The sequence below is a fragment of the Flavobacterium sp. 316 genome, from assembly GCF_000967805.1.
Classification (GTDB): Bacteria; Bacteroidota; Bacteroidia; order Flavobacteriales; family Flavobacteriaceae; genus Flavobacterium; species Flavobacterium sediminilitoris.
Genome location: NZ_JYGZ01000001.1, coordinates 119,761 through 177,431 on the forward strand (window position 1 = coordinate 119,761; position 57,671 = coordinate 177,431).

Here is a 57,671-nt window from a genome sequence, read left to right on the forward strand (position 1 = left end):
TTTATGCAGAAACAGGAACTACTCCAAACTGTACAGATGAGAATAGTTTTACAGTAACGATTAATGTTACACCTCAATTAATTTCATTGGAGGGTAATGATTCTATATGTTCTAATACAGATGCTATTTTTACGATAACAGGTACTCCAGGAGCTCAGGTTAGTTATACAGGAGTTGTAGGATTACCAGCTAGTCCAGTTATATTAAATGGTTCAGGAACAGCAACAGTGGTTGTTACAGGAGCTACAATAGATCAAACGATTACTTTAACTTCAATTACTGATGTTGTTACAGGATGTAGTCAAGTTTTAAATCTTACAGAGACAGTAACAATTCTTCCAGCAACAACATTATCATTAAATTCAGATATATCAACTGAAGATCAAACTGTTTGTGAAAATTTTGCTATTACTTCGATAGTGTATCAAGTTTCAGGAACAGCAACAGGAGTTTCAGTTAGTGGATTACCAGCAGGTGTTGTTTATAGTTATGATTCTACAACGAATCTTGTAACAATTAATGGAACACCAACAGTTTCAGGAACATATAATTATAGTATAACTACTACAGGAGGTTGTGCACCACAAGCATCAGATAGTGGTGTTTTAAATGTAACTATTGCCCCTACAGTAACTATTGTTAATAATACACCTGAGATTTGTGAAGGTCAAGCTATGGATGTAACAATTACTTCAGATGTAGTAGGAGCAACAATATATTGGACTGCTTCTTCTCAGGGAATAAATGAAGTAATATCAGGAAATGGAGTTGGACCTATAGTTTTAAATCAAAATATAACCTTATTAGCAGGTCAAACTCAACCAGTAGATTTAGTGGTTACAACTTATGGTGTTGCAGATTGTATTGGTCAAACACAAACGTTTACTGTTAGAATCAATCCGATTCCTTCTGTAGACTATACTATTGTAGATGACTCAATATGTTCAGGAGAAACTACGCAGATAGAATTGTATTCAGATGAATATCCAACAGCAACTTTTACTTGGACTTCAGAAGTTATTTCTGGTGGATCAGTATCAGGATTAAGTAATGGATCAGGTACAATGATAACAGATACTTTGACTACTGCGAATTTAACACCATCAACAGTAGTGTATCATGTAACACCTACATTAGGAATTTGTTCAGGAACGGTTATTGATATTACAGTAACAGTTAATCCAATTCCTGTAGATGATTTAACTTTTTCAGGTTCAATCAATGATATTTGTAGTGGAGAAACACCAAATGTTACTGTATCATCAGGAAATACTAATGTAGTATATGAGTGGAGTGTTGTTTTAAATGGAGTAGCTGTAGAAGGTGGAATTACTAGTGGAGTATCAACATCTAATACATATTTAATAGATCATGTATTAACTACAACAGGTTTAATTGCAGGAACAGCGGTTTATACTTTTACTCCAAAATTAGGAGATTGTTTAGGAGTGCCAAGAGAATATACTCAAGTAGTAAATCCATTACCGCAACCAGCATTATTAGATGGATCAATTTGTGTTGAATTGTCTACAGGGTTAGTATTCCAAAATCATTTACTGGATTCAGGTATACCAAATACATCAGATTATGATTTTAATTGGTATTATAATGGAGGGTTAATAACTGGAGCAAATCAAAGTACATATGCAGCAGAATTAGCAGGTAATTATTATGTAGAAGTTCAAAACTTGAATACAGGTTGTTCAAATGTATCTAATACTATAAATGTTATTGAAATTAATAATGCAACTGATTTTACATATACTGTGACTAATGCTTTTACAGATAATGCAACAGTAACTATAAATGTTATTGATGGAAATGGAAGTTTCTTATATCAAATAGATGACCAAGATCTTCAAGAATCAAATGTTTTTACAGGTGTAAGTGCGGGAGAACATACTTTAACAGTAGTAGATGAAAAAGGATGTACTTATCTTGAAAAGACTATTTTAGTTATCGATTATCCTAAATTTTTCACTCCAAATGGAGATGGATATAATGATAATTGGAATATCATAGGGTTGCAAGATCAACCTAATACAAAACTTTATATCTTTGATCGATATGGTAAATTGATTAAGCAAATTAGCCCTTCAGGAGCAGGTTGGGACGGTACTTTAAATGGTGCACAATTACCATCAACAGATTATTGGTTTACTGTAGAATATGAAGAAAATCAACAAAGTAAAATATTTAAAGCGCATTTTTCATTAAAACGATAATTCTCTTTAATATTAGATGATAAAAAAATAGCCTCACAATTTGTGAGGCTATTTTTTTATCATCTAATTGTTTTTTAGTTGTTAGATAATATTATTTATTTTTATAAGCTAATAATGCTTCTTTAAGGATTTGTACAGAACGGATTAAATCTTCTTTTTTCAAAACGTACGCAATTCTAACTTCATCTAAACCAACATTAGGAGAAGAATAAAAACCTGCAGCAGGAGCAACCATAACAGTCTCTCCATTTAAATCATAAGTTTCTAAAAGCCATTGAGCAAAATCATTAGCATTTGAGATAGGTAATTTAGCAATACAATAAAAAGCACCTTTTGGCGTAGCTACTTGTACACCTTCAATTTTTTCTAATTCAGAAATTAAAATATCTCTACGCTCTTTATATTCAGTTATAACTTCATCAAAATAACTTTGTGGAGTGTCTAATGCTGCTTCACTTGCAATTTGTGCATAAGTAGGGGGACTTAATCTAGCTTGTGCAAATTTCATTGCAGCAGCCATTACCTCTTTATTTTTAGATACAATACAGCCAATTCTTGCACCACACATACTAAAACGTTTTGAAACAGAATCAATCATTATAGCATGATTTTCAAGACCATTAACATTCATAATAGAATGATGTTTGTAACCGTCATAAGTAAACTCTCTATACACTTCATCAGCAATTAAAAATAGATCATGCTTTTTGACTATCTCTGCTAATTGATTAATTTCTTCTTCGGAATATAGATATCCTGTTGGATTTCCAGGATTACAAATTAAAATAGCTTTTGTATTTGGTGTTATAAGTTTTTCAAAATCTTCAATAGGAGGAAGAGCAAATCCTGTTTCAATATTAGAAATTACAGGGACAACTTTTACACCAGAAGAGACTGCAAAACCATTATAATTTGCATAGAATGGTTCAGGAATTATAACTTCATCATTAGAATCCATTGTACTACCAAGAGCGAAAAGTAGTGCTTCCGATCCACCAGTTGTTATAATAATGTCTTGAGTGTCAATTGGTAAATTTTGATTTTTATAGTATTCAGAAAGCTTCTTTCTATAACTTTCAAAACCAGCAGAATGACTGTATTCTAAAACTTCTATATTAGCATTTTTTACTGCATCAAGAGCAACTTTAGGAGTCTTAATGTCTGGTTGACCAATATTTAAATGATATACATTATGTCCTTTTTTCTTTGCAATTTCTGCATAAGGAACCAATTTCCTAATAGGAGATTCAGGCATTTGTAAGCCTTTCTGAGATATTTTTGGCATTGTGTTTTATTTTGATATGCAAAATTGCATTTTTTTTCTCAAAATATGATGTATTTTTTATTTTAAAATGTTAAAGAATAATATACATTTCGATAATTTTCTTACATTTAAGAATAAAATAATTTTCTCATGAAGAAAAAATTACAAAGCGTTATTTTTACTTTTTTTTTTATGTATCACTATGTTTGGTCAATCAAAATGGTTATCTAAAAGGGATAAAATAGTAATTCCTTTTGAGTTGACTCATAATTTGATTATTATGGAGGTGGAAGTAAATGATACTAAGTTAAATATGCTTTTAGACACGGGATCTGATAAAAATTTATTGTTTAGCTTTCCTAAAAACGATAGTATTATATTTTACGATTCAAGAAAAATTAAAATTAATGGATTAGGAAATGGAGAAGTATTAGAAGCTATTATTTCAGATCATAATAAACTTAAAGTAAAAGAATATTTAGATGATAATTTTGAAGTTCTACTTATTACTGATCAAGATATTAGTTTAGTTAATAAGTTAGGGATTCCTATCAACGGAATAATTGGTGCGAGTTTTTTTAAAGATTATTTAGTCGAAATTAATTATCAAAGACAAAAAGTAATTTTATATAGAAACCGACAAGATGTAATTTTAAAGAAAACTAAGAAATATACTAGTAAACCAATTGAAATTGTAGGTGATAAACCATATTTTAAAATAAGTTCAGAAATTAATGATGAAGAAATATTAGATATTAAGTTATTAATGGATACTGGTTTAGGAGATGGATTGTGGTTATTTGAAAATGACAGTATAAGATGTAATCAAAAGTATATAACAGATATTTTGGGAAGGGGATTAGGAGGAGATATAAGAGGAAAGAAGTCTAGAGTTGAAACACTTGAATTAAATAATTTTAAATTAAATGATGCATTAGTTTCATATCCAGATAGTCTGTCTTTTAGTCAATTAGATGTTGTGAAAGGAAGAAATGGTTCTTTAGGCGGAGAAATTATTAAACGTTTTAATTGGTTTCTTGATTATGAAAACAAGAAATTTTATTTTATGAAGAATAAATATTTCGATGAGCCATTTAATTATAATATGTCAGGAATAGAAGTACAACACGCAGGGTCAATATGGGTATCTGAAAAGTTAAGCTTTGCTAAAATTATAACAAGTACTAATGAATTTGCTTATGATAACTCTCATGATTTTAAATACAAGTTTGAATTAAAGCCTATTTTTGAAATATATTCTGTTAGGGAAAATTCACCAGCAGCTATTGCAGGTTTAAAAGTAGGGGATATGATTTTATCAATAAATGGTAAAAAAGCATATAATTATACAATTCAAAAAATAACAAATCTATTTCAATCAGAAGATGGAAAAACGATAAAGATGCAAATTGAAAGAGATGAAAAGGTTATAGATGTTCAATTTAAACTTCAAAAAATCTTATAACTCTATACAATAATTATTTTGAAAGACGATGCAATGTAAATGTCATTGCCGATAATAATATAAATGCAACTAATTGATGAGCTAGCCCTAACCATAATGGTACATGGTAAAGAAGAGTTAAAACTCCTAAAGCAAATTGTATAAAAACAATGATGATTATACTATTTATTCCTTTTGATTGAAGCTTGTTTAAATTGTATTTTTTGCTCTTAAAAAATAAAAAACACATTATGAAGACGACTACATAAGCAAAAGTTCTATGTATAAATTGAATGCCACTTTTTCCTTCAAGGAAAGATTTTATAAGCGTTGGTTGTTCTAAAGTAATACTTTCATGAAAAAATTGTCCGTCACTCATTAGAGGCCAATGGTTATGGATTAAACCAGCATTTAAACCAGCAACAAAACCACCATATATAATTTGAATGATTAAAAATAATAAAGCAAATCTTGCGATTTTACGTAAAGGTTTAATAATTGAATTTTTTTCAGGATATATTAAATCTAAAGCGACCCATAATGTATAGGCAAACGTGATGAAAGCAAATGTTAAATGTAAAGCCAAGCGAAAATGGCTTACATCTGGATTATTAATTAAACCACTTTTAACCATAAACCAACCTAAGAAGCCTTGAAATCCACCCATGAATAAGAGAACAATACATTTTCGTATAGTTTGTTTATCTAGTTTTTTCTTAATTAAGAAATAGATAAAAGGTATAATAAATACAAGCCCAATAATTCTACCAATAAAACGATGGAACCATTCCCAAAAATAAATGAATTTATAATCTGAAAGTGTAAAATCTTTGTGAATATTTATCTTTTGATATTCTGGAAATTTTTTATACTCTTCAAATGCATTCTCCCATTTTTCTTCACTTAATGGAGGAAAAGTATCTGTTATCAAATGCCAATCAGTCATAGATAAACCTGAATTGGTTAAACGTGTTATTCCTCCAACCATAACCATGATAAAAAGCAATAAACAACCACTTAAAAGCCAAATAATAACAGATCTATTGTTTTTCATCTGATGATTTTTTTTCAATTTTACAAAAATAACGACTAAAGAGTAATCTTGGAAATAATATTAAGTTAAACTTTTTGTAATCCCATTTTTTCAGCTCTCTTTAAAATAAAAGCTAAAGCAGCTTCATATTCATTTGGAATTTCACCTTCTAAGATAGCTTCTTTTACAGCTTCCTTAAGTGTTCCAATCTCTCTACAAGGCTTTAATCCAAATAACTCCATAATCTCTTCTCCTGAAATAGGTGGCTGAAAATTACGTACATGATCACGCTCTTCAACTTCTACAATTTTTTGACGAACTATTTTAAAATTATGATGATATTTATTGAACTTTTTGGGATTTTTAGTGGTGATATCTGCTTCACACAAAGTCATCAAATTTTCTACTTCTTCACCAGCATCAAATACTAAACGACGAACAGCTGAATCAGTAACGATATCTTGGGCTAAAACAATTGGACGTGAACTCATAGTTACCATTTTTTGAACAAACTTCATCTTTTGATTTAATGGCATGTGTAAACGTTCAAATATTTTCTTAACCATTTTTCCTCCTAAAAATTCATGTCCGTGGAAAGTCCAGCCTTGTTTTTTATTGAATTTTTTTGTTGGCGCTTTACCAATATCATGTAAAAGAGCAGCCCATCTCAACCAAACGTCATCTGTATTTGGACAAATATTATCAACGACTTCTAATGAATGATAAAAATTATTTTTATGGGTATGACCTTCAATTTCTTCTACTTGATTTAAAGCAGTTAATTCAGGTAAAAGAATATTTAAAAGTCCAGTTTCATATAGTAATAAAAAGCCTATTGAAGGTTTTTCGGATAAAAGAATTTTATTTAATTCATCCACAATTCGCTCACCAGAAATAATATTAATTCTTTCCTTATTTCTAGAGATCGCTTGAAGTGATTTTATTTCAATCTCGAAATGTAATTGACTAGCAAAGCGTATTGCACGTAACATTCTTAAAGGATCATCGGAATATGTAATATCAGAATCTAGAGGAGTACGAATTATTTTGTTATGTAAATCAGTAACTCCATTAAAGGGATCAATTAAAGTTCCAAAAGTTTCTTCATTTAATGATAATGCTAAAGCATTTATGGTAAAATCACGTCTTTCTTGATCATCTTTTAGAGTTCCATTCTCAACTATTGGATTTCGACTATCATAAGTATATGATTCTTTTCTAGCTCCAACAAATTCAATATCCATATCATTAAATCGTAGCATTGCAGTTCCATAGTTTTTAAAAACTTGAACTTTTGGTTGATTTGGGATTAATTCAGAAACTTTTAAAGCTAATCCAATTCCACTTCCAACAGCTACAATATCAATATCTTTTTTGTGATTACGATTTAATAAAAGATCACGAACAAAACCGCCAATTACATAACATTCTAAGTTTAGCTCTTTAGCTGCTTGAGATACTATTTTAAATATTTTATGATCTAAATTCTGTTTGTAATTCATTTTTTAGGCTTAAAGGTTTTAAGTATTAATGTGTAATGTTAAGAATGACATTAAACAGTTAAACTTTAAACAAAATTATTTACGAATCACCTTAACCTGACTATCTAATGTGAGTTTAATAATGGTTGATGGATTGCTGCAAATTTTTTCGTGATGCAAATTTACTACATAGTCAACACCTTTTAAAATTTCTGGAGTTATTTCTTTAAAAGATTTTGGAGTAAACATTCCAGAAACGTTTGCAGATGTTGAAACTAAAGGTCTTTTCATTCGTTCCATTAGCCTAAAACAAAAAGGTTCAGTAACCATTCTAACAGCTAAAGAGTTGTCTTCTGCAATGATATTTTTTGCAACATTTTTTGGTTTATCTAAAATTAAAGTAGTGGGTTTTTCTGCAAAATCTAAGATTTGCCAAGCTACTTCTGGAATTTCGTTGAACACCTGATGCATCATCCTTTCACCATTAACCAAAACAATCATACTTTTACTTTCTTCTCTTTTCTTTAAAGCATAAATCTTTTTAATTGCTTCTTCATTTGTAGCATCACAACCTATTCCCCAAACAGTGTCTGTAGGATAAAGAATAATGCCTCCTTCTTTGATAATCTCAAATGCGTTGTGAATTTCTTTGTTTACATCCATTATTTATAAATTATTCAACAAAGATATTATAATAATAAAAAGAAAATAAAATAAGACTTCATATATTTGCAGTTAGAAAAAATAAGACATGCTGAACAATAAATCAATTTTAATTACAGGGGGAACAGGTTCTTTAGGAAAAGAATTAACTAAAACTATTTTAGAAAAATGGCCAAATGTGAAAAGGTTAGTGATCTATTCAAGAGATGAACAAAAACAATTTCAAATGGCTCAAGAATTTCCTGAATCCAAATATCCTGCAATACGTTATTTTATTGGTGATGTTAGAGATTTAGAAAGATTGAAAAGAGCTTTTACCGATATTGACTATGTTATTCATGCAGCAGCTATGAAACATGTTCATATTGCAGAATATAACCCTGATGAATGTGTGAAAACAAATATTGGTGGTGCTGAAAATGTAATAAAAGCTTGTTTATCTTCAAATGTATCTAGAGTTGTAGCACTTTCTACAGATAAGGCATGTGCACCTATTAATTTATATGGAGCTACAAAATTAACATCAGATAAATTGTTTATTGCTGCAAATAATATCAGAGGAAAACAAGATATTAAGTTTTCAGTAGTTCGCTATGGTAACGTAATGGGGTCTAATGGTTCGGTAATTCCTTTTTTTATGAATAAAAAGTCTGAAGGAGTGTTACCAATAACAGATCCAAATATGACACGTTTTAATATTTCACTTAAAGGAGGAGTAGATATGGTATTACATGCTTTAGATGAAGCTTGGGGAGGTGAATTATATGTACCAAAAATACCATCTTATAAAATTACAGATGTAGCAGAAGCAATTGGTCCAAACTGTAAGCAAGAGATTGTAGGAATTCGTCCAGGTGAAAAAATTCATGAAGAAATGATTACTTCATCAGATTCTTTTACCACTTATGATTTGGGTAAATATTATGTAATTCTGCCACAAGTTACTAATTGGAACATGGAAGAGTATATTAAAACGTTTAATGCTAAAAAAGTACCTGTTGGTTTTAATTATAATTCTGGAGATAATGAAGAATGGGAAACTGTTGATACTTTGAGAAGTTTAATAAAAGAACATTTGTATCCTGATTTTGAAGCTTAATTAAATGATACCATACGGAAAACAAAATATAACAGAAGAAGATATCTTATCAGTAACAAATGCTCTGAAAGGTGATTTTCTTACCCAAGGACCAACTATCTTAGAATTTGAACAAAAATTCTCAGCATATATTGGTTGTAAATATAGTGTGGCTGTCGCTAATGGTACTGCTGCTCTGCATTTGTGCGCTTTAGCACTAGATGTAAATGAAAATTCAAAAGTAATCACAACACCCATTACATTTGCAGCTTCTGCAAATTGTATTAAATATTGTGGTGGTGAAGTTGTTTTTTCAGATATAGACAAAGAAACCTATTTAATTGATATTCCAAAAATTAAACAATTATTGGAAAGTCAACCAAAAGGTACATTTTCCGGAATTGTTCCTGTCGATTTTGCAGGAAGAGCGGTAAACCTTGAAGAGCTTAGAAAAATTGCCGATGAATATAATCTTTGGATTATTGAAGACTCTTGTCATTCTCCAGGAGGTTATTTTATCGATAGTAAAGGTGTTCAGCAAAATTGCGGAAATGGTAATTTTGCCGATTTAGCTATTTTTTCTTTTCATCCTGTAAAGCACATTGCTACAGGAGAAGGAGGAATGATTACGACTAACAATGAAGAGTTATATCATAAACTATTAATGCTTCGCACACATGGTATAACAAGAAATATAAATGTCTTTGAAAATTCGTTGGAATTTGCAAATGGAACTGAAAATCATAATGGAAATTACCCAGGCTGGTACATGGAAATGCAAACTTTAGGATATAATTATCGTTTTACCGACTTTCAAGCAGCACTAGGAATCAGTCAATTAGATAAGGCAGAAACTGGCATTGAGAAAAGAAGAGCCATCGCTAAAAAGTATAATGAATCCTTTCAAAATTCATCTTTTATCAAAGGACAATCTGGTGTAATTGAAGGACATGCTTATCATCTTTATATTATTGAAGTGGAAAATAGATTAGGATTGTATAATCATTTGCGTGAAAACAAAATTTTCGCCCAAATTCATTATATTCCATGTCATCTAATGCCTTTTTATAAAGCACAAGGTAATAAAGAAGGAGATCAACCCATTGCGGAAAACTATTATAAAAATTGTATTAGTTTGCCTATGTACCCTACATTAACAGAAGCTGAACAAGACTTTGTAATTCAAAAAATAAATCAATTTTATGAGTAATAGTCAAAAAAAATCTTTTTTAACCTATGAAGCCGATAATTGGTTTGAACGAAATAAAAGTATTATTAACAGTTACACTGCTTCTGGAGATAAAGTAATTGAATTGATTCAAAGATATAATGTTGATTGTGAATCGTTTTTAGAAATTGGTTGTTCAGCAGGTTATCGTTTAAAAGCTTTAAAAGAATTATATCCTAAATCTACTGTTTTCGGTATTGAACCATCAAAAAAAGCAATTGAATTTGGTAAAGAGAGCTATAAAAATATAAACTTTTTACACGGAACTGCTGATGATTTAAGTAATTTCGAAAATGAATCGTTAGATGTAATTATCGTTGGTTTTGTATTTTATGTAATTGATAGAAATATTTTATTCAAAGTGATTTCAGAAATTGATAGAGTACTTAAAAATGGTGGTGTTATCATCATAATTGATTTCTTTTCAGAATCTTCTTTAAAAAATAGTTACCAGCATATTGATGAATTTCAAGCGTATTCTTACAAACAAAATTATGATAAAATTTTTACCATTTCAAAATTATATTATTTATTAGATAAATCAACTTTTAGTCATTCAACAAAAAAGTTAGATGCTTCCAATGATTACTATGATAAATATAGTATTTCGTTGCTTAAAAAAGACATTAATTCAAGCTACAAATAATTGAAATTAGCATTAGGCACAGTACAATTTGGCTTACAATATGGAATATCTAACACAAAAGGAATTCCAACAGATTTAGATTTGTCTCAAATAATTGAAACTGCTGTAAAAAACAACATATACACTTTCGATACTGCAATTGCTTATGGTAATGCAGAAGAACGAATTGCTGCTTTTTTACCTAATGAAGCTCAAATTATTTCTAAATTCCCAAAATATAGTTCAAATTCAGAATTAAAAGAAAATATAGAACGTTCCATCATAAGATTAAAACAAGATCGTTTATATGGTTTTATGGCGCATAATGGTGATTTCCTAATTGAAAATCCGAAATTATGGGACGTTTTAGTAGATTTTAAAACAAAGAGTAAAATCCAGAAAATAGGCTATTCTTTATATACTCCAAAACAATTAGAGGCATTATTACAATTGGATTTAATTCCAGATATTATTCAAATTCCTTTTAGTCTATTAGATCAAAAGTTCACTCCATATTTTGAGGAGTTAAAAAAGACAAATGTAGAAATACATTGTCGTTCTGTCTTTTTGCAAGGATTATATTTTTTAAATACAGAATCGTTACCAGAAAAATTAATACCTTTAAAAACAGAATTAAATCAGTTAAAAGAAATTGCAAATCAGTATAAAATAAGTATAGCCGATTTAGCGCTAAACTTTGCCTGTTTGAATAAAAACATCGACAAAGTAGTTATAGGTGTTGAAAATGAAAAACAATTAACAGACAATATTAATGCTGTTAATCATTGGAATCTAGATAATTCCATTTTTGAAGCAATAAATGCTATTAAGGTTACACATAAAGAATTATTAAATCCTGCAAATTGGTAAAAATAGTTGGCATAACACAAGCAAGAATAGGTTCATCAAGACTACCTAAAAAAGTGTTACTTAAAATTAAAGATAAAACACTTTTAGAGTATCATTTAGAGCGTATTAAGCAATCTAAAATTGTTAATGACTGGATAGTTGCTACAACAAATGAAGCCGAATCTGATGCTATTTGTGATATTGCAACACAAGTTAATTTAAAATCCTATAAAGGAAACCTAAACGATGTATTAGATCGTTTTTATCAAGCTGTAAAAGATGAAAACGCAGATTATGTAGTACGAGTAACTTCCGATTGTCCTTTGATCGATGCTGAATTAATTGATGAAACGGTTCAGTTTTGTATTTCCAATAAATTAGATTATTTTTCTAATGTTTTTGAAGACAAATATCCAGACGGATTAGATGTAGAAGTTTTCTCTTATAAAATGCTTGAAGAAGCTTGGGGAAATGCAGTTTTAAAAGCAGATAGAGAGCATGTTACACCATACATAAGAAGAAAAATAGATTTGTCACAGTATGCAAACGATTCTATTGATGCAAAATATTCAAAAATTAGAATTACAGTTGATGAAGCTTTAGATTTCAATGTGATTGAGCATTTAATAGATACTTTAGGGGCAAATCAATCATGGAAAATATATGCAGATTATATTTTAGACAATCCAAAAATAAAAGAAATAAACGGTTCTATAATTAGAAATCAAGGTTATATGAAAAGTAAATTTGAAGAAATTAAATTACGCAACATCACCAATTTTGTTGCTTCAGACGAATATAGAAATTCAATTCACCAATTAATTCCTGGTGGTTGTCATACCTACTCAAAAGGTGATGATCAATTCCCAATTCTTTCTCCAGCCGCTATCGTAAAAGGAAAAGGAGCTTACGTTTGGGATGTAGATGGTAATCAGTTTTTAGATTGTTCTATGGGATTAACAAGTGTGAGTTTAGGTCACGCATATGATGCTGTTGTAGAAGCTGTAAAAAGTGAATTAAACAATGGTGTCAATTTTCAAAGACCTTCTCATTTAGAAAAAGAAATTGCAGAAAAATTCTTAGATTTAGTTCCAGGTCACGATATGATTAAGTTTTCTAAAAACGGGTCTATCGTAACAACTGCTGCAGTTAAATTAGCACGTGCATATACTGGTAGAAAATTGGTTGCGTTCCCAGGAGATCATCCTTTTTATAGCTATGATGATTGGTTTATTGGTAAAACGGCTTGTAATAAAGGAGTTCCAGATGAAATTTCCGAATTATCAGTAACTTTTAAAGGTTGTAGTATTCAATCATTAAAAGAGCTATTTGAAAAATATCCAGACCAAATTGCTTGTGTAATTACTGAACCAGAAAAGAATCAATGTGCGAATTGTACTTGTGAGAATACTAATGAAGAGTTCTTAAAACAAGCTATCGAACTGTGTCATGCTAATGGAGCTTTATTTATTGCTGATGAAATGGTAACAGGATTCAAAACTGAATTTCCTGGAACAATTACAAAATATGGTATTACACCAGATATGGCAACATGGGGAAAAGGAATTGCCAACGGATTTTCATTTTGTGCCTTAACGGGTAAAAAAGAAATCATGGAATTAGGTGGAATTACACGTGAAGGTGAAGAAAAAGTATTTTTAATCTCAACTACTCATGGTGGAGAAACGCACGGACTCTCTGCTGCAATTGCTACAATTGATGTGTTTAAAAACAATAATGTAATCGAACACAATCATGCTTTAGGTAAAAAATTAATTGATTTATGTAGCCAATTAATTCAGGAAAATAACCTTACAGATTATATCAATATTATGCCTTCTGCATGGATGCCTGTTTTCGTATTCAAAGATCAAAACAAACAAGCTTGCCAAGGTTTTAGAACATTGTTCTTACAAGAAATGATTCGTCGTGGTATACTATTTCAAGGTGTTTTTGTACCATGTTTTTCTCATACAGAAGAAGATATTTATTATTTTGCAAAAGCATTTAGCGAAAGTATTAAAGTATATCAACAAGCTTTAAAAGAAGGATACGAAGGTTTATTAAAAGGAAGTCCAGCAAAAGCTGTTTTTAGAAAGTTATTGTAAAATGAGAAAGTATAAATGTCTAACAAATAACATTTTTAAATCGGATGATTTTCATATCGAACCCATTCGCGATGAAGACAAATATGCTATTTTAGACATTCGTAATTCACAATTATATCATTTAAGACAATCTGAACCTTTAACCAAAGAGAAACAAGAGTTTTATTTTTCTACTGTTATTTCAGCTTTATTTGAAGTTGAAAAACCAAGTCAATTATTGTTCTCATTTTTTGAAAATAATGAATTTATAGGTTATGGAGGCTTGGTACATATCAATTGGATTGATAAAAATGCAGAGATTTCATTTGTAATGAAAACGGAATTAGAGAAAGAACATTTTTTAAAATATTGGTCGAATTTTCTTAATTTATTAGAAAAAGTAGCGTTTGAAGCTTTAAATTTTCATAAAATATTTACCTATGCATTTGATTTACGACCTCATTTATATGAAGCTTTAGAAAGTTGCGGATTTAAAGAAGAAGCGCGATTAAAGGAACATTGTTTTTTTAACGGAAAACATTTAGATGTTGTGTATCATGCTAAAATGAATCGTAATATTAGCTTTCGAAAAGCGAATACAGATGATTTAATGTTGTATTTTAATTGGACAAACGATGCTTCTGTTAGAGAAAATTCTTATCAATCAGAAGTTATTTCATTAGAAAATCATAGCAATTGGTTTTTAGCTAAAATAAAAGACGATTCTTGTGCTATGTATGTATTTGAAAATCATTTGAAACAACCAATTGGTCAAGTTCGTATTCAAAAGCAAGACGATGAAATTGCTATAATTGGAATTTCAAATGATAAAGATCATCGTGGAAAAGGATATGCGAGTGAAATGTTAGAAATCGCTTCAAAACAATTTATAGCAGAAAATCCAAATTATACCATTAGCGCTTATATTAAAGTAGAAAATAGAACGTCTGAAAAAGCCTTTCAAAAAGCAGGTTATCAATTAGATGTTGTTTTGGAATACCAAAATCATACTAGTTATCATTATATATTTAAAAAATGAAAATAGCAAATTTCGAAATACATAAAAATTCTCCAGTATTTATTATTGCAGAATTATCAGCCAATCATAACGGAAGTTTAGAAACTGCTTTGGAAACTGTAAAAGCAGCAAAAAGAGCAGGTGCCAACTGTATTAAATTACAAACTTACACAGCAGATACAATTACACTAGATTCTGAAAAACCAGATTTTGTTATAAAAGGAACCATTTGGGATGGAAGAAAATTACATGATTTATATAAAGAAGCCTATACACCTTGGGAATGGCACGAGAAAATTTATAAAGCAGCTGAAGCAGAAGGTCTAATTTGTTTTTCATCTCCATTTGATAAAACAGCAGTTGACTATTTAGAAAACTTAAATACTCCAGCTTATAAAATTGCATCTTTCGAGATAACTGATATTCCTTTGATTGAATATGTAGCTTCAAAAATGAAACCTATTATTATTTCGACAGGAATAGCCGAATTAATTGATATTGAATTAGCTGTTGAGGCATGTAAACGTGTTGGAAATCATAATATTGCTTTATTGAAATGCACATCAAGTTATCCAGCACCTATTGAAGAAGCAAATATGTGTATGGTAAAGGATTTAGCAGAAAGATTTAACGTTATTTCTGGACTGTCTGATCACACTATGGGAGCAACTGTTCCAATTGTAGCAACTGCTTTAGGTGCCAAAATTATTGAAAAGCATTTTATTCTGGATAGAAGTATTGGTGGACCAGATGCTTCTTTCTCAATGAATGAAGAAGAATTTACTGCAATGGTTAAAGCAGTTAGAGAAGCAGAAAAAGCTATAGGAAATGTTGATTATACTTTAACTGAAAAACAAGCTAAAGGAAAAGACTTTAGCCGTTCTTTATATATTGCAGAAAATATTACTGAAGGAGAAGTATTTACAGAAAGTAATTTACGCTCTGTAAGACCTGGTTTTGGTTTGCATCCTAAGTATTTTAATAAAATTATAGGGAAAAAAGCCAATCAAAAGTTAGAAAAAGGAACACCAATGTCTTTAGACTTTATACAATAAGAATGAATCCACTCAATACAATCCATAATCAAACCATACTAATACAAAGTTCTTATCATCCTATTCCGCATTTAGAAACGGAAATGGAAATAGTAGAACGTTTATTAGAACAAAATAATACCATTTATTGGCTAGTTTGCAAAAAAGATTTCAAAGTCTGTTTCAACAATCCTACACATGATAAATGGATTTGTAATGTGTGCATTTCTAGAGTAAAAAAAGGAATTCAAGAAGTAAAAAAAAATACTAAAAATCCAGAAAAATTAATAGTTATAGAATATTCGAATTATTTAAAATTTGAAGAATATATAGCTAAACAAAATTTAAAATTTGATTTTAATTCTATTCAAGAGTTAAAGAAATATTCTTATAATGGTTATGATTTAGGTATGGCAACTGCCTCTTCTTTGGTTTCTTTTACTAGAGATCATGAACCTAAATTAGATAATCATCAAAAATTTATTGTTGATGGTATTAAAACAGGAGCTTATTTGTTTGAAGTTTTTAATACAATAACAAAAAATATTAATCCAGATTTAGTAATCTTTTTTAATGGACGTTTTGTTGAAAATCGTCCGTTATTGCGAACATGCCAACAAAACAATATAAAATATGCTACTCATGAAAGAGGTGGCAAGTTAAACACTTTTTTATTTAGAGAAAATTCTATTCCGCACTCAATAGAAACAATCAGTAAGGAAATGGAATCTTTATGGAAAAATGCAAAAGATGACAAAAATGAAGTAGGAAAACGCTTTTATACAAATAGGATTCAACGTGTTGAAGATGCTTGGTATTCTTTCACAAAAGAGCAACAAGAAGGAAGATTACCAGAAAGTTTTAAACATAATGAAGGAAAAAAAGTCATCACTATATTCAATTCTTCTTTAGATGAATATGAAGGTTTAGAAGGGTTTGGACCTTATTTTTATAAAAACGATAATTTAGGAATTAAACAGATTGCCGAAACGCTTTCATCTCATGAAAATATAAAGTTATACTTGAGAATACATCCTAATTTGAAAGGATTAAATAACGCTCAAAATAAATTTATAAAAGAAGAATTAAGAACAATTGATAGTATTGAAATTATTGGAGCAGAAGATAGTGTCGATACTTATGCCCTAATCAATAAAAGTGATATCATTGTTGTGTTTGGATCTACAGTTGGAGCAGAAGCTGCTTTTGCAGGTAAAAACGTAATCTTATTAGGAAAAGCTGCTTACGAGAATTTAAACTGCTTTTACATTCCTAAATCTCATGAGGAAACTATAAACGCAATTACAAATTCATCTTTCGAATTTCCAAAAATTGATACTGAGGACACATTAAAATATGGCTATTGGAATGAGAATTTTGGTATAAAGTATCAAAACTACGAGCCTATTAATATCTCTAAAGGAACTTACAAAGGGAAAAAAATAAAGGCAAATCGAATTACTAGTGAATTAAAAAGATTTTTTAATAAATAGTTAAAACACACATTTTAGATAAAAAACCACTTTATCTAAAAACTTGATTTTAGAAAAATAACCAGATTCATTTTTAACATACTTGAAATATTCAAAGTTGTATATTTTAGCATTTCGAATAGTTCTTAAAATAGTTTTATCAATGTGTTTTTCTAATAATTCTTGATTACAATAATGCAATTTCAAATTATTAGCTTTTAATATTTTAGATGCTTTAATAGTTTGCTTAATATCTTCAAAAGTTAAATTTCTTTTTAAAGAAACAGCATTAATATAAAATTGAAAATCTTTATTTTCAGATGAAATTCCTAAATTTTCTAACTGACGTTTTTTAATTAAAACTTCCGATTTTCTAAGATTTTCTTCTTTAGTCTGACTGATATTATTTGGATGCCAACGATATCGTACTAAAGATTCAGGAATATTATAAAATTCGGCTTTATTGATAAATTCGCAAAACATACCATAATCTTCCGCAGGAACAAATCGGTTTTCAAATTTAAAATCACCTAATAAATTTTTTCTCAGCATTACAGTAGGATTTCCTATTCCGCAATTGTTTAACATCTGAACTTTCAATTCATCATGCGTAACAGAATGTCTTATTACTTTTTCTTTTTTGTCCCCAAAAATTGTAAACCACGTTCCACACAAACCTAAATTTTCATTGGATTCCATTACTTTAATCTGTTTCTCAAAACGTGTAGGCATTGCAATATCATCCGCATCAATTAATGCAACAAAATTAGTTTCAGCCATTGCAATTCCTTCATTTCTTAAGTTTGCTGGACCTTCATTTTTCACTTTGTTAACAATTACAATTCTATCGTCTTGCGCTTGAAATTTTTCAAGTATCGATAAAGTTGCATCAGTAGAATTATCATTTAGAATGATATACTTAAAATCTTTAAAGGTTTGATTTAAAACACTTTCAATTGTTTCTTTTAAAAATTTTTCGCCATTATAAACAGGTGTAACTACTGTTAGTTTTTGCATAAAAAGATATTTTTCAAAAACAAAAGTAACTATTTAAAAGGGTTAATACTATATTTGTAAAATAAAAATTACACTCATGAAAATCCAAGTTGGTTTCTTAATTTCTTACGATTATGAATTACTAAAAAATGCTTTGCCTAGAGTTTATAAAGATGCAGACACCATTTTTTTAGCAATAGATAAAGACAGAAAAACTTGGAATGGCGCTTCATTTTCAATAGACGCTTCATTTTTTTCTTGGATAAAAGAAGTAGATTCAGAAAATAAAATTGTGATTTACGAAGATCAGTTTTATCAAGAAAATTTAACCACAATGGAATGTGAAGTTAGAGAAAGAAAAATGCTTTCAGAAAAAATGGGTATTGGAAACTGGTTAATTCAATTAGATGCAGATGAATATTTTTTAGATTTTAAAAAATTTGTTTCCGATATAAGAAAATATGATTCTTATTTAAAATCACCAAAAGCTCAAGAAATACAAATTGCTGCATATTTAGTAAACATTTACAAATTTGTAGAAGATGGCTTTTTGTATGTAGATGAACCAACTCGTTGCTTAACAGCAACAAATATTCCGAATTATAAAGTAGGAAGAAATACGAGAAAAAGAATTATTTATACTGATAATTTAATTTTACACGAAACGCTGTCTCGTTCTGAAAAAGAATTAGAAACAAAATTTAAAAATTGGGGACATAAAAATGAATTGAATCCGCATTTTTTAGAAAAATGGAAAAGCGCTACAAAAGAAAATTATCAAGAGTTGAAAAATGTATTTTACATTGAGCCAGAAAAATGGAAATCATTGAACTACGTTACAGGTAAAAATATCGATGAAGTTTCCAAAAATTTTAATCCTAAAGATTTTTTACCCTCATCATTTTATATTTGGAAGAAAAATTTCGGACAATGGTTTAAGTTTTTATTCAAAAAATAATTACTTATACAACTCCAAATATTGTTTCGCAGCTTTTTCCCAAGAAAAGAAATTGGCTCTAGTTCTTATTTTTTCAAGATAAAAATGCTTATTGCTTTCAAAATCATTCAGTTTAGAAAATAAAAAAGTTTTCATATAATATGGGTCAAAATTATCCCAATAAAAAGCAGCATCGCCACCAATTTCAGGTAATGAAGTTAAATTTGAAAGAAAAACAGGTTTGTCAAATTTCATAGCCTCAATAGGAGGTAAGCCAAAACCTTCTCTAATAGAAGGAAAAAGAAAGGCAGTACAATTTTCTAAATAATATTGTTTAGCTTCATCACTGACTTTTCCAGTTAGAATAACTTTATCTTGTAAATTATTTTCAGTAATATACTTACTAATTTCATAACCATACTCTTTTTGATTATTTCCAGAAATAATTAAACGATATCCTTCAATAAATGACATCATTTTTACTATTGATAAAAAGTTTTTACGAGGAATAAAATCACCAATAGAATAGAAAAAAGGTTGGTTTAATTTAAAATCAGGAACGAAAGAATTATTTTCAATTTTTACTTCTGACGGATTGCCATTATAAATAATGTGCTCAGGAACATTTGGAACATTAAAATATTGATGTGTTTGTTTCTTTGCAAACTCAGAAATGTAAGTTATAACATCAGCGCGATTTAATTTTTCAATAAATTTTTTATTAACCTTATGATTCATATTTGTTGAGATCTCTTCTACAAAATTAACATCATGAATAGTTAAAATGTATTTTTTAGGTTTAAAAAAGGGCTCAACTTTTGTATTTTGATTTAAACTATGCCAAACATCATATTTTGTTTTTTTTCTAAATAAAAAATGACGTTCTAAACTAGTATATTTTGAATATTTAAACGTGTTTTTAAATTCATTTTGTAATCTTTCAGGATGTTTTGCATTTAGTGTAATATCTAAATTGGAAATATCTAAATTAGAAATAGCTTTAATTAGTTGGTAATTAAAAGTTCCAAGACCACCTGCTTTGTTATTGATGTTGTGAGATTCTAAAAAAACGTTCATGAAATTAATTTCAGTAAAAATAAGATATGTTTCCAAATAATTAATTGGTTATCCTTATTTTTGGCAAAAAAAAGATGCTTACCATTTTTCCTATATATACAAATCTAAAAAATAAAATAATTTCGAGTATTGAAAATTTTCATACATCAGGCGAATTATTTGTTGCTGGAAAAAGAAATACAATTAAACTTTTTGAGGTTGACGAAGCATTAACGTTGAATATAAAATCGTTTAGAAAACCTATATTAATTAATAGAATTATTTATAAGTATTTTAGAAAGTCAAAAGCTAGGCGTTCTTATGAATATGCAACTGTTTTACTAAAAAATAATATTGGAACACCTAAACCTATTGCTTATTCTGAAAATACAGATATTATAGGACTAAAAGATAGTTATTATGTTTGTGAGCATATATTTTGCGATTTAACATATAGAGAATTAGTTGAAACGAATTATCCAGATGGAGAGAATATTTTACGTCAGTTTATTCATTTTACCTATGATATGCATAAAAATGGAATTGAATTTAAAGATCATACTCCTGGAAACACTTTAATTAAGAATAATCATGATGGTACTTATAATTTTTATTTAGTAGATTTAAATAGAATGAATTTCCATAAAGAAATGAGTTTTGAATTAAGAATGAAGAATCTTTCAAAAATTACTCCCAAAAAAGAAATGATTACAATCATGAGTAATGAGTATGCAAAAGTATCTGGAGAAGAAGAAGAACACATTTTTAAAACAATGTGGCAATTTACTCAGGATTTTCAATATAGGTTTCACAGAAAAAAAAGGTTAAAAAAGAAATTAAAGTTTTGGAAAAAGTAGTATTTTTATTTGTTTATGCTATTTTTGCCTGTGGTTCTATTTAACGCTTTATTTTTCATTTACATATTTTTTTGAATTTGTAAGATAAGCGTTTTTCACCTTTTTATACTTTGAATGAAACTATCAGTAATAATTACTACTTACAACTCCGAAGAATGGCTCAAAAAAGTTCTTATTGGTTATGAAAACCAAACTGAGAATGATTTTGAAGTAGTTATTGCAGATGATGGTTCTACCCAAAAAACCAGAGAATTATTGGATCAATTTTCACACTCATTTAAATATCCAATAATACATGTTTGGCAAGAAGACAATGGTTTTCAAAAATGCAAAATATTAAACAAAGCCATCTTAAAAGCAAACTCAGATTATATTATATTTACCGATGGAGATTGTATTCCAAGAGAAGATTTTGTATCAACTCATCTTAAATATAAAAGAAAAGGATATTTTTTATCTGGAGGTTATTTCAAATTACCATTATACACATCTTCTATAATTACAAAAGAAGATATTTTATCTAAACAGTGCTTTAACCCTTCATGGTTGTCTAAAAATAAAGTAAAAACAAATTTTAAATTAACTAAACTAATCCGATTTAAGCCTTTTACATTGTTTATGAATTGGATTACTCCTACAAAAAGGACATTTAACGGACATAACACCTCTTGTTTTAAAGAAGATTTAATTGCAGTGAATGGTTTTAATGAAGATATGCAATATGGTGGATTAGATAGAGAAATAGGAGAAAGGATGCTAAACTATGGCATCTTATCTAAACAGATTAGGTATTCAGCAATTTGTTTGCATTTAGATCATGAAAGAGGATATTTTAAGCAAGAAGAATGGGATAAAAACCTAAAAATAAGAGCTTATAATATTAAAAATAAAATTATACAAACCAAAAACGGAATTCTTAAACTTTAGAATCTAAGAAGCTTTTAATATTTTCTAAAAATAAAGCAGGTTCAAACTTAGTATAATATTCTAAAGAAAGGCTTTTTAACTCTTTTTCTGTTTTACCTTCAAATAATTCAGGTTTAAAGTCATTTAAATGAACAGAAGTATGTTTTATTCCATCTTCAAATGTAGCCCAAATTTTCTTTTCAATCCATGGTGAAAAAATAATAAATGACGATTTCCCTAAAGCTTTTGCCATATTAATAGCACCGCCATCATTACCAATTATTAATTCACAATTATTCATAAGTCCCATATAATCTCTCAAACTATCTCCAAATAATTCAAAATATATTTTCGACTTTGTTTTATCAGAACAATTTTCAAACACTTCTTTTGCTTGCTCTAGTTGTTTTGGAAAATAATTAAAGAGAATATTTACATTATAATGAATTCCGATATAATCCACAACCTGAGTCATGTAATTTAGAGGATATGTTTTTATATTTTCACTTCCTAGTAAACTAATCATGATTGTCTTTCTAGAAGAATCAATAGAATGATATTTAAAAGCTTCGTTTGCTTTTTCAATTTCTTCTGATGACAAATATAATTTGGGTTCAGTTATCTTCTCTATAGCTAAATGTAAAGGATTAAGTAAAGATAACCGTCTTTCTATGGCTAAACCTAAGTAAGTCTCTGGAAATGCTGCAAAAGGAACAGTATCTGTATAAATAAATTCTCTTCCTTTTTTTAGGTATGATATTTTTTGTTTGCCACCACATATAAGACAAATAATCCAACTTTGTAATTTTGAATAAGCATCTATTACCAAATCGTATTTTTCTTTTCTTATTTTAAAAGCAAATTGTAATAAATTCCATATCCCTTTTTGTTCTTTAGGGTTAAAAATGACTAAATTACTGATAGAAGGATTATTCTTTAGTATATCAACAGTATTATTATTGACTAAATAATCAATTTGTGCGTTAGGATATGCTTTTTTCAAGTTTTCACAAATAATGCTACTTACTAAAACATCTCCAATCATTTTATGCTGAATAACTAAAACTTTCATTTTGAAGTACTATAAAACTAATTTATTATCTATTAATCGAGTATTAAAAGATTGAATGTATGCCTTAATAAAACGTTCCATTTTAGTTCTAATCTCTTTATTCGAGTTTAATAGGTTTGTTTTCAATAATTCATCTTTCTTAAAATGATATAAACCTATTGCCTTTTTACCATCAAAAGCCATATAATAATCACCATCAATATAATGATAAATATTATCTAAATAATAAACAACAAAATCTTTCTCAGATTTATATGGTTTTCCAAAAGTAATCATTTTTGTTTTAATGTTTAACAAATCGAGAATTGATGGCATAATATCAATTTGTTGCATATTACGATAACTGATTCCTCCAAAATTTTTATCACCAGGGTTAAAAAAAGCAATTGGGACTCTAAATTTTCCAACATTTGTCTCAAATTTTTTCTCTGTTGCTTCTGATGAAGTATGATCGGCTGTTAAAACAAATATAGTATTTTTATACCAATCTTGTTTTTTAGCACTTTCAAAGAATAGTTTTAATGCATAATCAGTATAAGCAATACTCTCTTGAATTTTTGTCGTTCCTTTCGGAAATTTCCCTTTATATTTTTCAGGAATAGTATAAGGATTATGAGATGAAATACTAAAAATTGTAGTAAAAAAAGGCTCTTTAAATTCATTCATTTTACTGCAATAGAATTGAAAAAAGTCTTCATCAAAAACACCCCATGTTCCATCAAAAGATTCTGGACCCACATATTCATCTTTACCGAAATAGTTGTCAAAACCTGCAACATTACAATATTGATCAAAATTCTGACTACCATTAAAAGCACCATGAAAAAATGAAGTATTGTAACCATTGTCTTTTAATATTTTTGGCAATCCATAAACATTGTTTATAGCATAACTGGAAGTGATTAATGAATGATTCATTAAACTTGGAATACTTGAAAGTGTAGAAGGAACAGCGTCTATAGAAAGTTTGCCATTTGCAAAACCATTTTCGAAAAACAAAGATTTAGTTAGTAGAGAATCTAAAAAAGGAGTTTGTCCGCGTTGGATATTCTCTCTACCAAAACTTTCTAAAATTATAATTGCTACATTTTTTTTTGTAGGTTCTCCTTTTGGATTAATTTCTAATACTGGATTGAAAATAGTATTTAATTCTTTTTCCGAATAAAAATTAGGAGCCTCTAATGTTTCTTTCTTACCAATTGTCTTTAAAATAGAAAAAGGAGTATTCAATACAAACGCAGATTGGTTTATAGAACCATAACTTACCGAATCTACAATTCGTAATGGTTTTTTTTGAAAACCACCTCTTCCAAATAAAAAAATAACTCCCATAAAAAGCAAGAAAAACCCAAATTGTTTTAAGATTTGAATTTTAGTATTATTTTGAATTGAAATAATTTTTAATGTAGGAATTGATTTCCAAAATAGAAAAGAAAGCAGTATCGCAATAATTGGTAAATACCAAAATTCAGAAAGAAAAGAAAATATTAAAGTTTTAATTTCATTTTCCATTCCACTTGCTGTTATCATACCAAATGTACTTCTTCTTCCTGTGAATTTATAATATTCAAAATCCACAAAATTAGTAAGTAGAAAAATAAGGTTAACAGTATAGAAAGTTACTTTTAATACTTTTTGGTAACTAGGTTTATATTTAAAATTACCTGGAATAAAATGAAATAAAGCAAAAAGAAGGTTGATATATGCTATTGCAGATAAATCAAAATGTAAACCACCAATAATACTTTTAAAAGTAATAGCATTAAAATTACTGCTATTAAATAAGTAAAATAAAATACGACAAATTTGGTATAAGAATAAAACAAGTGTAAAACGTTTAAAAAACAGTTTTACACTTTGAAAATAATTTTGCATGTTATTGTAAAATATTTTAAACAGCTACGTTATATTCACGTAAAGCATCATTAAGTGATGTTTTTAAATCAGTTGAAGGTTTTCTTTGTCCAATAATTAAAGCACAAGGAACTTGATATTCTCCTGCTGGAAATTTTTTAGTATATGTACCAGGAATTACTACTGATCTTGCAGGAACAACTCCTTTATATTCTTTAGGTTCTTCACCTGTAACATCAATAATTTTTGTAGAACCTGTTAATACAACATTTGCTCCTAAAACAGCTTCTTTTTCAACACGAACTCCTTCCACAACAATACAACGAGATCCGATAAAAGCACCATCTTCGATAATTACTGGAGCAGCTTGTAATGGCTCTAAAACACCACCAATTCCAACACCACCTGATAAGTGCACATTTTTACCAATTTGTGCACAACTTCCTACTGTAGCCCATGTGTCAACCATTGTTCCTTCATCAACATAAGCACCAATGTTTACATAACTTGGCATTAAAATAACCCCTTTAGAAATATAAGCACCATGGCGAGCTACTGCGTTAGGCACTACACGTATTCCTTTTTCGGCATATCCTCTTTTTAAAGGCATCTTATCATGATATTCAAAAATACCCGCTTCAAGTGTTTCCATTTTCTGAATAGGAAAATAAAGAACAACAGCTTTTTTTACCCATTCGTTTACTTGCCATCCTTCAGCAATTGGCTCAGCCACTCTAAGCGATCCATTATCTATTAATTCAATAACTTCTCTTATGGCATTTTGAGTTGTTTCTTCTTGTAAAAGGGAACGATTATCCCAAGCTTGTTCTATTGTAGATTGTAAGTGTGTCATTGTAAAAAATTTGCTGCAAAGATAGTCTGATTTTTTTTAAATCATATTTCTTTTTAGTTACATATTTCTTCTTTGCTATTATAAATGTGAGTTTTGTAAATATTAAAATAAAGTTAAATTATGTGTTTTTTAGGTTGCTTCTTTCCTTCAAAGGAATATTGAGTTTCCTTATTTGTTTTTGCATTATTTTAAAATATACACTACTTTTTTAAGTTTTAAATAATAAATTTTAGATGTTTTTTTGCTTTTAATTATAGTAAATAAAATTTTTGAAAATAGTGTATTCATGCACTGATTACATTTATTTATTAAATGAAAACTGATTTTTATCAGTTTTTTTATTTTTATGTTTCTATAGTTTTGCACCATCATTGAAACTGCTATAACCTTTAAATTAATTAGCAAAAAAACAAACCAAAAAAAGAATGACATGGATTTAGACAATCAAGCAAAAAACACCCCAATAATAATTGATAAAGAGGTTTCGTGGGATAAGACTCAAGTGATTATGAGTAAAACAAATCCTCGAGGCATTATTGAATATGCAAATGAAGTTTTTGTAGACGTATGTGGATATGAAGATTATGAATTAATGGGACAACCTCATAACATTATTAGACATCCAGATATGCCCAAAGTTATTTTTAAAGTCTTATGGGAGAAATTAAAAGGAGGTGAAAATTTCCATGCAATTGTAAAAAACTTAGCCAAATCAGGGAGATATTATTGGGTAATTACAGATTTTGAAATAGCAAAAGATGATAAAGGAGTAATAGCTAATTATTTCGCTAGAAGAAGAGCCGTTCCACAAGAAGTTATAACAAATCATATAGAACCATTATATAAAAAATTATGGCAAATTGAAGCGGCAAGTGGAGTAGAATATAGTGAGAAATATTTAAATGGTTTCTTAGAAGAAAAAAATAAAACCTATGTGCAATATATTATGGAATTAATCTATGAACAAGAAAAATTAAATAGTAAAAACACAAAGGAAGAAGAAGAAAAGGGATTTTTTAGTAGATTTTTTGGAAGATAAAATTTCCAATTTTGTTTTATAATTATGGTTAGGACACATCTGTTTTTTTACAGATGTGTTTTTTTATAATTCTGTTTTTTAGATTGTATATCTTTGTACTTTGAAATGCATGTGTCAAAGCTATAATTTCATTGAAAAAACCATGAAATTTACAACTATTAATTATTGCGCTTCAATTTATCTTTAAAAACAGTTATTTAAGATGGAAGAACCAGATGTTATTTTAATAGGCGCTGGAATTATGAGTGCAACATTAGGAATTTTGATTAAAGAATTAGAACCTAATTGTAAAATTGAAATTTATGAACGTCTATCAGAAGCTGCCTCAGAAAGTAGCGATGCATGGAATAATGCAGGAACAGGTCATGCAGCTTTTTGTGAATTAAATTATACTCCTGAAAAGGAAGATGGTACTATTGATATTACAAAAGCACTTAAAATTTCCGAAGCTTATGAAGTTTCAAGACAATTTTGGAGTTATTTGGTTCAAAAAGGAATCTTAAAAAATCCAGAAATTTTTATACATTCTATTCCACATATTAGTTTTGTTTGGGGAAAAGAAAATGTTGCTTTCCTAAAGAAAAGACACGAAGCTTTAACTAAAAAAAGTTTATTCAAAAGGATGCTTTTTAGTGATGATAAAGCTGTTCTTGAAGAATGGATGCCTTTAGTGATGCATAATAGAGATAAAAATGAAGTACATGCAGCTACTTATATGCCAATAGGTACTGATGTTAATTTTGGAACATTAACCAGAGCTTTGTTTGAGTACTTAAAAGATCAAGAAGGTGTAACGTTATATTTTCAAACAGAAGTAGAAAAATTAAAGAAGCAAGAAGACGGAAATTGGAAAGTTAAAGTACGAAATTTAGAAACACATAAATCTAGAAAAGTAAAAACACCATTCGTTTTCATTGGAGCAGGTGGAGGTTCATTGCGATTATTAGAAAAAGCAGATATAGAAGAAGGAAATGGATTTGGAGGATTTCCAATAAGCGGACAATGGCTTCGTTGTATGAATCCAGAAATAATAAAACAACATAAAGCAAAAGTATATGGAAAAGCATCTGTTGGTTCACCACCTATGTCTGTGCCACATATTGATACTCGTGTTATAGATGGAAAACAAGAATTACTTTTTGGTCCTTATGCTGGTTTTACCACAAAATTCTTGAAAAATGGTTCCTATCTCGATTTAATCAAGTCCATTCAAACTGATAATATAAGACCAATGCTTTCTGCGGGCATAAACAATATTCCTTTAACCAAGTATTTAATTGAACAAGTGATGCAATCGCAAGAGGATAGAATGAAAGCCTTACGCGACTACTTTCCAAATGCTAAGAGTGAAGATTGGGTTTTAGAAACAGCGGGTAAAAGGGTACAAGTGATTAAAAAAGATAAAAACGGAAAAGGGGTTTTAGAGTTTGGAACTGAATTGGTAAATGATGATGATGGTTCGTTAGCTGTTTTATTAGGAGCTTCTCCAGGAGCATCCACATCGGTTTCTGTGATGATAGAAGTTTTGAGCAAATGTTTTGCTAATCAATATAATTCTGAAGCATGGCAAAATAAGTTTAAAGAAATGATTCCTGCTTTTGGTCAAACACTAAATGATAATGACGAGTTGTGTACTCAAATTAGGGCTATGACGAGTAAAACGTTGAAATTAGTAAACTAAAAAGATTTTACACAGATTTCACGAATTTTCACAGATTGATTTGTGTTAATTTGTGGGATCTGTTATTTTATGTATAATAGTTTTGAAATATTTGAGAAATGAATATAAAAGATGAATTAAACGCTGAAAATGGTTCTTTTTTACTTGAATTAAGAACTAATCTTAACTGGAACCATAGTTCATTCGTCAATCTTTTGACTGAATTAAATAATGAGTGTAAACGAACAAAAGGAAATCCAAATTTATCAAGAGAAATAGCTTCAGGAATTTGGTTCATATCAGATTTTATAAAAAACTGGACTGAACATAAGAATTTTCCGAAAATATATCCTCAAGAGTATTATGCAAAATCATACGAATTAATAACTGACTTGGCTAACACATACTTTATGACTGAATCATTGTATGAATCAGAATCCGAAATTGAAAATAGAATAATGCTATTAAAAAAAAGTTTATAACTATGACTTGTAAAAAATAATATTAGATTAGTGCTTAACCATTTTTTTGTTTAAATGAATTATAGATAGAATGAATATTAAATTTAAATTAAGTTAATTTGTGTTAATTTGTGGAATCTGTGTTTTTTTCTAAAGTTTAATTCAAGTTTACTTTCCTTATCTTTGCTTTATAAAATAGAATTATGCCTAGAATACTCGCTATAGATTATGGATTAAAGCGCACAGGAATTGCAGTTACCGATGAAATGCAAATTATAGCATCAGGATTAACCACAATTGCTTCTGATACTTTAGTTGTTTTCTTAAAAGATTATTTTTCGAAAGAAAAAGTAGAAAAAGTAATTATTGGTGAACCGAAACAAATGGATGGAACTCCTTCCGAAAGTGCTCCTATCATTGAAAAATTTATAAAAGTGTTCCAAAAAGAATTTCCTGAAATGAAATTGGATAGAGTAGATGAGCGATTTACTTCAAAAATGGCTTTTCAGACAATGATTGATAGTGGTTTGAAGAAAAACCAACGTAAAAATAAAGGCCTAATAGACGAAATTGCAGCTACTATTCTTTTGCAAGATTATTTACAGTACAAACGATAAACTTTTTTGAATAATGAGAGAGCAATTAGATACTAAAGACCAATTAATATTAGAAATTTTACAAAATGATTCTACTATTTCTGTGAAAGATATAGGAGAAAAAATAGGACTTTCGTTTACACCAACTTACGAGCGTATCAAAAATTTAGAACGCAACGGTGTCATAAAAAAATATGTCGCTTTAGTAGACCGTTTTAAAATTGGAGTTGAAATCGTAGTATATTGTAATGTTACCTTGAAAGAGCAATCCAAAGAAGCGTTAGATGAATTTGAAAGAATTATAACGCCAATTCCTCAAGTTTTAGATGTCATTAGCTTATCAGGAAATTACGATTATATGCTAAAAATTGTCGCAGAAGATATAAAATCCTATAATGACTTTGTGGTGAATGTGATTTCTAATATTCCAAACATAGGGCAATATCATAGTAGTATTGTAATGAATGAATGTAAAAAGGAAACAGCTTATCCTTTGAAGGTAAAGTAGGATATTAATTTAGTAGATGTTAGAAGGGAATATAAAGTAAAACACGCAAAAGACTCCTAAATGAGAATATATTCAGCGATACAAATTGGAGATTATCATCAAAATAATTGTGAAGATCATTTGTATATTGGAGAATATGGAAAAAATAAAATACTCTGTGCAGTAATGGATGGTTGCACAACTGCATTGGAGAGTCATTTTGCTTCAACTTTAGTTGGAAAAATTCTAAAGAAAATCTGCATTGAAAAAGGTTATAAAGAATTTATTGAACAAAATAATTTACAATTCAATATTGAAGAAGATTTAAAATCAATTCTCAAGGATTTATTAAATGAACTCAAAATTGTGAAAAATTCATTAATGCTTGACTCCAAAGAGTTATTGACAACTTTAATCATAATGTTGATTGATAAAAATAATGAGCAAGGAATAGTTTTAGCAATTGGAGATGGGTTTGTAAATATTAATGGTAAAATAACTGAATTTGAACAAGACAACAAACCCGATTATTTAGGTTTTCATTTATCTGAGGATTTTGAAACATTTTATAATTCTCAAAAGCAGAAAATCGAATTTAACAAAATAATAGATTTGAGTATTTCGACTGACGGAATATTTACATTTGAGAAATTAGTATCAAATAAATTCAAAGAGGAGATTAATATAATCGAGTTTTTAACAACCGAAAAAACGAATTGCGAAAAAAACGAAATGCTTAATCTAAAACTAAAGATATTAGAAAACGAATTTGGATTAAAGCCCACTGATGATTTTTCTATTATAAGAATAATGGAATGAAAATTGAGATTAGAATTAAACTAGTAAGCGATAGTCTAGGATTAATCTTAATTTGTAGTATAAAAAAACCTTTGTCAAAATTTAAAACTTTAACAAAGGTTTTTATTTTATTCAAACCTACTCTTCACTTCCTCAAAATTGGCCACAATCAAATCATTACCTAAATTTCCAATACTTCCTTCATGTGAATGATTGATAGCATAATTAGGTTCAAACGTATTGTTTTCAATAGCTAAACCAATATTTTTATAAGCATCTCTAAACGCAATTCCATCTAAAACTTGTTGGTTTACATTTTCTACGCTAAACATGTATTTGTACTTTTCATCTTTTACTATTTCTGGTTTTATTTGAATGTGTGCCAACATAAAATCGAACATTTCCAAACAATCTTTTAAAGAAGTTAGAGCTGGAAACAGAATCTCCTTCGTCAACTGAACATCTCTATGATAACCAGAAGGTAAATTATTGGTAACCAAAATCAATTCGTTTGGAACTGCCTGAATTCTATTGCATTTGGCTCTCATAATTTCAAAAACATCTGGATTTTTTTTGTGAGGCATAATGCTACTTCCAGTTGTTAACGAATCTGGAAAAGAAATGAAACCAAAATTCTGATTTAAATACAAACACATATCAAAAGCAAATTTGCTCAATGTACCAGCCATAGTAGCTAAAGCCATTCCAACAATCTTTTCCGATTTTCCTCTTGTCATTTGTGCATAAACCGAATTTACATTTAAGGCTTTAAAGTTCAATAATTCAGTGGTTAAAGTTCTATTCAACGGAAAAGAGGTACCATAACCAGCTCCAGAACCTAATGGGTTTTTATTCACTATATTATAAGCAGCTAAAAAGACTTCCAAATCGTCAATTAAACTTTCCGCATAAGCCCCAAACCAAAGTCCAAACGAAGAAGGCATAGCAATTTGTAAATGAGTATAACCTGGTAAAAGCGTGTTTTTATGTTGATTGCTTAATTGAATTAAAGTATTGAAAAGAGTTTCTGTTAGTGAAACAATATCTAAAATTTCAGCTTTGAAATACAATTTTAAATCAGTTAAAACTTGATCATTTCTAGAACGACCACTGTGAATTTTTTTACCAATATCTCCAATTCGTTGAATTAATAAATGTTCTACTTGCGAATGAACATCCTCTATTCCTTCTTCAATTTCAAAATTATTAGCTTTAATTTCAGTTAGAATCACTTTTAACTCTTTTTCAATCAATTGCCATTCGTTATCGTTTAATAGTCCAATAGAATGTAGCATTTCACAATGAGCTAATGAACCTTGAACATCATATTTTGCTAAAGAATAATCAAACTCAATATCATTTCCAACTGTAAATTGCTCTACAATTGAAGTATGTTCTAAATTAGAATGATTTGTTTTTTGCCAAATTTTAGTTGCCATTGTTAGAGTATTTTAGTTAAAATAGAAATATAAATTTCTATAGCTTCTTTAATTTCGTTTGTATAAATAAATTCATCACTACTGTGAGAACGAGTTGATAAACCTGGTCCCATTTTTAAAGACGGACAAGGAATTACAGCTTGATCTGATGAAGTTGGAGAGCCATAATACGTTCTTCCAATGGCTAAACCAGCTTTCACATAAGGATGATCCATTGGAATAGAAGAGGAGTTCAATCGTAAAGAACGAGCTGTTACTTTTGATTGTACGTTTTCTTTTACCAAATGATACACTTCTTCATTTGAATACAATTCATTGGTACGAACATCAACTGTAAATTGGCACGAATTCGGAACTACATTATGTTGCGAACCACTGTTAATAATTGTTGGAGTCATTTTAACTTCGCCCAAAATAGGCGAAATTCTATCAAATTTATATTGGGTAAACCAATGAATATCTTTTATCGCATTTAAAATAGCATTATCTTCATTAGGATGTGCAGCATGAGAAGAAGTACCAGAAGCTTCACAATCTAAAACCAATAATCCTTTTTCAGCTATAGCCAAATTCATTTCGGTTGGTTCACCTACAATAGCAAAGTCAATTTTCCCTAATTCTTTATAAATCGATTCAACACCATTTACACCTGAAATTTCTTCTTCTGCAGTTGCAGTTATGATGAGGTTGTAGTTTAAATTTTCTTTCTCATAGAAATTTAAAAAAGTACAAATTAAACTAACCAAAGCACCACCAGCATCATTACTACCTAGACCAAATAGTTTTCCATCTTTTTCAATTGGCTCAAATGGATTTAAAGTATAACCCGTATTTGGCTTCACAGTATCATGATGAGAATTTAATAAAATAGTAGGTTTTGAAGCATCATAATATTTATTATAAGCCCAAATGTTATTCATACTACGATGAGTTGGAATCTCATGAGATTTAAAAAAATCTTCTATAATAGCTGCTGTCTCGTCTTCGCTTTTACTAAAAGAAGGGGTTGCTATTAACTGTTTTAAGAGCGAAATAGCAATTTCATATAAATTAATAGCTGTGCTATTTGATGATTTTGGTGTATTCATTTGATGTATTATTTAAAAAACTCAAAACATTTGTTGCTTTTAAAACTGCTATTGTTGCAACTCCGTTTTGTAGCGCATTAAAACAATTATCAAGCTTAGGTAACATTCCTTTAGAAATGACACCTTCTTTTTTTAATTGTTTAAATTGTTCAAGATTTAGGGTTTGAATAACTGAGTTATCATCATTAGGATGTAATAAAACACCTTTTTTTTCAAAACAGTACAATAAAGATACTTCATATTTTGATGCTAAACTAATAGCTAAAGCATTTGCAATAGAATCGGCATTTGTATTTAATAATTGACCGTTTCCATTGTGTGTAATTGCATTTACAACAGGTGTTAATCCAAAACGTATTAGATTTTCAATAAAATCAGTATTCACACTATTTTCATTTAAATCGCCTACAAATCCATAATCAATTGTGGGATGAACTCTTTTTGTAGTTTGTATCAAATTAGCATCAACACCCGATAATCCAATGCTGTTTTTATTATTTTTTTGCAATAAAGCCACAATGTTTTTATTGATATAACCTGCATAAACCATTGTTGCAATTTTGATAGTTTCTGCATCTGTAATACGTCGGCCTTCAATTAATTGTTGTGGAATATTTAGTTTTTCAGCTAAATCAGTAGCTAATTTTCCACCACCATGAACCAAAATAAAAGGAGTTTGAATAGTAGCAATAGTTTCGATAAAAAGATTTAATTCCTCTACATTATCAATACTATTACCACCTATTTTTATAATTAAAACCTTTTGATTACTCATGATTCTCTAATATTTTTTGTAGAACTATTTGCGCAGCATAAGTTCTGTTATTAGCCTGTTGATACACCAATGAATTTTCGCTATCTAAAACCTCATCACTTATTTCAACATTTCTTCTCACAGGTAAACAATGCATTATTTTAGCATTATTAGTTCCTCTCAATTTATCATTAGTAAGCATCCAATCTTCTTCAACAGGAATTACTTTTCCATAATCTTGAAATGAAGACCAGTTTTTTACATATACAAAATCTGCATTTTCTAATGCTTTTTCTTGATTGTATTCAATCTTTGCATCTCGTGTAAATTTTGTATCCAATTCATAACCTACGGGATGCGTAATCACAAAATCATAATCCGTTTGATTCATCCATTGTGCAAATGAGTTTCCAACAGCATGTGGAATAGCTTTTATATGCGGTGCCCAAGTTAGAACTACTTTTGGTTTCTTATTCTTTGGTAAATGTTCCTCAATAGTAATACAATCTGCTAAGCTTTGAAATGGATGTAAGGTTGCTGACTCTAAAGAAACTACAGGAACTTTTGCATACTTTTCAAATAAGGTATACACTTTTTCAGTAATATCCTCTTCTTTATTGGTTAAACTAGCAAAACAACGAATTCCTATAATATCACAATACTGACTTAAAACATTGGCAGCATCTTTTACATGTTCAACCGTATTTCCGTTCATAATAGCTCCATCTTCAAATTCCCACGTCCATGCTTCTTGATTAGCATTTAATATAATAGTGTGTAAACCCAAATTTTGAGCAGCTTTTTGAGTACTTAATCTGGTTCTTAAACTTGAATTTAGAAACACTAAACCTATTGTTTTTCCCTTACCAAGATGATTATTTTGTTGAGGTGTTTTTTTTAGAGTAATTGCCTCTTTTACTATTGTATGTAAATCTGTAATGTCATTTACAGAGAAGAATTTTTTCATTTTTTTTACTATTTAATTTTGAAACCGTTTTGAATGCACTGATAAAAACATCTAACTCTTTTTTAGAGATGTTTAAAGCAGGTAAAATCCGTAGTGTATTTGGGCAAGATGCATTTCCAGTTAAAATATTAAAATCGCTCAGTAATTGATTTCTGAATGGAGCGCATGGTGTTTTTAATTCAATGCCAAACATTAAACCTTTGTATCTTATTTCTTTAACACTTTCATTATCTTTTAATTGTTCATAAAGATAATCTCCCATTTCAGTAGCATTTTGAATTAAATTTTCTGCTTCAATAATTTCTAAAACAGCTTTTGAAGCTGCACAAGCCAAATAATTTCCTCCAAAAGTAGTACCTAATAAACCGTGTTTGGCTTCAATTTTTGGTGAAATAATTACTCCACCAACAGGAAATCCATTTCCCATTCCTTTTGCAATCGTAATAATATCTGCTTGAACATTGGCATGTTGGTGCGCAAAGAATTTACCAGTTCTTCCATAACCCGATTGTATTTCGTCAGCAATAAATAAAGCATTGTTCTCATTACAAAGGCTTCTAATTTTTTGTAAAAAAGCAGTTGTTGGAATTTGAACACCACCAACTCCCTGTATGCCTTCAATTATTACAGCCGCAATATCTTTGTGCTCTTGAAATGTTTTTTCTAACGCTTCTTCATCATTAAAAGGCAAGAAAATAAAAGCATCAGTTTCATTAATTGGCGCAATTATTTTTTTATTATCAGTTGCCGCTACCGCTGCGGAAGTTCTTCCATGAAAAGCTTTTGTAAAACAAACTACTTTCTTTCTGTTAGTATGAAAAGAAGCTAGTTTCAAAGCATTTTCATTAGCTTCAGCTCCAGAATTACACATAAAGAATTCATAATTTTCATAATGGCTTATTTTCCCTAACAATTTAGCAACTTCTTCTTGAATTGGAATTCGTACAGAATTAGAGTAAAAACCAATATTGTGCAATTGTTTTGTAATCGTTTTTACATAAACTGGATGACTATGGCCAACGGAGATTACCGCATGACCACCATATAAATCTAAATACTTTTCCTCTTTATCATTCCATAGATAACTTCCTTCTGCCGAAACAAAGTTTAAATCGAATAACGGATATACATCAAATAATTTCATATGTAGAATATTAATTGTTTTTTAAGGTCATATGGTATCGCATGTTTTATAGTTTTTTTCAAAAAGCTTTTATAATTGCGATTTCATTTTTTTATGTTTTAAAATGCCGAAGCTTTTAATTTTAAACCTAATTTAGATTCCCAACCTAACATTAAGTTCATGTTTTGAATAGCTTGTCCTGAAGCTCCTTTTACTAAATTGTCAATAACCGAATGTATGACTATTTGGTTTTCTTGTTTTTCAATATGAATGAGACACTTGTTTGTATTTACTACCTGTTTTAAATCGATTGTATTTTTAGAAATAAATACAAAAGGATTGTCTTTATAAAAAGTTTCATACATAGCATAAAGAGTCTCTAACGACAAAAAAGTCTCTAAAGTTGAACTGGTAAAAATACCTCTAGTAAAATCGCCTCTCCATGGCACAAATTCTAATTGTACTTTTTCTTTATTTAAACTTTCTAATGTTTTACAGATTTCAGGAACATGCTGATGATTTAAAGTTTTATAGGCCGAAATATTATTGGTTCTCCAACTAAAATGCGATGTAGCTTGCAATTGTTGTCCTGCACCAGTTGAGCCAGTAATTCCAGTTGTATACACTTTGTTTAGTAATTTTTCTTTTGCTAATGGAAGTAGAGCTAATTGAATAGCAGTAGCAAAACAACCCGGATTAGCCACATAATTACTCTTTTTAATTATTTCCTCATTAACTTCTGATAAACCATAGACAAATTCCCCTTTATTAAATAGTCCATCTAGTCTAAAATCATTTCCTAAATCAATAATTTTTATTTCATCAGAAATAGTATTGCTTTCAATCCAAACCTTACTCTCTTTGTGCGGTAAGCATAGAAAAAGAACATCAATATTGTTTGAATACTCATTTGTAAACACTAAATCCGTTTCTCCAATTAAATCTGTGTGAACAATATTAATAGGTTGACCATTACAACTTCTGCTTAGAGCAAAAGAAATTACTACATTAGGATGATTGAGCAGTAAACGAATAAGTTCTCCACCTGTATAACCTGCTGCACCAATAATTCCTGTTTTTATTTTAGTTTGCATCTACTTCTGTTTTATTAGCATTCACTTTGTGATAAATAGAAAGAGAATTGCTTATAATTTTTGAATACCCTTTTACATCATCACCAGACCATCCTAAATTCATTTCTCCATAACTTCCAAACTTAGTATTCATTAAATCATTTTCTGATGATATTCCATTTATTACAAAACGATAGGGAAGTAGTGTAATAAAAACTTTTCCATTGACTTTATCTTGAGTACTTTCAAAGAAAGTTTCAATATCGCGCATAGCCGGATCTAAAAATAAACCTTCATGTAACCAGCTTCCATACCATTCAGATAATTGTGATTTTAAGTTCAATTGAAATTTTGAAAGCGTGTGTTTTTCTAATAAATGATGTGCTTTTAAAATTAAAGTAGCTGCTGCTGCCTCAAAACCAACTCTTCCTTTTATGCCTACAATGGTATCGCCAACATGAATATCTCTTCCAATTGCAAAAGGAGAGGCTATGCTTTCTAAATACTGAATAGCTTCACTAGAATGTGAAAAAGTTTCATTATTTACACTTGTTAATTCTCCTTTTGTAAATTGAAGTACAACTTCTGTTTTATCTGTTTCCGTTTTACTTAATTGAGAAGGAAAAGCTGTTTCGGGTAAATAAAGACTAGATGTTAATGTTTCTTTTCCACCAACAGAAGTTCCCCATAATCCTTTATTAATAGAATATTGTGCCTTTTCAAAATTAATTTCAAAACCATTTTCTTCCAAAAATTCAATTTCTGCTTCTCTAGATAGTTTTAAATCTCTTATAGGAGTTACAATTTCAACAGTAGGACATAATATATTAAAAATAACATCAAATCTTACCTGATCGTTTCCTGCACCAGTACTTCCATGAGCAATAGCATTTGCTTCTATTGCTATTGCATATTCGGCAATTGATTTTGCTTGAATAGTTCTTTCCGCACTTACAGAAAGTGGATAAGTGTTGTTTTTTAAAACATTACCAAATATTAAATATTTTACACAAGATTCATAATAACTTTCTATTGCATTGACACATGTATAAGAATGAACGCCTAATTCATAAGCACGCTTTTCAATTGCTAAAATTTCTGCTGTAGAGAAGCCTCCTGTGTTTATTGTAACAGCATGAACTTCATATCCTAATTTTTTTGATAAATATACGGCACAAAATGAAGTGTCTAAACCACCACTATATGCTAAAACTATTTTCTTCATTTTCTCTTTTTTGATTTAATTTATCGTCTTTATCGTACATCATAGCTGTACAAAGACAATTTTTTTTATTTTTTGAAATTAATATTTCATAATTGATACAACTTTTACAGCCATCCCAAAATTTCTCATCCTGAGTAATTTCAGAATATGTAATAGGCTCATAACCTAATTCACTATTAATCTTCATGACCGCTAACCCTGTTGTTAATCCAAAGATTTTTGCTTCAGGATATTTCTGCCTAGATAGTTTGAAAATTTCCTTTTTTATGCTTCTTGCTAGCCCCATAATTCTGTATTTTGGAGCAACAATTAATCCGGAGTTAACAACAAATTTTTCTTCACTCCATGTTTCTATATAACAGAAACCAGCCCATTCATTCTCTTCAGTAATGGCAATGATGGCATTTCCTTCTGTTATCTTTTTATTTAAATATTCAACGGAACGCTTTGCGATTCCTGTACCTCTAACTTTAGCTGAGTTTTCCATTTCTGCAATAATTGTCTCACAAAAAATAGAATGGTTAGCATTCGTTTGTTCAATTTTGATCACCATTACACCAAATTTTCGGCAAATCTAAATAAAATATTTATACAAAGCACAAAAAACAGATAAAATAACTTTTATTTAATATTTATAAGGTATAATATCTTTATATGTCAATTAAATCAGATAATGAATATATATTGTTGTAGGGTTAGGATACTTATAATAAATATTTTACTTAATTTTGCATTCTAAATTTTAGAAAATGATTTTACCAATATATGGCTATGGTGAGCCTGTTTTAAGAAAAGTAGGAGAAGAAATAACAAAAGATTACCCTAATTTAAAAGAAACAATTGCCAATATGTATGAGACAATGTATCATGCTTATGGTGTAGGATTAGCTGCTCCACAAGTAGGTTTGGCTATTCGTGTTTTTCTAGTAGATACTTCTCCTTTTGCAGAAAGTGATGATATATCAAAAGAAGAAGCAGAAGAACTAAAAACGTTTAAACAAACATTCATTAATGCTAAGATAATTAAAGAAGAAGGTGATCTTTGGGGATTTAATGAAGGATGTTTAAGTATTCCAGATGTTAGAGAAGATGTTTTCCGTCATGACACTATTACAATTGAATATTTTGATGAAGATTTTAATAAAAAGACAGAAGTATATTCAGGAATAATAGCAAGAGTAATTCAGCATGAGTATGATCATATTGAGGGTATTTTATTTACAGATCATTTATCAATGTTAAAGAAGAAATTAATAGGGAAGAAGTTGATGAATATAATGGAAGGGAAATCGAGACCAGATTATAAAATGAAATTCGTTAATAAAAAAGGAAGATAATTGATTGTATAATTTGAAATGTAATAAATTTAACAATAAATGACTGTCTTAAAATTGTTGTTTTTATTGTTATTGATATTGAAAAATATATATATTTGCCAACCATAAATAAAAAGAAAAATGAGCATTCAAAAAATATTAGCTATTTCTGGAAAACCAGGTTTATATGAATTAAAAATTCAAACGCGTACTGGTTTTGTTGCTGAGTCATTATTAGATGGTAAAAAAATTACCGTAGGTATGCGTAGTAACGTAAGTTTACTATCTGAAATTGCAGTTTATACCTATTCTGAAGAAATTCGTTTAGCAGACGTTTTTAAAGCAATTGCTACAAAAGAAAATGATGGAGCAGCTATTTCACATAAAGAAAATGATGCTACTTTAAAAGCCTATTTTAGAGAAGTTTTACCAGAATTTGATGAAGATAGAGTATATACTTCAGATATTAAGAAAATTGTAAACTGGTACAATATTTTACAACCAAAAGGATTTGTATCTGTAGAGGCTTTATCTAAAGAAGAAGAAAAAGAAGAAACTGCTGAATAAGTAGTAGAAAATATAAAATAAGAGTCCTCATTTTTTGAGGACTTTTTTAATTACAATAAAAACAAAGTATTTTTTTAATCGATGCCTACATTAAAACATCCAATATACAATATACGCTTTGGTTCAATCTGTTTAAGTTCTTTGTTCTTTTCATCGAGCTATAATATGTTAATTCCAGAATTACCAGCTTATTTAAGTAAACTAGGCGGTGCGGAATACATAGGGCTTATTATTGCCTTGTTTACACTTACGGCTGGTTTATCTCGTCCGTTTAGTGGAAAATTAACAGATACTATAGGTAGAAAACCCGTTATAATTATTGGGGTTATTGTTTGTATTATTTGTGGTTTTCTATATCCTATATTAAGTACTGTTTCTGGTTTTTTACTTTTAAGATTGTTTCATGGTTTTTCAACAGGATTTAGTCCAACCGCAATTTCAGCTTATGTGTCTGATATAATTCCTTCAAAGCGTTGGGGAGAAGCATTAGGAATACAAGGATTGTTTTTTAGTACAGGATTAGCTTTAGGACCAGCAATAGGAAGTTTTATAAAATTACATTATACATTCGATGTTTTATTTTATAGTTCATCTTTTATGGCATTCATGGCAGTTGTTCTTGTTTTTAATATAAAAGAAACACTAATAAACAAACAAGAATTTAAGCTGTCTAATTTAAAAATATCAAAGAAAGATATTTTAGCGAAAGAAGCACTATCTCCTGCACTTATTACATTCTTAGCCTATTCATCTTTCGGAATTATATTAACATTAATTCCAGATTGGAGCGAACATTTAGGCATGGGTAATAAAGGACTATTCTTTATTGTATTTACAATAGCTTCATTATGTATTAGATTTTTAGCAGGAAAATTTTCAGATAGATATAGTCGTATTCCTATTTTAATTTTAGGGCTTACACTTTTATTTATTTCATTAATTGTTATGGGATACTTTAAAACAATATCAGGCTTATTAATAGGATCAATTATATATGGCTTAGCAATTGGAGTTTTATCACCAACTTTAAATGCTTGGACGGTAGATTTAAGTTTTCCAGAATATAGAGGAAGAGCAATTGCAACAATGTATATTGCACTAGAAGCAGGAATAGGTTTAGGAGCCTTGTTTTCAGGACTATTTTACCAAGGAAATGTTATAAGAGTTCCTATAATTTTATATGCTTGTTCTATTGCGGTTTTGATTGCTATAACTTATCTGTTATTCAAACTAAAAACAAAATAATTTTGATTGATCAATATTTAAGGTTTTTATTTCTATTATGTATAATAAAAAGTTACGATTAGTCTTCTAGAAATAAATTTATAATTTTACAGAATCAATTACAATTTTAAAAACACAAATGAGCAATCGCAAAAACCAACTTGAAGCTTTCGGTAGATTATTAGATATTATGGATGATTTACGTGAGAAATGCCCATGGGATAAAAAGCAAACTTTAGAAAGTTTACGTCATTTAACTATTGAAGAAACGTATGAATTAGGTGATGCTATTTTAGATAATGATTTACAGGAAATCAAAAAAGAGTTAGGCGATTTATTATTACACATTGTATTTTATGCTAAAATAGGTAGTGAAACTAATGATTTTGATATTGCAGATGTTGCTAATAGTATTTGTGATAAGCTTATAGATCGTCATCCTCATATTTATGGTGATGTTGTAGTTGCAAATGAAGAGGAAGTAAAGCAAAATTGGGAAAAATTAAAACTAAAAGAAGGCAAAAAATCAGTTTTAGAAGGTGTTCCAAAGAGTTTGCCTGCTTTAGTAAAAGCGAGTCGAATTCAAGATAAGGTAAAAGGAGTAGGTTTTGATTGGGAAGAATCACACCAAGTTTGGGATAAAGTTCAAGAAGAATTACAAGAGTTACAAGAAGAAGTAAAAATAGGAGATCAGGATAAAATTGAGGCTGAATTTGGCGATGTAATGTTTTCAATGATAAATTATGCTCGTTTTTTAAAGGTTAATCCAGAAGATGCTTTGGAACGAACTAATAAAAAGTTTATGAAACGCTTTATGTACTTAGAAAGTAAAGCGGGAGAATTAGGTAAACCATTATCAGACATGACATTAGCGGAAATGGATGTGTTTTGGGAAGAAGCTAAACGATTATAATATCAAGTAAGTTATCTTTTATACTTATTATAAAAAAATAACCATATAGAAATAGACGATTTAGTATATTTCTATATGGTTAAAATTTATAAGTTATTTTATTTTTTTCTTAAAGTTATAAATTGTTTCATTTACTGTAAACCAGCAGAAGTAAAAAATACCTACCGAGAAGATAATATCACCTATCATGCGTAGCCATTTTAAAAGTTGTACAGTTGGAGAATATAATAATTCAGCATCTCTTGCAAAAGAATATCCTTTTGTAATTGAAGTATAAGCTTGTATAATTCCAATAGGTAAAAGGCTAAAAAGTACCATAGCTACAAGTCCAATATTTAAACACCAAAAAGCTCTTTTTAGTTTTGTGTTTTCCCAATTTCTATCAGAATAAAAACGTAAACAAATAAGAATGAATCCCATGCCTAACATTCCATAGACTCCAAATAAAGCAGTGTGAGCATGAACAGCAGTTGTATTTAATCCTTGAATATAATATAAAGCAATAGGCGGATTAATTAAAAAACCAAAAACACCAGCTCCTACAAAATTCCAGAAAGCAACAGCAATAAAGAAAAAAATAGGCCATTTGTATTTTTGCATCCAAGTTTTACTTTTTAATAAATTCCAGTTTTCTCTGATTTCAAATCCCATTAATGTAAGTGGAACAACTTCTAAAGCACTAAATGTTGCTCCTAATGCAATAGCTTGTACAGGTGTTCCTGAAAAATATAGATGATGTAATGTTCCAATAATTCCACCCGCTAAAAAAATAGATGCAGAAGCAATAGAAACTCTTCCAGCGGTCTTTGCGGCAATGATTTTCATTCTAGAAAATATAAAAGCAATAACAACAGTTGCAAATACTTCAAAAAAGCCTTCTACCCATAAATGAACTAACCACCATCTCCAATAATTAATAACAGGTAAGCTACTGTTTTCACCATACATTAATCCGGAAAAGAAGAACATTCCAATTGCTATTACTGATAGTAATAGAATGATTAATAGATCTTTTGATTCATCATTTTTTCGTATAGCATAAAGGATATGACGACTTACCATTATTACCCAAAGTACTAATCCAACAGCTAATAAAAGTTGCCAAAATCGTCCTAAATCCATGTATTCATAACCTTGATGACCAAAGAAAAAATTGGTAGTTAAATCTAAAAACTGATGTACACCAAGCCATTCTCCCAGCATAGAACCTAGAACAATAACTAATAGAGCAACAAAAAGGAAATTGATACCAAAAATTTGATATTTCATTTCTTTACCTGAAATCATAGGTGCTAAGAATAAGCCTGTTGCTAACCAAGTTGCTGCAATCCAAAATACAGCTAATTGTGTGTGCCAAGTTCTAGAAACAGAGTAAGGGAGAAAGTTTGCTAAATCAAAGCCAAAAAAGGCTTGTCCTTCAACAGTGTAATGCACAGTGATGATTCCTAAAATAACTTGCAAACCTATTAGTAATGAAATTACAATGAAGTATTTCAAAATAGCTTTTTGAGAAGGGAACAATTTTAGATTCGTTAACGGATCAGTCTCAGGTTTATTGATTAAATCTCCTTTTTCATGGTTAAGTAAATAATAGTAGGTGAGTATACCAATGAAGAGGAGCAATAAAACAATAGATAAACCAGACCAAATGATTGAATCACTAGTAATAGTATTATCAATTAATGGTTCATGAGGCCAATTAGAAGTATAAGTATATTCATGATTTGGTCTATTTGTACTTGCAGCCCAAGAAGTCCAAAACAAGAAAGCATTCAGTTGCGCTAATTTTTCTTTGTCTACTAATGCCCCTTTTGGAATGGCATATTCGGCTTTTCCTTCAGAGAATATTTTTGTATAATGAATCATATTGCTTTTAATGGCATTATATCGTTCTTCTGATATAGTAATGGTATTGGAAGAAATATTAAAAGTATTTGTTTTAATATCTTGAATTAATCGCGCTTTTAAAGTTGCTTTTTTTTCAGCATTTAATTCGTCATAAGGTTGATTGAAATCTATCTTTGCCCAAGCGTTTAGCATATAAATGGCTTCTTTGTGTATCCAGTCGGCTGTCCAATCTGGTGCTACATAACTTCCGTGTCCCCAAATAGAACCTACTTCCATGCCTCCAATAGATTCCCAAACGTTTTGACCTGTTTGTATATCGGCTTTGGTAAAGATTATTTCTGCTGTGTTTTTTAGTATTACTTTTTCAGGAATAGGAGGTTGGGTTTGATAGATTTCTGTTCCCACCCAAATAAGTGCAATAAAGGATAGAATTATAACACTAATAAATATAAGCCATATTTTTTTCATTTTTTTCTTTTTAAGTTTTTAAAGTATTTTATTAACACGTTCTATAGTGTCTTTTTTGTGTAATGATAATCGGATAATTGAATCTTCAAGACCTGTTAAATCATGAATGATATTAGCTTCAAGAGAAATAATGTCTCCTTTTTTTAATTGATATTTTGTATTATCAACACCAAATTGGATACTACCTTCAAATAATTCAATCACAATAGGGAAAGGAGCCTTATGTGCTTTCATAACTTGATTTTTTTGAATTAAAATTCTTATCTCTTTTGTAGTTTGTGTTTCTAAAAGAACTGATACTACAGGTTTAGCTTCATTATAGACTATGTTTTCTATAAGCGACGTTTTTTTCATTAGTTTAATTGATTTAATTGATTTTTGCCAAAAAGAGTTAAACAAATCACCTTAATGCATTCTAGCGCTATGAATACAAAATGGAGTTGACTTTTAGGCACTGAAATTCCTTGTATAATTTTTGAAGCTCTTTCGTCCAAATTTGGGAGTAACCAAATAGTTTGTATAATTAGAATTAAAAAAGCAATAGTAAAAAAGAGTGTATATTTTATTTTAGGTTTTTCATTAGAATAAATAAACAATGCTATAATGGAGAAACTTGAGAATAATTCAACTTTATTTAATGCTCCAAAAACAAGTTTGCCAATACCTAATCCTAGTGAAGTTGTAATATTTGGAGCTTGAAACTTTAACCAAGCTTCCATAAAACTAATGGAACAGATAAAACCTATCCAAATAAAAGTGATTGCAATTGTAAATTTTAGTGTTGATTTTATCATAAAATAGTAAAAGACCTTTTTATCTTTTATTGTGTTAAAAATTAGTATTAACGTTTTAAACAAAAATGTTGTGTATCCATATCATTTACTAGCATTTCTAGTGAAGTATTTTCAAGCATGTTTCTTAACTGTTCTCTTATGGTAATAAATTTGAAATGGAGTGGACAAGGAGAGTTTTCATTGCATTGAGCCAAGCCTAATCCGCAGCCTGTATATATGTTATCTCCATCTAAAATTTTCACAACATGACTTAAAGTAATTGTTTTCATTTTATCTATTTCAATTACAAAACCACCATAAGGGCCTTTAATAGAAGTTACTATGTTATTTCGAGTAAGTTGTTGAAGTATTTTAGCTGTAAAAGCTTGGGGAGAATCAATAGCTTCTGATATTGTTGTTAAACTAACTTTTACATCTTGTTTGGTTTGTTGAGCAATATAAATAATAGCTCTTAATCCATATTCGCATGATTTTGAAAACATAATTTTGTTAGATTTAATGATGCAAAGATATTGATTTTTTATAAAGGACAAAAATATCTTTTATACTTTTTTTTAAATGGTAAAAAATGTTTATTTATAGAGTATTAATAATTGATTAAAAATCTCGGTAATATTTTCAATAGGTAAATCTTCTTTAGGGTTGATTCTTAAAATTTTCATTCTGGCTCTATTTCCTTGTTCTAAGAGAGGATGATTAATAGCATTTCCTTCAACTATGCCTATATATGGTTGTTGTGTAGTTTTATCTTTCCATAGATAACAAAACATTTTCCCATTATAGCAAAAAAACGGCATTTTATATTTAAAATCATTTGTAATATTAGCATCGAGAGAAAGTATAAATTCTCTCAATGCTAAAAATATTCCTTTTGTAGGTTCTTCTAGTTGTAAATAATATTGATCTATATCTTTCATTATTCAGTTGCAATATAAATAGCTACTTCTGCATTAGTTGGATTTTGAGCTTTTTCACCATAAACTTCAAAATCGGTAGTGTATTTTCTGTTCAATGGTGTGTTCCAAATTTTCATCCATTCGTCATAAACAAGTCCTTTTGATAAATCTCCTGTTGTAGTGAATTTTGTGTAATTTCCTTTCATAATTGTTTTCGCAATCATATTTTCAGGAATGTTTTCTAAAGAAAGAACTTGGCATCCAATGTAAGTTGTGTAAGGTTTTGTATGATCACTTTCATAGTCTGAATAAATAGCATAGATAGTATTGTCTACTTTATTGGGTATTTTGTTTATAATATCTTCTGTCATAAATGTATTCCAAAGTGTAGGAATGTCTTTTGCTGCTTGCTGATTTTCGTTTGTAGTTCTCACATTAATTCCAATGATGTGAAAGGCTTCTAATTTTGTGTTTTCCATTTTTTTGAATTTTTAATTGTTCAAAAATAATATTGAGTTATGACAAAGGTATGTCAGGGCTAGAAGAATATTTTTTTCTACAAATTTCAAAATATTCTTGAAGTGACATTTTATGAGGTTCAAAGGTTTCAGTATGTAACTTTAATTTTTGAATTTGATCTATACGAAAAGCACGAAATTCGTTTCGTAATCTACAAAAAGCAATTAAAATCCAATTTTCTTGAGTACTATATAAAGCAAAAGATTCAATGGTTCGTGTAGTAAACTCTTCTTGAAGAGAAGTATAATCAATAGTCATAAGTTGAAATTTACTTATAGCAGATTGAATTGTCATTAAATAATTACTTGTTGTTTTATTTTCAATATTGGTTCTAAAAACAATTCTTTCAGTTAATAGATTAGTAGTTTCTTTTTGTGAATATCGTAAAACGGCTTTTATTTTAATAATGGCATTTGTGTAGTTTTCAACAAGAGACTGATCTTTATTTTTACTAATTAATTTTTCCGCAGTAATTAAAGCATTAGCTTCATTTTCGGTAAACATTATAGGAGGAAGCTGATATCCTTCAAGTAAAGAATATCCTTTGCCTTCTTCTGTAACAATAGGAATTCCTGATTGCTCAAGAGTACGAATGTCTCTGTAAATAGTTCTAATACTAACGTTGTATTTTTCGGCTAATGTTTTGGCAGTAAGTATTTTTTTTGATTGTAGTTGGGTTACAATTGATGTTAATCTTGAAAGTCTTGGTTTTTCGTTTTCATTCATTTTATTCTTGATTTGAATTGTAACTTACACAAATGTACTTAAACTTTTTAAGACTATTTTGATTAGCTCAATACAACTTTTCGTAATGTTTAAACTAGAATTATATTGAGCTTATTTAGTTTTATGCTATTAAATACCAAAAATCTAGTTCCATAGAATTTTCATCTGCTAGCTCTAATAAAGGTGTGCAAAATGGATTTTGAAAATAGCCGAAACAGATTTTTTTTGTTTGTCCAAGTGTTTTTCCGAAGGTAATTTCTGAAAATTTGTTACTCTTAATCTTTCCTATGAAATGCTCGGAAGTGTTTTCAAAAGTATTTAAATAATTGGTTTCTATTGTATTTGAAATCGGAAGTAATTGATTTGCTTTGTTTTCGTTTTTGAGTGAAAATGTACCACATTCTATACATGAAAAATGAAGTGGGATTTGAAAATTATTTTTCTGAATGTGATGAAATTCTATTTTAATGCTTTGTTTTTCAATTAATTTAAAAAAGTTTTGGGCTTCTGGGATTTGCATTAAATTGGTTTCTATATCGTTTAGGTTTTCAAAATTTTCTACAAATAGTACATTAGCATATTCATTTTTAAAATTTCTAACTAAGCAATGAAAAATAAAACCATTTTGTTTAGCTAATTGTATTTCAAATTGTAAAATAGCATTAATTAGTTCATCATCAGTTATGGTATCTTTTTTCTTAAAGCTAGTAAATTCCATTGCTTTTGCAAAATTATTGTTTACTCGAATCATTTTTTTGAGTTTTAAATTAATATCTTTTGCAAATGTATTTTAGACTTACGACAGCCTTATGTCATGGGTAAAAAAGAATTGTATACATTAATGGGAAATAACAAGATATTTTATATATTCTTCAATTTTATATTTTAGTCGGTTTTCTAAATATTCATTAGAACCTGATAATGTTTCGCTTATGAGTATAGCTTCTTTATAATAATTTTGTATTTTTTCAGCGTCCCAATGATTTGGAGGTGATTGTAAATTGGTTATTCTATCGGCTAATTTTATGGCCCAAACTTCTTTCCTTAACTTTTTAATTCGGGTTAAACTATCAATCATTTTTTTTGATTTTTCAATTGTTTCATTTTTTGTAAGTGCTAAAACAGCTTCTGCAATTTCGGTGTTAAAATTAGCTTCAATTTCTTCAAATGTAGTTTCAGTATCTTCAATGGTATCATGAAGTAGTGCAACTTGAATAGCAAAATTCAAATCAAATTCTTTTGAATGTTGTGAGGCAATTAATATTTCCATTGCAACATTACTTAAATGGACAATATAGGGTAATTCACTACCTGATAATACTTGATTCACTGATGTGTGCTTTTTTGCTGCAAATAATAAGGTTTTTTGATATAGTGTTTGTGTATTCATTTGTTTGTTTATGTTTTTTAAAAGCAATCACTATGGCTTTTTTAAAAAGTACCGTAATAGTATTATTCTTAGTAGAAGTTAGTATGGTTTTCTTTTTACATAATGAAATACTTCATTCAAATATATAAAAAGTAGAAGAGAAACGTATAAAAAAAGTCATTCTATACAAAGGTAGGTTTTAAAAAACTTCTTTTTTGTATAAAATGACTACTTGTATGTTTTTGAGTAATATAAAAATTATTTCCCGTCTCTGTCTACTTTAATTCTTTCTGGTCTATTCGCTAATTCCCAAGCAAGTGTAAAAGCAAGTTGAGTTCTTTTAGTTAAAGCATCATATTCAATTTTATCTGGAGTGTCTGTTGGCATATGATAATCATCATGAACACCATTAAAGAAAAAGATAGAAGGAATACCATGTTTTGCAAAGTTGTAATGGTCAGAACGATAGTAAATTTTTTCTGGGTCATTTCTATCATTGTATTTATAATCTAACTCTAGGTTTGTATATTTACTATTTGCTTCTTCATTAATAGTGTGTAATTCAGTGCTTAATCTATCAGAACCAATTACATAAATATAATTATTTGTGTTAGGATGTAATTTGTCTCTACGACCAATCATATCAATATTAATGTCGGCAACTGTATTAGCTAAAGGAAATAATGGATTTTCAGAATAGTAACGAGATCCATGTAACCCATGCTCTTCACCAGTTACGTGTAAGAAAAGAATTGAACGTTTTGGTCCAAAACCATCTTTTTGAGCTTTTTTAAATGCTTGTGCAATTTCTAATAATGCAACAGTTCCAGAACCATCATCATCAGCACCATTATATACTTCTCCATTTTTTGTTCCTACATGATCGTAGTGAGCAGATATTACAAGAATTTCATCTGGTTTTTCACTTCCTTTGATAAAAGCCCATATATTTTCTGAATCATTTAATTTTGGAGCAAAACCTCTTGCCATAAATTCAGAAGGTACTTTTTGATACCAATCTGTAGCTTCTTTAGGAAAACTAATGCCTTCTTTTTTGTATTGATCAATTAAATATTTACCTGCTTTCTTTTGTTCTTCTGTTCCTGTATCTCTTCCGCCCATTTCATCAGAAGCAACAATATATAAATGAGTTTTTAATTCATCCGCAGTAATAGTATTCATATATTTTGACACATCTGCAGGCTTTGTATTTGTAACTTTAGAAGTAGAACTACATCCTAAAAGGAATAAGGATAATAGAGTTCCAGAAATTAATTTGTGATTCATTTTAAAAAAGTTTGGTTAAAGCAAATATATCTATTAGATGTTTATTTAGTATATATTGTTACAATAATTAGATAAATTTAACATTTTTGAAATTTCATGATTTTGAAAGAATCTTTATTCTGTATAGTTTAATACTTTTTAATTAATTAAATTTGACTTTGATTAATATAAATACTAGTAGAATCTATTATAATTTATAAACACAACTATTTTTAATGATTAAACAATTTATATTCTCTTCATTATTTTTTTTTATAATTCAAGCAAATGTTATTTATGCTCAAATAGCACCTAAGCAAGAATCTTTATTGAATGGTATTGAGAGTTTAATTTTTATAAATCCTGATGAGTCATTAAAAATAGCAATGCATTTGCTTGAAAAAGAAAACACATCTGAAGAAGAAATAGATGATTTAAACTTATTAGTTGCCATAGCTTATAAAGTTAAAGGAGAATATGGTAAATCATTAGAGTATTTATATAAGTATAATTTGAATGAAAATCAGATTATTTCTATTTCAAATGTAAAAAATATTTATTTGCGTGCTCAAATTCTTAGAAAATTATTACTTGAAAGACAAGCCACAGATTATCTTAATCAATTAACAATAGCAAAGAAAAATATAACAGATGTTTTTGTGAAAAGTTATATTGAAGAAGTTCTTAGACTTGAAGAATTATATAATGAATCAAGAGATAATTATAATAAAAATATTCATTTTGCAGATCAAATAAATCAAGGGGAAAAAGTTAAATTTCCTACATTAATTTTAGATTATTTAATTGAATTTGTGAAACTAGATTTAGAGAACAAACAATTCGATTTAGCAAGAAAAAAAGTAGATACAATTTTAATTTTTAATGAAAAAAATAAAAACACAATAGGGTATTATAATATTGAAGCTTTGTTGTTATTATCGAAGATTGATTTTTATGAGAATAATTATTTAGAAGCTTTAAAACAATTAGAGAAAGCTTTAAGTTTTAATGATGCACTAAAAAATAAATATATTCAGGATGAAATTTATGATCAAGAAATTGTAAATTATTTAGCTTTAAATGATACATTTAGTTTTAAAAATGCTAATGTAGATTTTGAAAGGATTCATTCTGAAGTTGAAAGTTTAGATCAGGAAACCACTAATATTGCTTATAATTTAATTTTAGAAGAAAATAATTATAAGAAGAATTTAAAAGAAGCTTATTATGTAAGACTATTTAGAATCATAGGAATTTGTACAATAGTTATTCTATTTATTCTTTTTTTATTTTGGTATAAAAATTATCAAAGAAATAAGAGCTTACTTGAAATTATAAGCTATTTGAAAGTAACCAGAAAAAATTTAATTTCAAATTATAAAGAGAAGAAAGAATATTCTAAAAAAATTACAATACCTCAAAAAACAGAAGAAATATTACTCAGTAAACTACAGAAGTTTGAAAAGTCATCGAGATTTTTAAATAAAGATCTTTCTTTAGCAGTGCTTGCAGGCCAATTTGAAACAAACACAAAATACCTATCAGAAATAATCAATTCAAATTATAATGTAAACTATAATACATATATTAACAAGTTAAGAATAAGCTATATCGTAGATAAACTAAAAACAGATTCTAATTATTTAAATTATAAGATTAGTTATTTAGCAGAAAGTTCAGGATTTTCATCACATAGTAGTTTTGCTACTGTTTTTAAGTCTATAACAGGAATATCACCAGTAAAATTTATCGAATTGTTAAAAGAGGAAAAAGAAAAATCAGTAGCTTAATTATGAGTAAATTATATTATTTTATAGTACTATTATTACTGCCAAATTCAGCTTTGATATTTGCTCAAGAGTCTGTAGATTATGATAAAATGCTGCGTTCTGGTACATTGTTAATTTATGACAATCCTGATTCAGCTATTATTAAAGGACAAAAAATCGTTAAAGAATCAAAAAATATAGATATTCAAATACAAGGGCTAAAGCTAATCTCAGATGCATATTCTTCAAAAAGAGATTATGAAAAGTCATTAGAGTATGTAATTAAAGCAACTCACCTTTTATCTAAATCAAAAAATAAATTACTGAAAATAAAAGTAATTGTTAAAACAGGAATCCAGTATCATCAATTAAAAATATATGATAAAGCATTGCAATATTTAGATGAAGGAGAACAATTATCTTTACAATATCCTATAAAAGACTCCATATATTCTAGTCTAGGAATTAATTATGCAGTAAGAGGTTTTATTTATAAAGAAAAATTTAATTGTGATATTGCAATTGATTATTTCAATAAAAGTTTAGAATCTTTTAATAAAATAAAAACCAAAACGGTTATTGCCAACATTAGCATTGTACAATATAATAAGGGAAATTGCTACTTATTATCATTTGATTTAGAATCAGCGAAACAAAATTTTAATAAAGCAATTAAAGAAGCAAGCTCTATTAAAGCGAATAGTTTAGAAGCTTTTGCACTAAAAGGACTAGCTCAAGCTTACACTTTAGAAGCAAAATATAATGAAGCTATTACAACATTAGAAAGAGCCTTATTAATCTCATCAGAAGTTAATGACCTAATCCTAAATCAAGAAATATATAAAGGATTATCAAATAATTATTTAGCTATAAATAATAAAGAAGAATTCAATAAGTTTCATACAAAGTATTTAAACACTCAAAACTTAATTAAGTTAAGTGAAAGAAAGTCCATAAGTGATTCGTTAATTGAAAAAAAGGTAGAAACAAATTCGCAATTAAATACTCAAGTTTCTAAATATTATTTCTTCATTTTTATTGCTTTAATATTTTTGTTTTTAAGCTTTATAGTATTCATTATAATTAGAAAAAAACAGAAAAAAGAAGCTAAAAACCTTAAAAAACGTATTCAATCACTCCAAAATGAGAAATAATTAAGGAGAATTAAAAAGCATTATATTTTTATTTAATCAGTTGTAATACAGTGTTTTGTGTATTGCTTTTGTCTTTTGAAATTCAGTAAATTGAAAAGACATATTGTAATAGTATGAAAAATTATAACATATTTTTACAAAACTAACAATTAACTAAAAATGTGATGATAATGCTAAAAAAATTACAACTAATTAATGTAGTAAATTCTCATTTATTACAAATTAGCTGTCAACATTTTCTTTGGAAAAAAATAGATTTATTACTTCCAAAGAAATTAAACAAAGTATGCTTTGTTTTTATGTTGATGCTATTTTCGATTAATAGTTACAGTCAATTACCAACAGAGTCTTTCGAAAGCGGTATACCTGGATCTTGGAATTTATTTCAAAATAATTTTGGAACCATATCATGGGAAACAACAACAGATGGATATCTAGGAACAAACGCTGTTACCGTTAATCCAGCATCAGATAATATTGGAACTGGAAATACAGCAGAATATTATTTAGTAACACCTCAAATTACAGTACCTGAAAATGGTCAAATACGTTTTTTTACAAAACAAGGTAGTGCTATAGATAATGGGACTACTTATGAAATTAGAGTTTCAACAGCTAGTCAACCAGATATTAGCGGTTTTACAGTTGTATTAGATTCATGGACAGAAACAACATTGAATACTTCAGCAACTACTTATGAAGAGAAAATTGTAGCAATTCCAACAAGTATTGCAGCAGGATTAGATATTTATATTGCATTTGTTGCAGTTAATAATCAATCTGGATCAACACCAGAAGGAGATAGTTGGTTTGTAGATAATATTCAAGTAGTAGAGTCATGTATTGATGTAGCTGCGAATCAAGTGAGTTTTACTAATATAGATTTAGATAGTGCAGACATAACTTGGGGACATCCAACAGCGACAAATTTTGAAGTTCAATATGTATTACAAGGAGCAGCACCTGCTATGACAGGAACGCCTATATCGGGTAATACAACATCATTTTCTATGCTAAATGCAGATACAAGTTATGATGTATATATTAAAGCATTTTGTCCTAATACAGAAGTAAGTAATTGGGCAGGACCTTTCAATTTTACAACACTAGCTCTTGGAGGAGCATGTGAAAGTGCTATTAATGTTGGGGATCTTACCACACCATATACAACTACTGATAATCTTAATAATTATAATAATGGTATAGTATTGTCTACACCAGGTTCTGGCTGTACATCTTATACAAATAATTATGCAATTGGTGGAAAAGCGTTTTATGTGTATTCACCAACTGTTTCTGGAGTTATAAAAATTACATTAACATCTACTAATACAAGAACAGGATTATTTGTTTATGAAGAATGTTCAAATGTAGGTGTAACGTGTGTAGGAGGTGTAGCAAATACTACAAATGCACCTAGAGTTATTGACTTAACGGTGAATGCAGGAACAAATTATATAATTCTTGTTTCTTCAAATTATAGTGCAACAACAAATATACCATATACACTTACTGTTGAGTCACCTGCTTGTCCTGCTCCATCTGGAATTATGGCATCTAGTATTTTACAAACTAGCGCAAATTTATCATGGAATAATTTGGGTAATTTAGCTTCATCATGGGAAGTAGCTGTTCAACCAATAGGAACCGGAGTTCCTACAGGTTCAGGTATTTCGGCATCATCAAATGTGACTTTTAATGTTACTACAACTTTGTCAGGCACAGCATTAACACCAAATACAGATTATGAAGTTTACATTCGTTCAAACTGTGGTTCTGGTTTTGGAGCTTGGAGTTCTGTTTATAATTTTAAAACGCAATGTGACATTTTTTCAACTCCATATTCTCAAGATTTTACAGGAAACACTGCGTCAAATCCAGCACCTTGTTGGACACCATTAGATATTAATAATGATGGAGTTGTGTGGACTTATATTTCAAGTGCAGCAACTTTTTTTCAAAGTAATACGACAAATAACAATGTCGATATGTTTGTTTCTCCAATGATTGATTTGGGAACAACACCTAAACGTCTTCGTTTTAAACATAAAAATGTTAATTCCAATAATTTACATTTTCAGGTTGTACTTTCTACAACAGGATTAGGAAATGATAATTTTACTGTGGTTTTATTACCAAATACCACATATAGTAATAATGCTTATGTAGAAAAAGTAATTAATATTCCATCATCTATAACAGGACCAGTTAATATTGCTTGGTTATTTGATAATACAATTCAAGATAGTCCTGCATCAACAAGATTATATATTGATGATGTAATAGTGGAAGACAAACCAGCTTGTTCTGATCCTTTGGATGTTTTAGTTTCAAATATTACAACAACATCAGCCGATTTTAATTGGACAGCAGGAGATATTGAAACACAATGGGAAGTAGTAATTCAAACACAAGGAACTGGAATCCCTACAGGATCAGGAACATTAGTTAATTCAAATGCCATTTCTTCTACATTAATACAACCATTAACACATGCAACACGATATGAATTATATGTAAGAGCATATTGTTCAGGAACACTGCAAAGTGATTGGGTAGGGCCAATTAATTTTATTACAGAATGTGGTACTTTTACCGTTCCTTATTATGAAAGTTTAAACGATACTGATCCAGATTCACATAGTTTCTGTTATTCTATTTTAAATGTAGCGAATGATGGAGCAGCATGGACATTGTCAGGAACAGAAGCAAGGTTACAAAAGCCCATTTTTGGTACGTTTCCTGGTTTTGATGATTGGTTAATTTCACCAGCTATAGAAGTAATTGGAACTAAAGAATTAAAATTCAAATACAGAGCTATAACGAATCCTTTTTTCTCAAATCCAAGATTCGGTATTGAAGTTTTAATGTCTACAACAGATACTGATCCTGCAAGTTTTAGCGTAATTGCACCTTTATTCGAATTTACCAATACAGATTATGTTGAAAAAAATATTTATATAAATGCTAATGGACCTGTTTATATTGCATTTAGAGTACCACCTAGTTTTGATCCAAATCCATTTGTTTCAATATTAAATATAGACGATATTAGTATTGATGATGCACCATCTTGTCCAAATCCTAGTTTATTAGAAGTTTCTAACGTTTCACAAACAACAGTAGACCTAAGTTGGACTCCAGGGTTTTTAGAAACAGAATGGGAAGTAGCCGTTCAACCAATAGGATCTGGTGTACCTACTAATGGCACACAAGTTTTAACAACTCCTTCATATACTGCAATTAATTTAACCGCAGATACAAAGTACGAGTATTATGTAAGAGCAATTTGTAGCGGAACAGATCAAAGTGATTGGATTGGCCCAATTACATTTAAAACATTATGTAATGAATTTGCGTCTCCTTTCTTTGAATCATTTGATACAGGATCACCAACAGAAGGATGTTGGATTGTTAACGATTTTAATGCGGATGCAAACTCTTGGAGCTTAAACTCTGCAACATTTGTTTATGAAGGCGATCATGCGGCAGCCATGTTTACTGGAACAAATGGAGCAAATGACGATTATTTAATTTCGCCAACAATTACTGTTACAGCAAATCAACGCTTACGTTTTTACTATAGAGTAAACGATTCGTTCTTTCAAGAAGATTTAAGAGTTTTATTATCAACTTCAGGTATTGCTCCTGCTGATTTTACCACTATTTTGTTTTCAACTGATGATTCAGGTGTAATTACAAATACGGAATACCAAGAAATGATAATCAATCTTCCAGCAGGTGTAACTGGAAATATTAATATTGCTTTCCATGTACCAGGTTATCCACCAAACTCATGGAATTATAGAGGACAGTTATTAGCTATTGATAACTTTATTATTGAAGATATACCTTCTTGTCCACAACCTTACAATTTAGTAGTAAACAATATTACTGATGTAGAGGCACAATTATTTTGGGAAACGGCAGGAACTGAAACACAATGGGAGGTTTATGTTGTTCCAGTAGGAGTAAGTGACCCTAATGTAAGTGTTGACCCACAATACTTAACAACAGTTTCTACTAATCCATATACTATTTCAGGATTAGACCCTGCGATTAAATATGAATTTTATGTTCGCTCAGTTTGTAGTACTTCA

The 57,671-nt window shown here is 29.0% G+C and carries 53 protein-coding genes (1 of these 53 running past the window's edge); 26 read left to right on the forward strand and 27 right to left on the reverse strand.

The features are described from left to right. On the forward strand, positions 1-2,225 hold a 2,225-nt coding region (locus SY27_RS18045), incomplete at its 5' end, for a T9SS type B sorting domain-containing protein (RefSeq protein WP_161794106.1). Positions 2,226-2,316: 91 nt separating this feature from the next. On the opposite strand, the gene SY27_RS00555 is transcribed toward SY27_RS18045, so the two are convergent. Further along, complete coding sequence (locus tag SY27_RS00555; protein ID WP_045966444.1) at positions 2,317-3,510, reverse strand: pyridoxal phosphate-dependent aminotransferase; 1,194 nt, start codon at positions 3,508-3,510, stop codon at positions 2,317-2,319. 181 nt (positions 3,511-3,691) lie between these two features. Here SY27_RS00555 and SY27_RS00560 point away from each other — a divergent pair, with 181 nt between their 5' ends. After that, positions 3,692-4,954, forward strand: coding sequence for a PDZ domain-containing protein (locus SY27_RS00560; protein WP_045966446.1), 1,263 nt, complete (start codon positions 3,692-3,694; stop codon positions 4,952-4,954). A gap of 13 nt (positions 4,955-4,967) precedes the next feature. Here the strand turns inward: SY27_RS00560 and SY27_RS00565 are convergent, their stop codons facing one another. The 3 genes from SY27_RS00565 to SY27_RS00575 form a co-directional block, all read right to left on the reverse strand. After that, positions 4,968-5,987: a COX15/CtaA family protein gene (locus SY27_RS00565; protein ID WP_045966448.1), complete on the reverse strand. Its 1,020-nt coding sequence runs from the start codon at positions 5,985-5,987 to the stop codon at positions 4,968-4,970. Positions 5,988-6,052: 65 nt separating this feature from the next. Then, a complete protein-coding gene (locus SY27_RS00570) occupies positions 6,053-7,468 on the reverse strand; it encodes a CCA tRNA nucleotidyltransferase (RefSeq protein WP_045966450.1) in 1,416 nt (471 codons plus the stop codon). 75 nt (positions 7,469-7,543) lie between these two features. After that, a complete protein-coding gene (locus SY27_RS00575) occupies positions 7,544-8,110 on the reverse strand; it encodes an L-threonylcarbamoyladenylate synthase (protein WP_045966451.1) in 567 nt (188 codons plus the stop codon). 88 nt (positions 8,111-8,198) lie between these two features. On the opposite strand from SY27_RS00575, the gene pseB reads away from it, so the two are divergent. The 8 genes from pseB to SY27_RS00620 are packed head-to-tail and all read left to right on the forward strand — an operon-like array spanning position 8,199 to position 17,522. Next, entirely contained in the window at positions 8,199-9,209 is a 1,011-nt protein-coding gene (gene pseB, locus SY27_RS00580; RefSeq protein ID WP_045966453.1) for a UDP-N-acetylglucosamine 4,6-dehydratase (inverting), read from the forward strand. Positions 9,210-9,213: 4 nt separating this feature from the next. Then, complete coding sequence (pseC, locus tag SY27_RS00585) at positions 9,214-10,398, forward strand: UDP-4-amino-4,6-dideoxy-N-acetyl-beta-L-altrosamine transaminase (protein ID WP_045966455.1); 1,185 nt, start codon at positions 9,214-9,216, stop codon at positions 10,396-10,398. Beyond that, positions 10,391-11,062 carry a class I SAM-dependent methyltransferase gene (locus tag SY27_RS00590; protein WP_045966457.1) on the forward strand — a complete coding sequence of 224 codons (672 nt, stop codon included), beginning with the start codon at positions 10,391-10,393 and terminating at the stop codon, positions 11,060-11,062. Before pseC ends, SY27_RS00590 begins: the two co-directional genes overlap by 8 nt. Continuing rightward, positions 11,063-11,911, forward strand: coding sequence for an aldo/keto reductase (locus tag SY27_RS00595; protein WP_045966459.1), 849 nt, complete (start codon positions 11,063-11,065; stop codon positions 11,909-11,911). Next, on the forward strand, positions 11,905-13,998 hold the full coding sequence (locus SY27_RS00600) for a glutamate-1-semialdehyde 2,1-aminomutase (protein ID WP_082084275.1): 2,094 nt from the start codon (positions 11,905-11,907) through the stop codon (positions 13,996-13,998). The genes SY27_RS00595 and SY27_RS00600 overlap by 7 nt, the downstream gene beginning before the upstream one ends. A gap of 1 nt (position 13,999) precedes the next feature. Then, positions 14,000-15,016, forward strand: coding sequence for a GNAT family N-acetyltransferase (locus SY27_RS18750; protein ID WP_161794107.1), 1,017 nt, complete (start codon positions 14,000-14,002; stop codon positions 15,014-15,016). Next, a complete protein-coding gene (gene pseI, locus SY27_RS00615; RefSeq protein ID WP_045966461.1) occupies positions 15,013-16,050 on the forward strand; it encodes a pseudaminic acid synthase in 1,038 nt (345 codons plus the stop codon). Before SY27_RS18750 ends, pseI begins: the two co-directional genes overlap by 4 nt. Before the next feature lie 2 nt (positions 16,051-16,052). Beyond that, positions 16,053-17,522 carry a hypothetical protein gene (locus SY27_RS00620; RefSeq protein WP_045966463.1) on the forward strand — a complete coding sequence of 490 codons (1,470 nt, stop codon included), beginning with the start codon at positions 16,053-16,055 and terminating at the stop codon, positions 17,520-17,522. On the opposite strand, the gene SY27_RS00625 is transcribed toward SY27_RS00620, so the two are convergent. Then, a complete protein-coding gene (locus SY27_RS00625; protein ID WP_045966465.1) occupies positions 17,523-18,518 on the reverse strand; it encodes a glycosyltransferase family 2 protein in 996 nt (331 codons plus the stop codon). 76 nt (positions 18,519-18,594) lie between these two features. Between SY27_RS00625 and SY27_RS00630 the strand changes: the two genes are divergently transcribed. Next, on the forward strand, positions 18,595-19,455 hold the full coding sequence (locus tag SY27_RS00630; RefSeq protein ID WP_045966467.1) for a hypothetical protein: 861 nt from the start codon (positions 18,595-18,597) through the stop codon (positions 19,453-19,455). Here the strand turns inward: SY27_RS00630 and SY27_RS00635 are convergent, their stop codons facing one another. Further along, the gene (locus SY27_RS00635) at positions 19,456-20,511 is read right to left on the reverse strand and encodes a glycosyltransferase family 1 protein (RefSeq protein WP_045966470.1); all 1,056 of its coding nucleotides are present in this window, start codon (positions 20,509-20,511) and stop codon (positions 19,456-19,458) included. A 74-nt stretch (positions 20,512-20,585) separates the two neighbouring features. On the opposite strand from SY27_RS00635, the gene SY27_RS00640 reads away from it, so the two are divergent. Both SY27_RS00640 and SY27_RS00645 read left to right on the forward strand, forming a co-directional pair. Continuing rightward, a complete protein-coding gene (locus tag SY27_RS00640; protein ID WP_045966472.1) occupies positions 20,586-21,347 on the forward strand; it encodes a hypothetical protein in 762 nt (253 codons plus the stop codon). A gap of 114 nt (positions 21,348-21,461) precedes the next feature. After that, a complete protein-coding gene (locus SY27_RS00645; protein WP_045966474.1) occupies positions 21,462-22,274 on the forward strand; it encodes a glycosyltransferase family 2 protein in 813 nt (270 codons plus the stop codon). Here SY27_RS00645 and SY27_RS00650 read toward each other — a convergent pair. The 3 genes from SY27_RS00650 to SY27_RS00660 are packed head-to-tail and all read right to left on the reverse strand — an operon-like array spanning position 22,264 to position 26,032. Next, positions 22,264-23,325: a glycosyltransferase family 9 protein gene (locus SY27_RS00650; RefSeq protein ID WP_045966476.1), complete on the reverse strand. Its 1,062-nt coding sequence runs from the start codon at positions 23,323-23,325 to the stop codon at positions 22,264-22,266. The two genes, SY27_RS00645 and SY27_RS00650, sit on opposite strands and share 11 nt — an antisense overlap. A 9-nt stretch (positions 23,326-23,334) precedes the next feature. After that, on the reverse strand, positions 23,335-25,200 hold the full coding sequence (locus SY27_RS00655; RefSeq protein ID WP_045966478.1) for an LTA synthase family protein: 1,866 nt from the start codon (positions 25,198-25,200) through the stop codon (positions 23,335-23,337). 16 nt (positions 25,201-25,216) lie between these two features. Further along, the gene (locus tag SY27_RS00660) at positions 25,217-26,032 is read right to left on the reverse strand and encodes a 2,3,4,5-tetrahydropyridine-2,6-dicarboxylate N-succinyltransferase (RefSeq protein ID WP_045966480.1); all 816 of its coding nucleotides are present in this window, start codon (positions 26,030-26,032) and stop codon (positions 25,217-25,219) included. A 430-nt stretch (positions 26,033-26,462) separates the two neighbouring features. Between SY27_RS00660 and SY27_RS00670 the strand changes: the two genes are divergently transcribed. The 6 genes from SY27_RS00670 (at position 26,463) to SY27_RS00695 (ending at position 31,094) form a co-directional block, all read left to right on the forward strand. Next, complete coding sequence (locus SY27_RS00670) at positions 26,463-27,071, forward strand: PAS domain-containing protein (RefSeq protein ID WP_045966484.1); 609 nt, start codon at positions 26,463-26,465, stop codon at positions 27,069-27,071. Positions 27,072-27,273: 202 nt separating this feature from the next. Next, positions 27,274-28,752, forward strand: coding sequence for a malate:quinone oxidoreductase (locus tag SY27_RS00675; RefSeq protein WP_045966485.1), 1,479 nt, complete (start codon positions 27,274-27,276; stop codon positions 28,750-28,752). A gap of 98 nt (positions 28,753-28,850) precedes the next feature. Continuing rightward, positions 28,851-29,213 carry a hypothetical protein gene (locus SY27_RS00680; protein ID WP_052705047.1) on the forward strand — a complete coding sequence of 121 codons (363 nt, stop codon included), beginning with the start codon at positions 28,851-28,853 and terminating at the stop codon, positions 29,211-29,213. 182 nt (positions 29,214-29,395) lie between these two features. Next, positions 29,396-29,809: a Holliday junction resolvase RuvX gene (ruvX, locus tag SY27_RS00685; RefSeq protein WP_045966486.1), complete on the forward strand. Its 414-nt coding sequence runs from the start codon at positions 29,396-29,398 to the stop codon at positions 29,807-29,809. 13 nt (positions 29,810-29,822) lie between these two features. Then, positions 29,823-30,296, forward strand: coding sequence for an Lrp/AsnC family transcriptional regulator (locus SY27_RS00690; RefSeq protein WP_045966488.1), 474 nt, complete (start codon positions 29,823-29,825; stop codon positions 30,294-30,296). A gap of 60 nt (positions 30,297-30,356) precedes the next feature. Then, positions 30,357-31,094, forward strand: a complete 738-nt coding sequence (locus SY27_RS00695) for a protein phosphatase 2C domain-containing protein (protein WP_045966490.1) — start codon at positions 30,357-30,359, stop codon at positions 31,092-31,094. 107 nt (positions 31,095-31,201) lie between these two features. On the opposite strand, the gene argH is transcribed toward SY27_RS00695, so the two are convergent. From argH to SY27_RS00735, 8 genes are all read right to left on the reverse strand, one after another. Then, on the reverse strand, positions 31,202-32,512 hold the full coding sequence (argH, locus tag SY27_RS00700) for an argininosuccinate lyase (protein ID WP_045966492.1): 1,311 nt from the start codon (positions 32,510-32,512) through the stop codon (positions 31,202-31,204). A 2-nt stretch (positions 32,513-32,514) separates the two neighbouring features. After that, the gene (locus SY27_RS00705) at positions 32,515-33,600 is read right to left on the reverse strand and encodes a M20 family metallo-hydrolase (RefSeq protein ID WP_045966494.1); all 1,086 of its coding nucleotides are present in this window, start codon (positions 33,598-33,600) and stop codon (positions 32,515-32,517) included. Next, on the reverse strand, positions 33,575-34,375 hold the full coding sequence (gene argB / locus SY27_RS00710; RefSeq protein WP_045966496.1) for an acetylglutamate kinase: 801 nt from the start codon (positions 34,373-34,375) through the stop codon (positions 33,575-33,577). Before argB ends, SY27_RS00705 begins: the two co-directional genes overlap by 26 nt. Further along, positions 34,368-35,321: an acetylornithine carbamoyltransferase gene (locus SY27_RS00715; protein WP_045966498.1), complete on the reverse strand. Its 954-nt coding sequence runs from the start codon at positions 35,319-35,321 to the stop codon at positions 34,368-34,370. Before SY27_RS00715 ends, argB begins: the two co-directional genes overlap by 8 nt. After that, positions 35,296-36,465, reverse strand: coding sequence for an aspartate aminotransferase family protein (locus tag SY27_RS00720; RefSeq protein ID WP_045966500.1), 1,170 nt, complete (start codon positions 36,463-36,465; stop codon positions 35,296-35,298). The genes SY27_RS00715 and SY27_RS00720 overlap by 26 nt, the downstream gene beginning before the upstream one ends. A 98-nt stretch (positions 36,466-36,563) precedes the next feature. Then, positions 36,564-37,538 carry an N-acetyl-gamma-glutamyl-phosphate reductase gene (gene argC / locus SY27_RS00725; protein WP_045966502.1) on the reverse strand — a complete coding sequence of 325 codons (975 nt, stop codon included), beginning with the start codon at positions 37,536-37,538 and terminating at the stop codon, positions 36,564-36,566. Continuing rightward, positions 37,528-38,742, reverse strand: coding sequence for an argininosuccinate synthase domain-containing protein (locus SY27_RS00730; protein ID WP_045966504.1), 1,215 nt, complete (start codon positions 38,740-38,742; stop codon positions 37,528-37,530). The genes argC and SY27_RS00730 overlap by 11 nt, the downstream gene beginning before the upstream one ends. Continuing rightward, the gene (locus SY27_RS00735) at positions 38,717-39,295 is read right to left on the reverse strand and encodes an N-acetyltransferase (RefSeq protein ID WP_045966506.1); all 579 of its coding nucleotides are present in this window, start codon (positions 39,293-39,295) and stop codon (positions 38,717-38,719) included. Before SY27_RS00735 ends, SY27_RS00730 begins: the two co-directional genes overlap by 26 nt. A gap of 196 nt (positions 39,296-39,491) precedes the next feature. Between SY27_RS00735 and def the strand changes: the two genes are divergently transcribed. The 4 genes from def (at position 39,492) to mazG (ending at position 42,762) form a co-directional block, all read left to right on the forward strand. Then, a complete protein-coding gene (gene def / locus SY27_RS00740; protein ID WP_045966508.1) occupies positions 39,492-40,079 on the forward strand; it encodes a peptide deformylase in 588 nt (195 codons plus the stop codon). A 120-nt stretch (positions 40,080-40,199) separates the two neighbouring features. Continuing rightward, positions 40,200-40,625 carry a DUF5606 domain-containing protein gene (locus SY27_RS00745; protein WP_045966510.1) on the forward strand — a complete coding sequence of 142 codons (426 nt, stop codon included), beginning with the start codon at positions 40,200-40,202 and terminating at the stop codon, positions 40,623-40,625. A gap of 81 nt (positions 40,626-40,706) precedes the next feature. Then, complete coding sequence (locus SY27_RS00750) at positions 40,707-41,870, forward strand: MFS transporter (RefSeq protein ID WP_045966512.1); 1,164 nt, start codon at positions 40,707-40,709, stop codon at positions 41,868-41,870. A 118-nt stretch (positions 41,871-41,988) separates the two neighbouring features. Continuing rightward, the gene (gene mazG / locus SY27_RS00755) at positions 41,989-42,762 is read left to right on the forward strand and encodes a nucleoside triphosphate pyrophosphohydrolase (protein ID WP_045966514.1); all 774 of its coding nucleotides are present in this window, start codon (positions 41,989-41,991) and stop codon (positions 42,760-42,762) included. A gap of 93 nt (positions 42,763-42,855) precedes the next feature. Here the strand turns inward: mazG and SY27_RS00760 are convergent, their stop codons facing one another. The 10 genes from SY27_RS00760 to SY27_RS00805 form a co-directional block, all read right to left on the reverse strand. Further along, positions 42,856-45,078, reverse strand: a complete 2,223-nt coding sequence (locus SY27_RS00760) for a nitric-oxide reductase large subunit (protein ID WP_045966516.1) — start codon at positions 45,076-45,078, stop codon at positions 42,856-42,858. Positions 45,079-45,096: 18 nt separating this feature from the next. Continuing rightward, entirely contained in the window at positions 45,097-45,432 is a 336-nt protein-coding gene (locus SY27_RS00765) for a cupin (protein WP_045967424.1), read from the reverse strand. After that, complete coding sequence (locus SY27_RS00770) at positions 45,432-45,872, reverse strand: hypothetical protein (protein WP_045966518.1); 441 nt, start codon at positions 45,870-45,872, stop codon at positions 45,432-45,434. The genes SY27_RS00765 and SY27_RS00770 overlap by 1 nt, the downstream gene beginning before the upstream one ends. 47 nt (positions 45,873-45,919) lie before the next feature. Further along, entirely contained in the window at positions 45,920-46,354 is a 435-nt protein-coding gene (locus tag SY27_RS00775) for an Rrf2 family transcriptional regulator (protein WP_045966520.1), read from the reverse strand. Between the two features lie 90 nt (positions 46,355-46,444). Beyond that, complete coding sequence (locus SY27_RS00780; protein WP_045966521.1) at positions 46,445-46,789, reverse strand: DUF1801 domain-containing protein; 345 nt, start codon at positions 46,787-46,789, stop codon at positions 46,445-46,447. After that, positions 46,789-47,247: a GyrI-like domain-containing protein gene (locus tag SY27_RS00785; protein ID WP_045966523.1), complete on the reverse strand. Its 459-nt coding sequence runs from the start codon at positions 47,245-47,247 to the stop codon at positions 46,789-46,791. Before SY27_RS00785 ends, SY27_RS00780 begins: the two co-directional genes overlap by 1 nt. Positions 47,248-47,284: 37 nt before the next feature. Continuing rightward, on the reverse strand, positions 47,285-48,013 hold the full coding sequence (locus SY27_RS00790; protein WP_045966525.1) for a YafY family protein: 729 nt from the start codon (positions 48,011-48,013) through the stop codon (positions 47,285-47,287). Positions 48,014-48,134: 121 nt separating this feature from the next. Then, positions 48,135-48,764 carry a hypothetical protein gene (locus tag SY27_RS00795; protein ID WP_045966527.1) on the reverse strand — a complete coding sequence of 210 codons (630 nt, stop codon included), beginning with the start codon at positions 48,762-48,764 and terminating at the stop codon, positions 48,135-48,137. A gap of 87 nt (positions 48,765-48,851) precedes the next feature. Further along, the gene (locus SY27_RS00800) at positions 48,852-49,403 is read right to left on the reverse strand and encodes an HD domain-containing protein (RefSeq protein WP_045966531.1); all 552 of its coding nucleotides are present in this window, start codon (positions 49,401-49,403) and stop codon (positions 48,852-48,854) included. 237 nt (positions 49,404-49,640) lie between these two features. Next, positions 49,641-50,669, reverse strand: a complete 1,029-nt coding sequence (locus SY27_RS00805; protein ID WP_045966533.1) for a M28 family metallopeptidase — start codon at positions 50,667-50,669, stop codon at positions 49,641-49,643. A 215-nt stretch (positions 50,670-50,884) separates the two neighbouring features. Between SY27_RS00805 and SY27_RS00810 the strand changes: the two genes are divergently transcribed. The 3 genes from SY27_RS00810 to SY27_RS00820 form a co-directional block, all read left to right on the forward strand. Then, positions 50,885-52,438: a helix-turn-helix domain-containing protein gene (locus SY27_RS00810; RefSeq protein ID WP_045966535.1), complete on the forward strand. Its 1,554-nt coding sequence runs from the start codon at positions 50,885-50,887 to the stop codon at positions 52,436-52,438. Positions 52,439-52,440: 2 nt separating this feature from the next. Next, on the forward strand, positions 52,441-53,571 hold the full coding sequence (locus SY27_RS00815) for a tetratricopeptide repeat protein (protein WP_045966537.1): 1,131 nt from the start codon (positions 52,441-52,443) through the stop codon (positions 53,569-53,571). Between the two features lie 170 nt (positions 53,572-53,741). Continuing rightward, positions 53,742-57,671 carry the 5' portion of a T9SS C-terminal target domain-containing protein gene (locus SY27_RS00820; RefSeq protein ID WP_045966539.1) on the forward strand. 2,349 nt of this gene lie beyond the right edge of the window, so 3,930 of the gene's 6,279 nt are visible here — the first part of the coding sequence; it begins with the start codon at positions 53,742-53,744; its stop codon lies off the right edge, out of view.

Bases quoted from the DNA above. Each gene is read 5' to 3' on its own strand.
- SY27_RS00575 (WP_045966451.1), bottom strand. From the start codon at position 8,110: ATGGATGTAAACAAAGAAATTCACAACGCATTTGAGATTATCAAAGAA.
- SY27_RS00640 (WP_045966472.1), top strand. From the start codon at position 20,586: ATGCTTACCATTTTTCCTATATATACAAATCTAAAAAATAAAATAATT.
- SY27_RS00805 (WP_045966533.1), bottom strand. From the start codon at position 50,669: ATGAATCACAAATTAATTTCTGGAACTCTATTATCCTTATTCCTTTTA.
- pseC (WP_045966455.1), top strand. From the start codon at position 9,214: ATGATACCATACGGAAAACAAAATATAACAGAAGAAGATATCTTATCA.
- SY27_RS00635 (WP_045966470.1), bottom strand. From the start codon at position 20,511: ATGAACGTTTTTTTAGAATCTCACAACATCAATAACAAAGCAGGTGGT.
- SY27_RS00680 (WP_052705047.1), top strand. From the start codon at position 28,851: ATGAATATAAAAGATGAATTAAACGCTGAAAATGGTTCTTTTTTACTT.
- SY27_RS00555 (WP_045966444.1), bottom strand. From the start codon at position 3,510: ATGCCAAAAATATCTCAGAAAGGCTTACAAATGCCTGAATCTCCTATT.
- SY27_RS00785 (WP_045966523.1), bottom strand. From the start codon at position 47,247: ATGGAAAACACAAAATTAGAAGCCTTTCACATCATTGGAATTAATGTG.
- SY27_RS00775 (WP_045966520.1), bottom strand. From the start codon at position 46,354: ATGTTTTCAAAATCATGCGAATATGGATTAAGAGCTATTATTTATATT.
- SY27_RS00695 (WP_045966490.1), top strand. From the start codon at position 30,357: ATGAGAATATATTCAGCGATACAAATTGGAGATTATCATCAAAATAAT.
- SY27_RS00815 (WP_045966537.1), top strand. From the start codon at position 52,441: ATGAGTAAATTATATTATTTTATAGTACTATTATTACTGCCAAATTCA.
- SY27_RS00735 (WP_045966506.1), bottom strand. From the start codon at position 39,295: ATGGTGATCAAAATTGAACAAACGAATGCTAACCATTCTATTTTTTGT.
- SY27_RS00760 (WP_045966516.1), bottom strand. From the start codon at position 45,078: ATGAAAAAAATATGGCTTATATTTATTAGTGTTATAATTCTATCCTTT.
- argB (WP_045966496.1), bottom strand. From the start codon at position 34,375: ATGAGTAATCAAAAGGTTTTAATTATAAAAATAGGTGGTAATAGTATT.
- SY27_RS00675 (WP_045966485.1), top strand. From the start codon at position 27,274: ATGGAAGAACCAGATGTTATTTTAATAGGCGCTGGAATTATGAGTGCA.
- mazG (WP_045966514.1), top strand. From the start codon at position 41,989: ATGAGCAATCGCAAAAACCAACTTGAAGCTTTCGGTAGATTATTAGAT.
- SY27_RS00790 (WP_045966525.1), bottom strand. From the start codon at position 48,013: ATGAATGAAAACGAAAAACCAAGACTTTCAAGATTAACATCAATTGTA.
- pseI (WP_045966461.1), top strand. From the start codon at position 15,013: ATGAAAATAGCAAATTTCGAAATACATAAAAATTCTCCAGTATTTATT.
- SY27_RS00650 (WP_045966476.1), bottom strand. From the start codon at position 23,325: ATGAAAGTTTTAGTTATTCAGCATAAAATGATTGGAGATGTTTTAGTA.
- SY27_RS00780 (WP_045966521.1), bottom strand. From the start codon at position 46,789: ATGAAAGATATAGATCAATATTATTTACAACTAGAAGAACCTACAAAA.
- pseB (WP_045966453.1), top strand. From the start codon at position 8,199: ATGCTGAACAATAAATCAATTTTAATTACAGGGGGAACAGGTTCTTTA.
- argH (WP_045966492.1), bottom strand. From the start codon at position 32,512: ATGGCAACTAAAATTTGGCAAAAAACAAATCATTCTAATTTAGAACAT.
- SY27_RS00655 (WP_045966478.1), bottom strand. From the start codon at position 25,200: ATGCAAAATTATTTTCAAAGTGTAAAACTGTTTTTTAAACGTTTTACA.
- SY27_RS00810 (WP_045966535.1), top strand. From the start codon at position 50,885: ATGATTAAACAATTTATATTCTCTTCATTATTTTTTTTTATAATTCAA.
- SY27_RS00645 (WP_045966474.1), top strand. From the start codon at position 21,462: ATGAAACTATCAGTAATAATTACTACTTACAACTCCGAAGAATGGCTC.
- SY27_RS00565 (WP_045966448.1), bottom strand. From the start codon at position 5,987: ATGAAAAACAATAGATCTGTTATTATTTGGCTTTTAAGTGGTTGTTTA.
- SY27_RS00670 (WP_045966484.1), top strand. From the start codon at position 26,463: ATGGATTTAGACAATCAAGCAAAAAACACCCCAATAATAATTGATAAA.
- SY27_RS00570 (WP_045966450.1), bottom strand. From the start codon at position 7,468: ATGAATTACAAACAGAATTTAGATCATAAAATATTTAAAATAGTATCT.
- SY27_RS00720 (WP_045966500.1), bottom strand. From the start codon at position 36,465: ATGAAATTATTTGATGTATATCCGTTATTCGATTTAAACTTTGTTTCG.
- def (WP_045966508.1), top strand. From the start codon at position 39,492: ATGATTTTACCAATATATGGCTATGGTGAGCCTGTTTTAAGAAAAGTA.
- SY27_RS00795 (WP_045966527.1), bottom strand. From the start codon at position 48,764: ATGATTCGAGTAAACAATAATTTTGCAAAAGCAATGGAATTTACTAGC.
- argC (WP_045966502.1), bottom strand. From the start codon at position 37,538: ATGCAAACTAAAATAAAAACAGGAATTATTGGTGCAGCAGGTTATACA.
- SY27_RS00590 (WP_045966457.1), top strand. From the start codon at position 10,391: ATGAGTAATAGTCAAAAAAAATCTTTTTTAACCTATGAAGCCGATAAT.
- SY27_RS00630 (WP_045966467.1), top strand. From the start codon at position 18,595: ATGAAAATCCAAGTTGGTTTCTTAATTTCTTACGATTATGAATTACTA.
- SY27_RS00730 (WP_045966504.1), bottom strand. From the start codon at position 38,742: ATGAAGAAAATAGTTTTAGCATATAGTGGTGGTTTAGACACTTCATTT.
- SY27_RS00620 (WP_045966463.1), top strand. From the start codon at position 16,053: ATGAATCCACTCAATACAATCCATAATCAAACCATACTAATACAAAGT.
- SY27_RS00800 (WP_045966531.1), bottom strand. From the start codon at position 49,403: ATGAATACACAAACACTATATCAAAAAACCTTATTATTTGCAGCAAAA.
- SY27_RS00715 (WP_045966498.1), bottom strand. From the start codon at position 35,321: ATGAAAAAATTCTTCTCTGTAAATGACATTACAGATTTACATACAATA.
- SY27_RS00625 (WP_045966465.1), bottom strand. From the start codon at position 18,518: ATGCAAAAACTAACAGTAGTTACACCTGTTTATAATGGCGAAAAATTT.
- SY27_RS00745 (WP_045966510.1), top strand. From the start codon at position 40,200: ATGAGCATTCAAAAAATATTAGCTATTTCTGGAAAACCAGGTTTATAT.
- SY27_RS00690 (WP_045966488.1), top strand. From the start codon at position 29,823: ATGAGAGAGCAATTAGATACTAAAGACCAATTAATATTAGAAATTTTA.
- SY27_RS00765 (WP_045967424.1), bottom strand. From the start codon at position 45,432: ATGAAAAAAACGTCGCTTATAGAAAACATAGTCTATAATGAAGCTAAA.
- ruvX (WP_045966486.1), top strand. From the start codon at position 29,396: ATGCCTAGAATACTCGCTATAGATTATGGATTAAAGCGCACAGGAATT.
- SY27_RS18750 (WP_161794107.1), top strand. From the start codon at position 14,000: ATGAGAAAGTATAAATGTCTAACAAATAACATTTTTAAATCGGATGAT.
- SY27_RS00705 (WP_045966494.1), bottom strand. From the start codon at position 33,600: ATGAATACACCAAAATCATCAAATAGCACAGCTATTAATTTATATGAA.
- SY27_RS00750 (WP_045966512.1), top strand. From the start codon at position 40,707: ATGCCTACATTAAAACATCCAATATACAATATACGCTTTGGTTCAATC.
- SY27_RS00560 (WP_045966446.1), top strand. From the start codon at position 3,692: ATGTTTGGTCAATCAAAATGGTTATCTAAAAGGGATAAAATAGTAATT.
- SY27_RS00660 (WP_045966480.1), bottom strand. From the start codon at position 26,032: ATGACACACTTACAATCTACAATAGAACAAGCTTGGGATAATCGTTCC.
- SY27_RS00770 (WP_045966518.1), bottom strand. From the start codon at position 45,872: ATGATAAAATCAACACTAAAATTTACAATTGCAATCACTTTTATTTGG.